At 32.7% G+C, this 57,671-nt stretch carries 46 protein-coding genes (2 of these 46 cut by a window edge); 21 read left to right on the top strand and 25 right to left on the bottom strand.

The features are described 5' to 3' along the window. A protein-coding gene (locus J5E45_RS07060; RefSeq protein ID WP_039067472.1) for an ArgE/DapE family deacylase crosses the window boundary here: on the top strand, positions 1–337 show its end. 899 nt of this gene lie to the left of the window's left edge; 337 of the gene's 1,236 nt are visible here — the last part of the coding sequence; its start codon lies off the left edge, out of view; its stop codon occupies positions 335–337. A 127-nt stretch (positions 338–464) separates the two neighbouring features. On the opposite strand, the gene argB is transcribed toward J5E45_RS07060, so the two are convergent. The 6 genes from argB to J5E45_RS07030 form a co-directional block, all read right to left on the bottom strand. Then, positions 465–1,226, bottom strand: a complete 762-nt coding sequence (argB, locus tag J5E45_RS07055) for an acetylglutamate kinase (protein WP_039067474.1) — start codon at positions 1,224–1,226, stop codon at positions 465–467. A 12-nt stretch (positions 1,227–1,238) separates the two neighbouring features. Further along, a complete protein-coding gene (argJ, locus tag J5E45_RS07050) occupies positions 1,239–2,477 on the bottom strand; it encodes a bifunctional glutamate N-acetyltransferase/amino-acid acetyltransferase ArgJ (RefSeq protein WP_039067475.1) in 1,239 nt (412 codons plus the stop codon). Positions 2,478–2,500: 23 nt separating this feature from the next. Then, positions 2,501–3,532 (bottom strand): N-acetyl-gamma-glutamyl-phosphate reductase, encoded by a 1,032-nt coding sequence (gene argC, locus J5E45_RS07045; protein WP_069793192.1) that lies wholly within the window; start codon positions 3,530–3,532, stop codon positions 2,501–2,503. 39 nt (positions 3,533–3,571) lie between these two features. Beyond that, positions 3,572–4,765, bottom strand: coding sequence for an ornithine--oxo-acid transaminase (rocD, locus tag J5E45_RS07040; protein WP_039067478.1), 1,194 nt, complete (start codon positions 4,763–4,765; stop codon positions 3,572–3,574). Positions 4,766–5,246: 481 nt separating this feature from the next. After that, positions 5,247–6,890, bottom strand: a complete 1,644-nt coding sequence (locus J5E45_RS07035) for an APC family permease (protein ID WP_039067479.1) — start codon at positions 6,888–6,890, stop codon at positions 5,247–5,249. A gap of 575 nt (positions 6,891–7,465) precedes the next feature. Then, on the bottom strand, positions 7,466–8,866 hold the full coding sequence (locus J5E45_RS07030; RefSeq protein WP_039067481.1) for an MFS transporter: 1,401 nt from the start codon (positions 8,864–8,866) through the stop codon (positions 7,466–7,468). Between the two features lie 294 nt (positions 8,867–9,160). Here J5E45_RS07030 and J5E45_RS07025 point away from each other — a divergent pair, with 294 nt between their 5' ends. Next, on the top strand, positions 9,161–10,102 hold the full coding sequence (locus J5E45_RS07025; protein WP_208181935.1) for a nucleoside hydrolase: 942 nt from the start codon (positions 9,161–9,163) through the stop codon (positions 10,100–10,102). Positions 10,103–10,152: 50 nt separating this feature from the next. On the opposite strand, the gene J5E45_RS07020 is transcribed toward J5E45_RS07025, so the two are convergent. From J5E45_RS07020 to J5E45_RS07010, 3 genes are all read right to left on the bottom strand, one after another. After that, on the bottom strand, positions 10,153–11,292 hold the full coding sequence (locus tag J5E45_RS07020) for a CapA family protein (RefSeq protein WP_101050164.1): 1,140 nt from the start codon (positions 11,290–11,292) through the stop codon (positions 10,153–10,155). Between the two features lie 345 nt (positions 11,293–11,637). Continuing rightward, complete coding sequence (locus J5E45_RS07015) at positions 11,638–12,264, bottom strand: nitroreductase family protein (RefSeq protein WP_208181933.1); 627 nt, start codon at positions 12,262–12,264, stop codon at positions 11,638–11,640. A gap of 248 nt (positions 12,265–12,512) precedes the next feature. After that, positions 12,513–12,902, bottom strand: a complete 390-nt coding sequence (locus tag J5E45_RS07010; RefSeq protein WP_338061906.1) for a GNAT family N-acetyltransferase — start codon at positions 12,900–12,902, stop codon at positions 12,513–12,515. A gap of 521 nt (positions 12,903–13,423) precedes the next feature. Between J5E45_RS07010 and J5E45_RS07005 the strand changes: the two genes are divergently transcribed. Then, a complete protein-coding gene (locus tag J5E45_RS07005; protein WP_119605104.1) occupies positions 13,424–15,586 on the top strand; it encodes a bifunctional glycosyltransferase/CDP-glycerol:glycerophosphate glycerophosphotransferase in 2,163 nt (720 codons plus the stop codon). A gap of 460 nt (positions 15,587–16,046) precedes the next feature. Here the strand turns inward: J5E45_RS07005 and betA are convergent, their stop codons facing one another. Beyond that, positions 16,047–17,729, bottom strand: coding sequence for a choline dehydrogenase (gene betA, locus J5E45_RS07000; RefSeq protein ID WP_069793197.1), 1,683 nt, complete (start codon positions 17,727–17,729; stop codon positions 16,047–16,049). Positions 17,730–17,796: 67 nt separating this feature from the next. Further along, a complete protein-coding gene (betB, locus tag J5E45_RS06995; RefSeq protein WP_208181932.1) occupies positions 17,797–19,290 on the bottom strand; it encodes a betaine-aldehyde dehydrogenase in 1,494 nt (497 codons plus the stop codon). Positions 19,291–19,487: 197 nt separating this feature from the next. Between betB and cudC the strand changes: the two genes are divergently transcribed. Further along, entirely contained in the window at positions 19,488–20,048 is a 561-nt protein-coding gene (cudC, locus tag J5E45_RS06990) for a choline uptake/conversion transcriptional regulator CudC (RefSeq protein ID WP_039067491.1), read from the top strand. A gap of 177 nt (positions 20,049–20,225) precedes the next feature. On the opposite strand, the gene J5E45_RS06985 is transcribed toward cudC, so the two are convergent. Further along, positions 20,226–21,848, bottom strand: a complete 1,623-nt coding sequence (locus J5E45_RS06985; protein WP_208181925.1) for a BCCT family transporter — start codon at positions 21,846–21,848, stop codon at positions 20,226–20,228. 527 nt (positions 21,849–22,375) lie between these two features. Between J5E45_RS06985 and J5E45_RS06980 the strand changes: the two genes are divergently transcribed. The 3 genes from J5E45_RS06980 (at position 22,376) to J5E45_RS06970 (ending at position 25,519) form a co-directional block, all read left to right on the top strand. After that, on the top strand, positions 22,376–23,092 hold the full coding sequence (locus J5E45_RS06980) for a class I SAM-dependent methyltransferase (RefSeq protein WP_039067493.1): 717 nt from the start codon (positions 22,376–22,378) through the stop codon (positions 23,090–23,092). Between the two features lie 135 nt (positions 23,093–23,227). Continuing rightward, a complete protein-coding gene (locus J5E45_RS06975; protein ID WP_039067495.1) occupies positions 23,228–24,118 on the top strand; it encodes a fructose bisphosphate aldolase in 891 nt (296 codons plus the stop codon). 393 nt (positions 24,119–24,511) lie between these two features. Next, entirely contained in the window at positions 24,512–25,519 is a 1,008-nt protein-coding gene (locus J5E45_RS06970) for a PTS sugar transporter subunit IIC (RefSeq protein ID WP_208181924.1), read from the top strand. 148 nt (positions 25,520–25,667) lie between these two features. On the opposite strand, the gene J5E45_RS06965 is transcribed toward J5E45_RS06970, so the two are convergent. The 6 genes from J5E45_RS06965 to J5E45_RS06940 all read right to left on the bottom strand — a co-directional run bounded on the left by J5E45_RS06965 (position 25,668) and on the right by J5E45_RS06940 (position 34,720). Next, positions 25,668–27,068, bottom strand: a complete 1,401-nt coding sequence (locus tag J5E45_RS06965; RefSeq protein ID WP_208181923.1) for an APC family permease — start codon at positions 27,066–27,068, stop codon at positions 25,668–25,670. Positions 27,069–27,238: 170 nt separating this feature from the next. After that, a complete protein-coding gene (locus J5E45_RS06960) occupies positions 27,239–28,618 on the bottom strand; it encodes an NAD-dependent succinate-semialdehyde dehydrogenase (RefSeq protein WP_039067498.1) in 1,380 nt (459 codons plus the stop codon). 83 nt (positions 28,619–28,701) lie between these two features. Continuing rightward, positions 28,702–30,018, bottom strand: a complete 1,317-nt coding sequence (gene gabT / locus J5E45_RS06955; RefSeq protein ID WP_107548998.1) for a 4-aminobutyrate--2-oxoglutarate transaminase — start codon at positions 30,016–30,018, stop codon at positions 28,702–28,704. Positions 30,019–30,115: 97 nt separating this feature from the next. Then, the gene (gene gabR, locus J5E45_RS06950) at positions 30,116–31,516 is read right to left on the bottom strand and encodes a MocR-like transcriptional regulator GabR (RefSeq protein ID WP_039067502.1); all 1,401 of its coding nucleotides are present in this window, start codon (positions 31,514–31,516) and stop codon (positions 30,116–30,118) included. Positions 31,517–31,867: 351 nt separating this feature from the next. Continuing rightward, positions 31,868–33,352, bottom strand: a complete 1,485-nt coding sequence (gene cls / locus J5E45_RS06945) for a cardiolipin synthase (protein ID WP_208181922.1) — start codon at positions 33,350–33,352, stop codon at positions 31,868–31,870. Positions 33,353–33,535: 183 nt separating this feature from the next. Beyond that, positions 33,536–34,720 (bottom strand): CynX/NimT family MFS transporter, encoded by a 1,185-nt coding sequence (locus J5E45_RS06940; RefSeq protein WP_039067504.1) that lies wholly within the window; start codon positions 34,718–34,720, stop codon positions 33,536–33,538. A gap of 86 nt (positions 34,721–34,806) precedes the next feature. Here J5E45_RS06940 and J5E45_RS06935 point away from each other — a divergent pair, with 86 nt between their 5' ends. From J5E45_RS06935 to J5E45_RS06920, 4 genes are all read left to right on the top strand, one after another. Further along, positions 34,807–35,352, top strand: a complete 546-nt coding sequence (locus J5E45_RS06935; RefSeq protein WP_208181921.1) for a helix-turn-helix domain-containing protein — start codon at positions 34,807–34,809, stop codon at positions 35,350–35,352. Positions 35,353–35,650: 298 nt separating this feature from the next. Beyond that, positions 35,651–35,851 (top strand): helix-turn-helix transcriptional regulator, encoded by a 201-nt coding sequence (locus J5E45_RS06930; RefSeq protein ID WP_069793206.1) that lies wholly within the window; start codon positions 35,651–35,653, stop codon positions 35,849–35,851. Further along, positions 35,835–36,368: a hypothetical protein gene (locus tag J5E45_RS06925; RefSeq protein ID WP_237282835.1), complete on the top strand. Its 534-nt coding sequence runs from the start codon at positions 35,835–35,837 to the stop codon at positions 36,366–36,368. The genes J5E45_RS06930 and J5E45_RS06925 overlap by 17 nt, the downstream gene beginning before the upstream one ends. Beyond that, the gene (locus tag J5E45_RS06920; RefSeq protein WP_069793208.1) at positions 36,361–36,876 is read left to right on the top strand and encodes a hypothetical protein; all 516 of its coding nucleotides are present in this window, start codon (positions 36,361–36,363) and stop codon (positions 36,874–36,876) included. The genes J5E45_RS06925 and J5E45_RS06920 overlap by 8 nt, the downstream gene beginning before the upstream one ends. A gap of 25 nt (positions 36,877–36,901) precedes the next feature. Here the strand turns inward: J5E45_RS06920 and J5E45_RS06915 are convergent, their stop codons facing one another. The 5 genes from J5E45_RS06915 to J5E45_RS06895 all read right to left on the bottom strand — a co-directional run bounded on the left by J5E45_RS06915 (position 36,902) and on the right by J5E45_RS06895 (position 44,067). Beyond that, a complete protein-coding gene (locus J5E45_RS06915; RefSeq protein ID WP_039067509.1) occupies positions 36,902–37,819 on the bottom strand; it encodes an AEC family transporter in 918 nt (305 codons plus the stop codon). Positions 37,820–38,289: 470 nt separating this feature from the next. Next, a complete protein-coding gene (locus J5E45_RS06910) occupies positions 38,290–39,105 on the bottom strand; it encodes a pyruvate, water dikinase regulatory protein (RefSeq protein ID WP_101050194.1) in 816 nt (271 codons plus the stop codon). After that, complete coding sequence (gene ppdK, locus J5E45_RS06905; protein ID WP_208181920.1) at positions 39,098–41,731, bottom strand: pyruvate, phosphate dikinase; 2,634 nt, start codon at positions 41,729–41,731, stop codon at positions 39,098–39,100. The genes J5E45_RS06910 and ppdK overlap by 8 nt, the downstream gene beginning before the upstream one ends. A gap of 670 nt (positions 41,732–42,401) precedes the next feature. Beyond that, positions 42,402–43,532, bottom strand: a complete 1,131-nt coding sequence (locus J5E45_RS06900) for an MFS transporter (protein ID WP_069793211.1) — start codon at positions 43,530–43,532, stop codon at positions 42,402–42,404. Then, positions 43,525–44,067: a TetR/AcrR family transcriptional regulator gene (locus tag J5E45_RS06895; RefSeq protein ID WP_208181919.1), complete on the bottom strand. Its 543-nt coding sequence runs from the start codon at positions 44,065–44,067 to the stop codon at positions 43,525–43,527. The genes J5E45_RS06900 and J5E45_RS06895 overlap by 8 nt, the downstream gene beginning before the upstream one ends. A 471-nt stretch (positions 44,068–44,538) precedes the next feature. On the opposite strand from J5E45_RS06895, the gene J5E45_RS06890 reads away from it, so the two are divergent. Together J5E45_RS06890 and J5E45_RS06885 are read left to right on the top strand one after the other, a co-directional pair. Then, the gene (locus tag J5E45_RS06890; protein ID WP_039067516.1) at positions 44,539–46,164 is read left to right on the top strand and encodes a BCCT family transporter; all 1,626 of its coding nucleotides are present in this window, start codon (positions 44,539–44,541) and stop codon (positions 46,162–46,164) included. Positions 46,165–46,316: 152 nt separating this feature from the next. Continuing rightward, complete coding sequence (locus J5E45_RS06885) at positions 46,317–46,640, top strand: DMT family transporter (protein ID WP_208181918.1); 324 nt, start codon at positions 46,317–46,319, stop codon at positions 46,638–46,640. Between the two features lie 1,282 nt (positions 46,641–47,922). On the opposite strand, the gene J5E45_RS06880 is transcribed toward J5E45_RS06885, so the two are convergent. Next, positions 47,923–49,002 (bottom strand): CdaR family transcriptional regulator, encoded by a 1,080-nt coding sequence (locus J5E45_RS06880; RefSeq protein ID WP_039067518.1) that lies wholly within the window; start codon positions 49,000–49,002, stop codon positions 47,923–47,925. 134 nt (positions 49,003–49,136) lie between these two features. On the opposite strand from J5E45_RS06880, the gene J5E45_RS06875 reads away from it, so the two are divergent. The 6 genes from J5E45_RS06875 to larC are packed head-to-tail and all read left to right on the top strand — an operon-like array spanning position 49,137 to position 55,541. Next, entirely contained in the window at positions 49,137–50,267 is a 1,131-nt protein-coding gene (locus J5E45_RS06875) for a glycerate kinase (RefSeq protein WP_208181916.1), read from the top strand. Between the two features lie 25 nt (positions 50,268–50,292). Further along, positions 50,293–51,456 (top strand): 2-keto-3-deoxygluconate permease, encoded by a 1,164-nt coding sequence (locus J5E45_RS06870; protein ID WP_039067521.1) that lies wholly within the window; start codon positions 50,293–50,295, stop codon positions 51,454–51,456. Between the two features lie 3 nt (positions 51,457–51,459). Continuing rightward, positions 51,460–52,722 (top strand): nickel-dependent lactate racemase, encoded by a 1,263-nt coding sequence (larA, locus tag J5E45_RS06865; protein ID WP_069793217.1) that lies wholly within the window; start codon positions 51,460–51,462, stop codon positions 52,720–52,722. Between the two features lie 16 nt (positions 52,723–52,738). Next, positions 52,739–53,563, top strand: a complete 825-nt coding sequence (larE, locus tag J5E45_RS06860; protein ID WP_069793218.1) for an ATP-dependent sacrificial sulfur transferase LarE — start codon at positions 52,739–52,741, stop codon at positions 53,561–53,563. 21 nt (positions 53,564–53,584) lie between these two features. Then, a complete protein-coding gene (larB, locus tag J5E45_RS06855) occupies positions 53,585–54,343 on the top strand; it encodes a nickel pincer cofactor biosynthesis protein LarB (RefSeq protein WP_069793219.1) in 759 nt (252 codons plus the stop codon). Positions 54,344–54,359: 16 nt separating this feature from the next. Further along, entirely contained in the window at positions 54,360–55,541 is a 1,182-nt protein-coding gene (gene larC / locus J5E45_RS06850) for a nickel pincer cofactor biosynthesis protein LarC (RefSeq protein WP_101050206.1), read from the top strand. Between the two features lie 259 nt (positions 55,542–55,800). Here the strand turns inward: larC and J5E45_RS06845 are convergent, their stop codons facing one another. Next, positions 55,801–56,790 carry a Gfo/Idh/MocA family protein gene (locus J5E45_RS06845; RefSeq protein ID WP_107549789.1) on the bottom strand — a complete coding sequence of 330 codons (990 nt, stop codon included), beginning with the start codon at positions 56,788–56,790 and terminating at the stop codon, positions 55,801–55,803. Between the two features lie 207 nt (positions 56,791–56,997). Between J5E45_RS06845 and J5E45_RS06840 the strand changes: the two genes are divergently transcribed. Beyond that, entirely contained in the window at positions 56,998–57,396 is a 399-nt protein-coding gene (locus J5E45_RS06840) for a hypothetical protein (protein ID WP_039067529.1), read from the top strand. A 43-nt stretch (positions 57,397–57,439) separates the two neighbouring features. Continuing rightward, positions 57,440–57,671: the 5' portion of a YflT domain-containing protein gene (locus tag J5E45_RS06835; RefSeq protein WP_039067530.1), read on the top strand. It continues 101 nt past the right edge of the window; the window shows 232 of its 333 coding nt (coding positions 1–232); the start codon lies at positions 57,440–57,442; its stop codon lies beyond the right edge, outside the window.

The following is a 57,671-nucleotide window of genomic DNA, read 5'->3' as shown; positions in this document are numbered from 1 at the left end:
TACAATTGACAAACATAATGCTAAAGGTGCTAAATTAGAAAGTGATTTATACCTTGATTTAGACCCTGTTTTGACTACAGGTGAAAATAGCTTAATCGATACTGCTCAAGCAATTGCTAAATCAGCATTTGATAAAGATTTCATTGCGGCTCCAATCGGTGGCGTTACAGATGCTTCTAATTTATTACGTGGCAAAGATGAAAACTTCCCATTCCTAGTATTTGGTCCTGGTGAAAAACCACATCAAATTGACGAACGAGTTGAAAAATCAATGTACTTCAAATTTATTGATTTCTATACAGACTTATTAACTACTTACACAAACAACCATAAATAGAATAAATCATTAAATATGAAAAAGGGCTTAACTCTTATGTATTATAAGACTTAAGCCCTTTTTCATATTCTTTATGCTATTACATATATTAATAATCTACTTACATTTATTTATTGGAAATGTGTATCTATTGTTGTATTGTTGTGCCTACATTTTCACCATCTTGTAATTTTTTAATAATATGTGCTTCACTTCCTGCTGCAATCACAACTTTTTGACAGCCAAGTTCAATTGCTTGGATTGCGTCTTGTACTTTAGGAATCATCCCTCCATATATCAATTCTTGATCGATAAAGCACTGAATACGTTCTGCGTTCAACGTAGACTGTACTTCTTTATTAATTAAAACACCTGGAATATCACTTAAAAGATAGAGAGGCGCATTAAGTGCTTGTGCTATTTTATAAGCTAATGTATCCGCGTTAATATTATATAATTGTGACGTTGCTTGGTTCATACCAATTGAAGCAATGACTGGAATAAATTGGTCCGTTATTTTATCAAATACAGATGTATTTATATCTTTGGGTTCACCTACATATCCATATTTCTCGTCTAGTGGCGCTACATCAAAAAGTTTAGCATCTATACCATTCATACCAATACTTTGTATATTAGATTGATTAATTTTACTTACTAGACCTGGGTTTACATTACCTACTAATGTCTGGCTTGTTATTGACAATACTTCATCTGTCGTAACTCTCAAACCATCTTCAAATAAAGGCGCTACACCTTGTTGCTCTAATGCTTTATTTATAAATGGACCACCACCATGCACAATGATTGGTTGGTAGCCTTGTTCCTTTAATTTAGAAATATCCTCAATCGTCGAAGCATGTAGATTAGTTAACGTGCTACCGCCTATTTTTATAACAATATAACTCATACGATACACTCCTTACGTTCTATACGATGCGTTAATGCGCACATATTCATATGATAAATCACAACCATATGCTGCCGCTTCACCATCACCGTTTCCAACTGAAGCTTCTATTACAATGTTATCTTCTGTTAAACGTTCTTTTAATAATTCCTCATCAAACTCTAAATGAATACCTTGTTCTAATACTGGTAACTGACAAAAAGAAACATTTGTCTCATTTGGTTCTACAAATTGTGATGCGTAACCTATTGCGTTTACAATTCTGCCAAAGTTTGCGTCTTCACCATGTATAGCCGTTTTGACTAAATTAGAAGATACAATGCTTTTAGCAATCTTTTTTGCTTCTTTAACATTAGGCGCACCTGTTACTTTTGCAGTAACTAATTTCGTAGCACCTTCGCCATCTTTGGCAATTGATTTCGCAAGGTATTGACTTACAAAGTTGAAGGCATATACAAATTTATGCCACTCTGGATGTAAAGCATCAATTTTACTATTGTTCGCTTGTCCATTAGCCATACATAGTACCATGTCGTTTGTACTTGTATCACCATCAACCGTAATCATATTAAACGATTGATCCGTTGCTTGTTTTAGACAATAATCCAAAGTATCTTCATCAATATTAGCATCAGTTGTTATAAATCCAAGCATTGTTGCCATGTTTGGATGTATCATACCAGAACCTTTAGCACTACCGCCAACGGTAACCGTCTTACCATCAATTTCAACTTGTACTGATAAATGTTTAGTCGCTGTATCTGTTGTCAAAATAGCTTGATTGAAAAATTTACTATTATTATATTCTTCTTTCAAAACGTGTTGTGTACCATAATGAATTTTATCCATAGGTAGAAACGCACCTACAACGCCTGTCGATGCAACACCAACGTTTTGTTGCTCAATATTCAAATGTTCTGCTACCCAAGCTTGTGTATCTAGCGCATCTTGCATTCCTTTTTCACCTGTACATGAGTTTGCATTCGCTGAATTAACCACAATTGCTTGTAATGTTTTATTAACGTTAATACTATCTTCAGTTATTTTTAAAGGCGCTGCCTTAAAACGATTTAGTGTATATACACCTGTAGCTGTTGCTTCTGTAGTCGAGTAAATCCAACCGAAATCTTTTTTCTTTCTTCTTAATCCTGCATGAAATCCGCCGGCGATATATCCTAAAGGTGAACTTACATCACCTTGTAAATCTATATTTAATTGGTTTAACGTATCAATTGTTTCAATATCTATCATCTTCTCTCCCCTTTCAAATTAGTTTATGGATATACTGGTGTTTGAGTTAATCCTGTATTTTCGTTCCATCCATACATTAAATTTAAATTTTGTATTGCTTGGCCGCTTGCCCCTTTAACTAAATTGTCAATTACCGATACTATAATTGCACTTTGGCTTTCTTCATCGACATAAATCCCTATATCACAAAAATTACTGCCATATACTTCTTTTGTTTTAGGATAATTGCCAAGATCTCTAATTCGAACAAATGGTTTATCATCATAATATTCTGTGAAAATTGCATGTAAACCTTCATTAGTTACATGTTGATTAAGTTTTACATAAATTGTTGATAAGATGCCTCTTGTCATCGGTACAAGATGTGGGGTAAATACTACTTTTATATTTTCATTTGCTAGCTTTGAAATATACTGTTCTATTTCAGGTTTATGTTTATGCTTACCTATCGCATAAGCGCTAAAGTTTTCATTCATCTCTGAATAATGGACATGCTGTGCTAATGATCTTCCAGCGCCTGAAACACCAGTCTTGGCATCAATAATAATAGAATCATTGTTAATTATTTGTTCGTCAACAAGTGGGTGTATCGCTAACAATGTAGCAGTAGGGAAACACCCCGGATTTGCAACTAATTGCGTATGGTTTTGTTCAATATTTGACCATTCTGCAATACTGTAATTGGCTTTTTCTAATTGTTCTTGTGGTGCTGCTGATTCACCATAGAATTGTTTATATACAGATCTATCACCCAATCTGAAATCACCAGATAAATCAATAACTTTTATATTTCTTTCAATTAATGATGGTGCTAAACCTTTACTTATATTAGAAGGTGTTGCGAAGAATACAACATCACAATCAATCTGCTCACTATTCAGTGCTTCATATTGATGTGTTAAGTGACTCAAGTGAGGAAATGTTTCTTTGATTGGTTCATCAATTTTTGAATGTGAGAATATATATTTAATATTTACATATGGATGATGTGTTAATAACCTAATTAATTCAATCGCTCCATAACCACTGCCTCCAACAATGCCAACATCTATCATGACGTTCATTCCTTTCTGAATATTCGGTCTTTTATAATACTATTTTCCGCTTTTTTCTAATACTTCAGTGATGACACTGATCACTTTATCAATTTCTTGTTCATTAATAACTAGTGGTGGCGCAATACGAATAATATTACCTTGGGTTTCTTTACATAACACACCTTTTTCAATCATCTCTAAACAATATGGTTGCGCTGCTTCTGTTAGTTCTATTCCGATAAATAATCCCCTACCTCTCACGTCAGAGATGATGTTACTATCTATAAGTTGCAATTGATTTAATAACTTTTGTCCAAGTTTTGCAGAATTCTCTATTAGCTTTTCTTCAATTAGCACATCTAATGCAGCCATTGAAACCGCACAAGCAAGTGGATTTCCTCCAAATGTGGAACCATGTGTACCTGGTGTTAATACATCCATGACATCATGATTAGCTAATACTGCCGATATTGGGTATAGTCCTCCGCCAAGTGACTTACCTAGTAAATAGATGTCAGGTTCTACACCTTCCCATTCCGTTGCAAACATTTTACCTGTACGTCCAAGGCCGACTTGTATTTCATCTGCAATAAATAACACATTATGTTCATCGCATAATTTGCGGACTTCTTTGATAAAATTATCAGGAGGAATATTGACGCCACCTTCACCTTGAATAGGTTCTAATATAATAGCTGTTGTATTCTTATTAATTAAATCTTTCAAATGACTTAAATCACCAAAGTCAGTGTAGTGAACGTTATTTAATAAGGGACCAAAACCTTGTTTATAACTTTCTTGAGAAGACAGCGATAAAGCGCCTAACGTACGACCATGAAAGTTTCCCTTCATCGCAATAATTTCACCTTCACCATCATTAACACCTTTTATGTCTGTGCCCCATTTACGAGCAATTTTAATTGCTGTTTCAATAGCTTCGGTGCCTGTATTCATTGGAAGAACCTTTTCTTTATTAGCAAGTGAGCATATCTTTTCTTCCCATTTTCCTAGATTATCACTATATAGAGCACGAGAAACCATTGTTATTTTTTCACTCTGTTCTTGAAATGCTTTTATAATTTTAGGATGACAATGCCCTTGATTGACGACTGAGAAACCCGAAACACAATCTATATAACTATTGTCTTCTACATCCCATACTTTAGCGCCACGACCTTTAGCCAATGCTAATTTTAGCGGGCTATAATTGTTCGAACTATACTGATCTGTTAGTGCAAATAAATCGTTCATCAAAAATCCTCATTCCTTTTATATTTATTCTTAAAACTGAATTAATATTCATATATGATACGCTTATTTTTTCTATTAGTCAAAGGTTTTTTTGAATTTTTACACTAAAAAAATATTTAAAACCTTGATTTATCGCAATAAAAATATAAGTTATCTAAATTTTCAAAATAATTAGCGTGGGGTGATTTAATAATTTATATGCATTTATTCTGCATAATATATAGCATACCGTTAAATTGTACTCAAATGAAATTGCGTTAGTTTGTTGCGCAAAACGTTTCAGACTACCGTAACACATAAAAATAATAAAAAAGGCGAGCACACGAATTAAAAAATAATTTATTTTCGTATGCTTGCCCCCACAAAGTTGACTTGTTTCTCTATAGTTTCAGACAAATTTAAAGTTAAATGATCATTAATAGTAATGTGCCATTAAGTCATCGTTAAAACTCTTTTGTTATATTATTTCTAATTAGTTGAATCAATCTTCTGTTGTTTGTGCTATTTTATGTTTCTCTCGTAAATCCTCACGCATATCTTCATTTATTTTCTTAGCACGTTTAAAATAAATACTTTCAAAATAACTAGACGTAGCAATTTTATAAAATATTAGTGCGATGACGATAATGACTATAAAATCATACGGATAATGAATCCAGTTCATACCTTTAAACTCCTTACTTCCTATAAATGATAAGAAAGCAAGTACAATAAGGTATAAAATAATCCACAAACTACCTCCGATTTGTTTCTTAGTATTTTTCCAATTCATTTTATATTCATAAAAGAAGTAAATTGGTAAACCTAGAATAATAATAAAGATTACTTGTGCAGTTGTCGGCCACATCGCCCAATAAATCGCTAGCGACGCCATAACAAAGGAGAATGGTGCCATAAATTTCAGTAAGTTTGCACGAAACGGCCTATGCATATTAGGAGCCATTTTCCGTAATGAAATAACTGTGGTCGGACCAGTTAAATAGGCCACTAGTGTTGCTGTTGATATAACACTTGCTAATGTCGCCCAATCTCGGAACAATGACACCATTACCATGCTAATAATGGCATTAAAAATAATAGCCACACGTGGGATTTTATATTTTTCATTCATTTTTCCTAAAAATTTAGGGATGTGACCATTTTTTTCCATTGCGCGTAGTACACGACCAGTCACCGCAACAAATGATACGCCTGTACCAAAAGGTGAAACAACAGCTTCCATATATAACAAAATAGCTAACCAATTTAAGCCTAAAAGAATGGCCATATCAGCAAATGGAGAGTTAAAGTTAATGCCACTCCAACCATTTTCATGAAGCATGTCACTAGGCATTGATGTAATAAATGTACTTTGAAGCACTATGTATAGCACCGCACTTAATGTTAGTGAAATAGCTATGCCTCGCGCGATATTCTTTTCGGGTTTTTGTATTTCTGACCCCATATTAATAATCGTTTGGAACGCATTAAAAGAAAAGATGATTCCAGAAGCAGTGGTCGCTGCAAATATCGGTGCTGAACCATAAGGCATAAATTGACCTACGGTATGCCCGTAATTACCTGAATCGAATCCAGAAATCATTAACATAATAATCGTCAATAAGGGCACACCTAATTTAAATATTGAAATTAAACTTGTAAATGAGGTTAACAGTTTAACTGACCAATAGTTCAATAACGAAAAGATAATAATAATCACAAACACTGCCATTAAACCAGCGTTGCTTATAGAACCATCTTTCATTAAGCCTGTGGTGAATTTTGCCCATGACCATGGCCAAGAGCTCATATATTGTACTGCTGACACTGCTTCGATGGGGATAATTGTTACTAACGACACCCAGTTAGCCCAAGAGGCAATAAACCCTAACAACGAACCATGTGTATATTGCGCATAATTACTCATTCCACCAGATTGTGGAAACATCGTACCTATCTCTATGTAGTTATAAGCAATTGATCCAATGACTACAAAACCTATAATCCACGAGATAATTGCAGCTGGGCCTGCTATAGATGAGGCTTCCCAAGCACCGAACAACCAACCAGAACCAATGAGTGACCCTAAACCTAGCAATACCAACTGCGGTAAATTAATCTTATTACTTTCATCCTTTTGTTCCATAATTACTCCTATTTAAACGTCTTTTATATCATATCAAGGAAATGTAAAGTTTATACACGGTCTTGTATATTTCGTTATTATACTCTGATTAAAATTCAAGTCAAATCAACATTTCAACTGCCAAACTATGTATGTTTTGGTATTTTTATACAAAATAGAGATAACTACTGTATGATAGTTTTGTACAATTAATACGCTTTGACCTCACGATACAAACAACGTGAAGGCTTATTTTTTAATGTTACTCATTTATTCATTTAAAGTATAAATACAAATAAATTCTAAAAAGTAGCAAATGTTACTTGAAGCCTATAACCTCAGCGTTTAAAGCATTTTATATTACATAAAAAAACAAATTTAACATCACATTTACTTTTAATGTGTATAAATACAAAATAAAAGCAGTATTTACAATTTATTCTCAAAATACCTTGTAAATACTGCTTTTTTTATAATGTCACACAAATATAAAAATTAAATAAATCACATTACAATCAAGCATAATCTTATAGCTATATTACATTCCTCTATAAAAAGAGCTGCTATTTGTGTAAAATAACAACTCTTAGCTATACTTAGTTTTTATGCTTTTCTTCTTCTTCCCACCAAAGTGCGTCCTTAGGATTTTTCACAACATCTTCAAAGTCCGCCTGTGTCTCAACGTTTGGATAAGAACCTCTAAGTGATTTATTAGATGTAGATTTGAACATCGTTATAAAAATAATAAGTCCAACCACATTGATAAACATTAGATAATATGAAGGTGCAATTTGTTGTCCTGTAGTTTCTACTAATGTAGAAAGGATAAATGGTGTTAAACCACCAAATACCGCAGCACCAATATTATATACAAGTGATAAAGTACGTAATCTGACTTTCGTATGGAACATACTTGGTAAAACTGAAGGCATTACACCTTCAAATGTAGACATGAATAATGCAATAATAAACAAGCCTAATAATACGAATGGAATCATTGGTATACTCATTAACCAAAAAGCAAGTACGGAAAATAAACTAAACCCTGCTAATCCAAATATTATTGTGCGTTTATTACCGACCTTATCACTATACCAACCGAAGAAAAACACTGCAGGTATCATCATTAACATTGTTATAGTACTTAATATAGAACCCATCGTTCCACCTAAGTTAATAGTTGAGTTAAGGAAAGATGGCATATAAGATAACACCATGTAGTTTGCGACATTTAAGAATGCAACACCAGTGAAGCAAACGACAACGTCTCTCCAGTAATATTTGAATATATCTAAATAAGAATATTCTAATTCTTCTTTTTCCTCTAATGTAGATTCATAAGCCGGACTTTCATCCAATCTTGAACGTAAAATAATTCCCACAATACCTAATGGTGCAGCAAGAATAAATGGAATTCTCCAACCCCAATCTGCCATTTGTTGATCACTTAGTAATGAATACATCAAGCCTGCTAAAATCGCCGCCATTATATTACCAGCAAGTGTACCAATTTCTAAACCGCTTCCCAATTTACCACGAGTCTTATCAGGCGCTGTTTCAGCAATATAAGTCATTGCGCCTGCATATTCCCCACCTGTCGAAAACGATTGAATCATACGAACTACTAGCAATAGAATCGGTGCCCATATACCAATTTGTTCTTGTGTTGGTAATAAGCCCAGCATCAGTGTGGATGCTGCCATAAGTAGTATTGTTGTCGACAGTACAATTTTCCGTCCATATTTATCCCCTAAATGACTGAAAAATATACCACCGATAGGCCTAACAATAAATGCAAAAGCAAATACAGCAAACGTAGATACTATTTGCATTTCTTGCGGTAAATTGCCAAAGAAATTTGCGCTTAGAATGACTGCTAATTGTGCATATAAACCAAAGTCAAACCATTCAATGGCATTACCAATACTTGTAGCGACCACGCCTTTTTTAGCTTGATCCGAATCTACTCTGTTAACTTTTTCCTTTTTAAACTTCACAAATAAAAACACCCCTTAATTTGTTTCCATCTAATATAACATAACCTCTATATCATTTTATAAACAATTAAAATTCGAATAATAGTCGTTTTAAATCCTCAAAAAATATCCAAAATTTAAATGTATAGAGCATTTTATAACAGTTATATTTAATGTGAGTGACTAAGTTAAATTAGCATTTCAAGTTATACAATAACTTATATTTGTGATAAGAACTCACTTCCTAGCTTATAACTAGGCCTGTTAAATTTTGTTATAATAAGAGCATCAACAACATATGGAGGCGTATTTAAAATGAAACAAATTTACTTTAACCATGATGGTGGCGTAGATGACTTAATTTCCTTATTTCTTCTATTACATATGGACGATATCAAACTTGTTGGTGTCAGCGCCATTGGTGCAGATAGTTATATTGAGCCCGCAGTAAGTGCCTCTCAAAAAATTATAAATCGTTTTTCTGAACATCCTATTCACATAGCCGCTTCAAAAGAACGTGGAAAGAATCCATTTCCAAAAGATTGGCGTATGCACGCTTTCTTTATGGATGCGTTGCCTATATTAAACGAGCCTACAAACGGTCAATCTAATATACTTGAATCTGAAGCTTATCAAGATATAATTGAAAAAATTCAAGGTAGTCCCGAAAAAGTCACTTTACTCTTTACTGGACCACTGACTGATTTAGCTAAAGCAATTGCTGTAGATGCTACTATTGTTCAAAATATCGAACGATTAGTATGGATGGGCGGGACATTTTTAGAAAAAGGTAATGTAGAAGAACCTGAGCACGATGGCACTGCAGAATGGAATGCATTTTGGGATCCAGAGGCTGTAAAAACAGTTTTTGATACAGATATTATAATAGATATGGTTGCTTTAGAGAGTACCAATCAAGTACCTATGACATGGGATGTTAGACAGGGATGGGCAAATGAACGTCATTATCCAGGGGTAGATTTCTTAGGTGTAAGTTATGCTGCCGTTCCACCATTAACTCATTTTCAAACAAATTCAACTTATTTCCTTTGGGATGTCCTAACTACAGCTTATGTTGGCATGCCTAATCTGGTTCATAAGCATGACTTAAATGTATCTGTGTATACAGAAGGTCCTAGCCAAGGTAAAACTTATGTCGATGATTTACATGGTAGACCAATTTCAGTAATCGATCATGTTGAGCATGATAATTTCTTTAAATATATTACGGATTTAGCTAAAAAAGTTACTAAGTAATAGACGAAAAAACCCAGAACCATAATTTAATGGCTCAGGGTTTTATATGTTTAATAACTACTGTCATCTAGATACCGATCACCTATGACTTTTTTCGTAATAGCTTCCAATTTGTCTTTGGTCATTTCATTCTTTGGTTTTGAATTCAGGGCATGCTTTTTAGCTTTATTATTACTATAATCATCCAGTGGATACATTTTGAAATTTTGTCTAGTATTACTATCAAGCGGATTCGCAATGTCATAATGTGTTACTAATGACTTCCATTTTACATCTTTGATTGTTATACCTTTAGGTTGTTTTTCAATATTAAACTGAAGATTGCCCCCTAGCGCATTACTTTCATTACCAGTAGATTGGCCATTCAAGAAATTTCCCAGGGAATAAGCAACCAATGTTTGATGATTATTGTCGCCCTTCACCCATTGGATTGGCTGAATCACGTGAGGATGTGTGCCGATTACTACATCGACACCTGCATCAGCAAAAACCTTGGCATATTTTTTCTGTTGTGCATTAGGCTCGTGTTTGCCTTCATTACCCCAATGTGCCGATACCATAACCATATCACTTTGTTCTTTAGCTTTTGCTACATCTTTTTTGATTTGTTCCTCATTAAAGTAGTTAATTTGATATTTATTTTCCGGTTTAATATCATTCGTTCCATATGTATAACTTAGCATTGCGATTTTAATACCATTTTTGTTAAATGTTGGAATCGTATCTCTGTCCTTTTGAGATTTAAATGTGCCTGTATAAAAAACATGCTTAAAATGTTCCCACAACTCAATCTCATTTAATAATCCATCAGTACCTTGATCTAGAGCATGATTATTAGCACCATTAACTACATTGAAGCCTGTGTTCATAACATCTTCTGCAATATCACTAGGTGTATTGAACTGCTTAAAACCAGAAAGCCCTTTTTCATCTCCACCAATTGGTGATTCTTGATTTATATAGGCAATATCCGCAGCTTGTATTTCTTTCTGTAACGATTCATACATAGGTTCAAAATTAAAATCACCATTGCTTTGTAAAGCATCACGATATACAACTGGATGTATTAAATTATCACCCACTGCATAAAAAGATGCTTTTTGAGTTAAATTCCTTTGATCTGACAAACAAAATATACATAACGTTAAAAAAAGTGAAATCAATAAAATTAATAGTATACGATACTTCATCTTGTTTGACTCCCTCTCATCAAAAATTTTGTTATACATACGCTTACATTAATTATTAGTATAGTTTTTCTTGTAATACAGTTCAATAATAAACAAACATTTTACATTTTATTATATAAAAAAGGTGAGTATATGAAATCATCTTTAACATAATGATGTCATACACTCACCCATAGCATGATATAAGGTTGACGAATAGCCAAAAATCTTAAAACAAGTACTTTTAAATATTAGCCAACTTATAAAATTGCACACGTCTTTAGTATCTAATATTTTTTGATAATGCTATTTTCAAATATAACTAAATAAATGATTTAAATGCCAGTAATATAGCCGAACTATTGGCTAAACATATTGCGTTACAGTTTCAGTAGGTAATCTATATGAATCATGAGCTGGGTTCTTTGCTTTCCCAACAGCAACAATCAATACCGGTACATAACGTTCTGCATCAATATCGAACGCATCAGCTATTTGATCACTTTCAAATCCACCAATTGGATTTGTATCATAACCATGCGCTTTCGCAACTAACATAAATTGCATTGCAGCTAAACTACTATCGATTTTAACGATATCATTCATTTGCGCTTTAGGAGCACTATCATAAAGTGCTACCACTTTATCTAACATTTCATCTTTCACTTCTTCAGGCATAAAACCGTGTTTTACAGCATTATCATAAATTTCTTCGCCGTAAGTTTGGCTTTGCATATCACCAAAAATAACTACCATTGCTGAGGATGTGTCATTTTGACGTGTGTTGAAACGAATTAGTGGACGTAATTTGTCTTTACCTTCCTCACTTTCTACTATTAGAAAACGCCAAGGTTGCATATTAACAGAGGATGGGGCTTTCGTTGCTTTTTGAATCATTTCGTCCATTTCTTCTCTAGGGATTTTAAATTGCTCGTCAAACACCTTCACTGATTTTCTATTGTTTAAAATATCTTCAAAATTATTATTTGTCATTCTTTTCTACTCCTTAATTATTTTTAACAAAATCAAATTATACTCAATTTGACCACTTTTACAAATCTTTTGTTTATTAATATTTTTCATAATACAACAAAACATTTTAAAACCTTATTACAATCAGTGTTTATATGTATAAATTTTTTCATAAAGAGATGACGTGCTTCTAAATAATCATTTATTTTCCCAACTCAATTTAAAACTATTTTTATTTAAAAAATACACAAATTTTTGAATAATTATATCTAGATATCAATAGACATTGTAATAGTTTTTTCTCGAAATCCTATTTTTTCATATAATTGTTTCGCCACGTTTTCTGCATATACGTTAAGCCTTACTTCATTGACGCTATGTTTTTTAAAGTAATCATTAACAAAATGAATTAATTTCTCAGCTATACCTTGTTTTCTATAATCTTCGAATACATATAATTCATAAATAAAACCGTATTCCTTCTGTTCAAAAGTATCTATTTTTTTATCAATAAGGATAAAACCTTGTACAACTTCACCTTCACCATAAACAAAATACGATGCGCCTTCTTCTTGTAATTGCTTAGACATCGTACGCATTAAAGCATCACTCAAATTAAAATCCACAGTTACTGATTCTTTAAATACTTCTGGTATCACTTGATTAATCACTTCTAATTCTTGAGCATTCGCTTTTCTAATAGATATAATATCTCACTCCTCAATTATTTATAATATTTCTTTCTCATATTCTAGCTTTAATTAATACCTCTTCACACTAAAAATATTTATTTTTTCATAAAAAATGAGAATTCTCTCCAATGTATGCGTTTGATATATTTTAAATTTTAATTACACACTATATTATTTGTAAATTTATAGTAAAATATATTAGTAGCATCCTTTAAAAAATAAATAATCGAAAAAAGCACTGAAATTATTCATAATTTTTTTGTATAAGTATCAAACCTCGTTTGTTTTTATTTATACTTTTAAGTCATGCTACAATATGTACTTTAGGTTCAATTGCCAAAAAATACCTATACTTTAATTCTTAGAGCATTATTTTACAAAATCAGTCTTTCTACCAATATATTAATAGTTGATATTTACGATTGAAATTTGTTAATATTTTACCTTGTATAAAAATATAGAGAAAATTTAAAAAAAGAGGGAACATAATGAAGTCCATTTCAGTCATAGTGACTTATTACAACTCAGAAGATTATATCGAAAGATGTTTGAGTAGTCTTAAAAAACAAAGATTCCAAGATTTTGAACTCATTTTAGTTAATGATGGTTCAACTGATAATTCTAAAGAAATTGCGACAGCAACTACTAAAGAATGGGATATCCCCATTAAAGTAATAGATTTACCACATAATACTGGCCATGCACATGCTAGAAACATTGGCCTTAAAGAAGTTGAATCACCTTATTTCATTTTTATTGATTCGGATGATTACCTAGCTTCTTATGCTTTATCATTTTATATGAAGAAATTGAATAGTTTTGATGCTTTAATTGCGCCTATTCATTCTTTTACTTTAGATATTCCTCAATACGTCGATCAAAATTTAGTACGTACAGAATATTTAAATACAAAAACAAAATCAAACCAATTTTTACGTAAACAAACGGTTTGTAATATTGTTTTCAAAACGGCAATCGCACGTGGACACAACCTACAATTTAACGAAGATTTAAATATCTTTGTTGATTGGTCATTTATATTAGAATTCATTAAATATGCTAATGATTTTGTTCGTATCAGCCAATTTCCTTTCTATATTAAAGGAGAAATCTACGATCCATTTTTAAAACCAGCATTATCCCAACAAGACTTTGGCATTATATTTAACGATTATGTCTATAGTTTTTCAGATTCTGTTAAACGTGCGCCACTAAAAGAAAACAAAGTGTTTATTAAAAATAAAATGAAAAATTTATTCAAACGTTCTTTTGAACCATCATTAAGAAAATTACCTGAACGTTACGAAAACAATAGTGAATTACTTCCAAAAGTTACGCGTGAATTACTACCTACAATATTTAAAAATGAAAAACCATTATTTATGATTGAATCATTAATGCTGATGTTGAATAAACGTAATTCTGCTTTTAAAGTGAACCAGTTCAGAAAGCAAGCACGTTTAGTTAAAAATATTGTTTTACGTAGAAAAAATAAACATCGTGCGCTGTATCAATTAACAGATAGCGAAGATAAAGTAAAAAGCAATAGAATTGTATTCGAAGCCTTCGCCGGTAAAAATTATAGTGATAGCCCTAAATATATTTATGAATATATGATGAAACATCACCCAAATTATGAATTTATATGGGTCTTCAAAAGCCCTTCTAAAGTTCACTTACCTGGTCCAGCTAAAAAAGTAAAAAAAGGTTCTAAAGAGTATTATGATGCTTATTCAACAGCTAAGTATTGGGTAACTAACGCAAGATTACCTTTATACTTAAATAAAAAACCTAACCAAGTCTATATTCAAAATTGGCATGGAACACCTTTGAAACGTCTAGCAAATGATATGAAAGTAATTCGTATGCCTGGTACGACCACTGATAATTACAAACGTAATTTCAGAGAAGAAACAAGTCGCTGGGATTATCTTGTTTCACCTAATGCTTATTCGTCCAAAATATTCGAAACTGCTTTTTGGATGAATCCAGAACAAATTCTTGAAATTGGCTATCCAAGAAATGACGTATTGGTGAATCACGCAAATGATAAAGGATACATTCAACAAATTAAAGAAAATCTAAACTTACCTGCAGATAAGAAAGTTATTATGTATGCACCAACGTGGAGAGATGATGAGTTCGTCAAAAAAGGTAAGTATCTATTCAACTTACAAATTGATCTAGATAACCTACAAGCACAATTAGGTGATGAATATGTTGTATTACTAAGAATGCATTACCTCATTTCTAATGCATTAGATTTACGTGGTTATGAAGATTTTGCAATTGATGTATCAAACTATAGTGATATCTCTGAATTGTATTTAATTTCAGATTGCCTAATCACTGATTACTCTTCTGTAATGTTTGATTATGGTGTACTTAAAAGACCACAATTCTTCTTTGCTTATGACTTAGATAAATACGGTAAAGATTTACGCGGATTCTATCTTGATTATCACAAAGACCTACCTGGTCCTATCCATCAAGATGCTTACCAGTTAACAGAAGATCTAAAAAACTTAGATCAAGTCGCTATAGATTATAAGGATAAAATCGATAAATTCTATAATGAGTTCTGCTCATTAGAAAAAGGTGAAGGCTCTAAAGCAATTGCAGATTTAATTACAGGTAAAAAGCATAATTAATTTACCTTAGTGTATTATAGCAATCTAACTTTAATTACAGCTCATTTCATTAGGGCTTAATTAAGCTATGCTAGTGCCATGCATAAGTCACACCTTAAACAAAGAAAGAGCCCGGACAGTCCGGGCTCTTTCTTGTATATAAATTACTTGATTATAGTTTTTATAGTTAACAGCAAACCTTTACTACGTGTAACCAAATCATCTATCATTCAATAAATGATATCTTAGGAATGGGACAGAAATCTGTTTAAGCAAATTAGATTACGTCATCGCTACCCGCCAAATATGACTAGCATTGATAGGTATAAAAGGTTAGCTGAGTTGAAGTTATTGCATAAAACTGTTAACTTAATAAATTTAGAAATGACTTTTTAGAGAAGCGGGTTTAATGATTAAGGCTGAGACAATTAAAATTTGTCCCAGCCACAAAATCATCTATATTAAACTAAGTATCTGGTATTTATTTAACTGTACCAGCGTCTTTATCATGTACACCGTGACGATAGAAATCAATGTATTCTGGTTCTAATGGTTTTTTACCACGAATAATATCAGAAGCTTTTTCTGCCATCATTAGTACCGGTGAATGGATATTACCGTTTGTCGTACGTGGCATTACTGAAGCATCTACCACACGTAAATTTTCCATGCCATGAACTTTGAATGTTTCTGGATCTACAACTGACATTTCATCAGAAGCAGGCCCCATTCTACAACTACATGATGGATGTAAAGCAGTCTCGCCATCACGTTTAACCCATTCTATAATCTCTTCATCTGTTTGTACTTCAGGCCCCGGTGAAATCTCTCCACCATTAAAAGGATCTAATGCTTTTTGTTTCAAGATATTTCTTGCCACTTTAATCGCTTCAACCCATTCGCGTTTATCTTCTTCTGTAGATAAATAGTTGAATACAAATTCTGGTTTTTCAAATGGATCTTTTGATTTAATCTTCAAGTGACCACGAGAATTTGAGTACATAGGGCCGACGTGTACTTGATAACCATGCGCAGCTGGTGCTTTTGTACCATCGTATCTTACTGCGATTGGCAAGAAGTGGAACATTAAGTTTGGATAATCTACTTCATCGTTAGAACGAACGAAGCCACCACCTTCAAAATGGTTTGATGCAGCTGCACCTTTACGTCCTAAAATCCATTGTAAACCAATAAATGGCATCTTCAATTTATTTAAACTTGGTTGCATTGATACTGGCTGCTTACATGCATGTTGCACATAAACTTCTAGATGGTCTTCAAAGTTTTCACCAACACCCGGTAAGTGAATACGAGGTTCAATACCTAATGAACGTAAGTGTTCAGAATCACCTATACCTGACAATTGTAATAATTGTGGTGAGTTAATTGCACCACCAGATAAGATAACTTCTTTCGCGTTAACTGTATGCTCTTTACCATTCTTCTTAAATGTTACTCCTGTAACTTTATTACCTTCGAAGTTTAATTTCGTAACAAAAGCACGTGTTTGTACTTCTAAGTTTTTACGTTTCATCGCTGGATGTAAATATGCTCTTGAAGCTGATACACGACGACCATTATGTACTTGACTGTCAAATGGACCAAAGCCTTCTTGACGGAAACCATTTACATCTGGTGTTTTATTGTAACCTGCTTCAACGCCAGCATTGAAAAATGCTTGGAATAATGGATTATCAGCTGGACCACGTCTTAACTTGATTGGACCGTGATGCCCTCGATAAGGGTCGTCTTTCGTAGAACCAAATGTTGTTTCTAGTCGTTTGAAATATGGTAAACAATGCGCATAATCCCATGAATCCATACCTTCAGGTTTGGCCCATTTTTCATAATCCATTGGGTTCCCTCTTTGATAAATCATACCATTAATTGAACTTGAACCGCCTAAAACTTTACCACGTGCATGGCCAACTTTACGGCCTCCCATATGTGGTTCTGGCGTTGTTTCATAAATCCAATCATATAATTTATTACCAGCTGGATACATTAAAGCTGCTGGCATTTGTATTAATAAGTCCCATGGATAATCACTACGCCCCGCTTCTAATACAAGTACATTATTTGATACGTCCTCACTTAAACGGCCGCCTAGTACTGAACCAGCGCTACCGCCACCTATGATGATATAATCATATGATTCTTTCATAGTTATACTGCCTCCTGAATCTATTAAATGTTATTTAGCCTTCTCTATTTATATATTTATAATTTAGTTATGCTTTACCGAACCAATTGACTGTTTCTGGATTGGTATTACGTAAAATATGCTTTTCTTCTTGATATTCAGCTAATCCTGCTTTACCAAGCTCTCTACCAATACCTGATTGTTTATATCCGCCCCATGGTGCTTGTGCGAAATATGGATGGAAATCGTTAATCCAAACGGTACCCATTTTTAATTTATTTGCTACGCGTTCTGCTTTTCCAACATCATTTGTAAACACGCCACCTGCTAATCCGTAAATTGAATCGTTAGCAAGCTCGATTGCTTCTGCTTCAGTTGTGAAACTTTCAACCGTTACAACAGGTCCAAACACTTCTTCTTGTACAATACGCATTGACGTATCACAATCCGTAATAACTGTTGGTTCAAAGAAGAAACCAGCTTGTAAATCTTCACGTTCAGGGCGTTTCCCACCAATTGCAATCGTTGCATTCTCAGATTTAGCAACTTCCATATAGTTTTCAATTTTTTCACGGTGCTCGGCTGAGATGACTGGTCCCATTTCTGTATCTTCGTCAAAACCGTTACCTAATTTAATATTTTTTATTCTTTCTATAAGTGCTGCTTCAAATTTTTCTTTAATATCGTTTTGCACGATAATTCTTGCTCCTGCAGAACAAACTTGACCTGCATGGAAAAATCCACCATTCAATGCTTGATCTACTGCTAAATCAAAATCAGCATCATCAAATATAATATTTGGATTTTTACCGCCTAATTCTAAAGCAATATTTGTTACATGATCTGCCGCATTTTTCATAATGTGTTTACCTGTTTGAATACCACCAGTAAATGATACTAGGTCCACTTCTTTATGTGATGATAAGGGCTCGCCTACTTCTGAACCTTTACCTAGTACAAGGTTAATAACACCTTGTGGGAAGCCAACTTCTTCCATCAATTCAAATACACGAATAGTAGTTAATGGAGTAATTTCACTCGGCTTCATAACTAATGAACATCCTGAAGCTAATGCAGGTGCTATTTTCCAAGATGCTTGAAGTAAAGGGTAATTCCATGGCGTGATTTGCGTAACAACACCAACTGGTTCTTTTATGACTTTACTTTCTGTATTTGGGATCGGTGAATCTATGATTTCACCACCATCTTTGTCTGCTAGTCCAGCAAAGAAATTAAATACATTAGCAATATCGTCCATATCAGCATAAGATTCTTCTAACGTTTTACCAGTGTCTAACGTTTCAAGTTTAGCTAATTCTTCACGATGTTTAACGATTAAGTCAGAGATTGCTCTCACTTTCTTACCACGATTTTCACTTGTTTCGTTAGCCCATTCGCCATCTTCAAATGCGCGTCTAGCTGCCAATATTGCACGCTCGCTATCATCGGCTGTTCCTTCTGCAACTTCAAAAATCACTTCTTGATTATATGGATTAATAATTTTTCTTGTTTCTTTATTTGAGCTTTCAACCCACTCACCATCAATAAATTGACGGCGAGATAAATTTTTTACAAGTTCCATTAAAATTACCTCCGTTAAGTTTGTTAAATTTTTATTTAACGAATTTTATAGATTTTATGTTAGCATAGTAGTTGAAAGGGTGTCAAACGAGTTCAAATATTACACACTCATTTTCAATTATGATCTGATATCTATAATTCTTAGATTAATTGACCTTTTTAACTTGAACTTAAAAAATTTAATCGGAGGTGTACACATTGGTACATTCTAATAACCCTGAAAATCAATTAGACGAAGCCAAAGACATTGTTATCAATGCAATTGGTGAGACAATGGATTTATATGGCATCAATAGAAGTGTCGGAAATTTATTCGGAACTATGCTTTTCGAAGATAGTATGACGTTGGACGCAATGCGCGAACAATTACAAATGAGTAAGCCGAGTATGAGTGCTGGCGTTAAAAGACTCCAAGAATTTGATATCGTAAAACAACAATTTACACGTGGAAGTAGAAAACAGCATTTCATAGCTGAAAAAGATTTCTTTAATTTCTTCAGAAATTTTTTCACTCGAAAATGGAGGAGAGAAATTGTCATTAACGCTGAAGCAGTTCATGATTCAGTTGCAATGTTAGATAAAATCATTAATGATAAAAACGTTGATGAGGCTACTAAGAGTGAAGCAGTTGAAACTAAACAGCAACTCGTTGATACATTGCCCTATTATGAATGGTTAGATCAATTAAGTGATGCGCTTGAAAGTGGCGAAATCTTTAAATACTTCCCCATACCAGAGGAAACGCACAGAGAAGACTAAGTTTTCGGATTTATAATAATAAAGATCACATTACTTATTCTGTTAATGATTCACCTTCATTCTTGCTCAATATATTTATTTTAAGCTCGTTCAATATTACAGGTATTCCCTTTTTATTTAATTAGTAAAGCTTATAAAAAATAGCTGCCGACATGCTGTCGGCAGCTATTTTTCCTTTTATAAATTGTCGTCTTCTTTTTTCTCTCTCACTTGTGTAATTCTTAATGAACGACGTTCTACTTCCCTATATTTATCAGCGCGATGTTCCAATTTGAGTCGGTCCTCAGACAATGTCCGTAAGAAGGATATCATCATCATTACAAAAACAACTAATACTGGCACACTGGCTAATAAAGAAGCTGTTTTCAATACATCTAATGCACGTTCGCCACCCACTAACATTAAAGCAAATGGTAACAAGCACAATGCAAATGCCCAATATAATCTATTGGCTTTTAATGGTTCGCCAATCACTTTTTTCTGTGATGCTGCAGCTAAAATATAAGAACCAGAGTCAAATGTTGTTGCTAAGAATAAAATAGCTGAAATTAAGAATAAAATAATAACTAAATTTGGAAACGGCAAATGATGTAAAACTTCAATTATTGTAGCTTCAGTAGTATGTGAATTTAAGAATTCAATAACATTAAATTGACCACTTATTTGTAAATACACTGCATAATTTCCAAAAATACCAAAGAATAACATACAGCCTAATGTACCATATATTAATGTACCTAAAACAAGTTCTTTTAGTGTACGACCTCTTGATATACGTGCAATAAATAATCCAATAAATGGTGCATAAACTATCCACCAAGACCAATAGAATATCGTCCATTTTTGAGGGAACATTGTTTCTTCACGTCCCCCTATACCACCAAAAGGTTCAATCCATGTTGCCATCTGGAAAAAGTTTTTAAACATGTTACCCATACCAGTGATTGTTGTTTCCATTATAAATATAGTCGGACCAACAACTAACACAAATCCAAGTAATATAAATGATAAGATCACATTTCCATCACTTAAAACTTTAATACCTTTTTTCAAACCTGAATAAGAACTATAAGCAAATATAGCTGTAATAATTAATAAAATAGCGCTCTTCATGAGCATATTATCTCCATCCATTCCTGTAAGACGCTCTATTCCTGCTGTAATCATCGGCACGCCTAAAGCTAATGATGTAGCTGCTCCGCCTAACAAACCAAAAATAAAGACAATATCAACTATTTTTCCGACAATACCATCTGTTTGACCTTTTAATACAGGACGTAAAGTTTGACTGATTTTATAAACTGGTTTGTTCTTCACAAATACAAGATAACCAATGCAAAGTGCCGGTAACACAAATGTCGCCCATGCAATTGGCCCCCAGTGGAACATGCCGTACATCGTAGCATAATTAAGTGCGCTATCTGTCATACCATTAACTCCGTGTGGAGGATCTTGATAATAAAACGCCCATTCAATGATACCCCAGTATAAAATATCAGAAGCAATCCCTGCACAAAACAGCATTGCTGCCCAACTAAAATTATTAAACTCAGGTTTATCTGTTGCTTTACCTAGAGTTACATTGCCATATTTACCAAAAGCTATGTATAATACGAAAATCAACGTTACTAAGCCAATCAGTAAATATATAGAACCTATTGTACTAGAAACAGCATCATTCATTTTAGTAATAATGTCTTGACTGGCTTTTGGAAAGACCATCATAGGAATTACTGCAATAAGTAAAATTATCGATGATCCTATAAAGGTCGTCCAATCCATGACTTTATTCTTTTCCATTTTTGAACACCCCTGAACTTAATTTTCTTATTATGTATAAGTTGCTAAAATAAATAAACGTTAGCAAAACAAAATATTAATTCACAAACATGAGCCTAACGAACTTTAAATAATAATGCAAATTACATTCAAAAATACTTTTACCAAAATATGAATAATTATATAATATGAACATCTTTCCATCATAAGAAAATTGGCACAATCACAGTGTTAAGTTTAAATTTAACGTAATTAATGAATCTTACAATTTTTATAATTGGATATTTATACTTAAATAATGCATAAATATTTGTTTTTATTTTTTTCTATGAATTCAAAAAATTAGAATTAATTATTATTAAAATCCAAAATTCTTAATACCAAAAAAATATAAAATCAGAAATTTTTAATTAGGTAAAATGAATGTCGTTATTGGTAATAATATGCAAAATTTAAATGTTTTAATTGTCTTAACTCACTTTTTCGTACAAATATTCTATAATAAGGTAAGACATTTTATAATTGAATTGAATAAAGGAGTACTACAAATGGAGAAATCACAAATTGTTAATTACTGGGATAAACGTGCTGGCTCTTTTGGCGAAAATAAACAAGCAGAATTAGAGAGTAAACATGCATTAACTTGGATTAATGAAATCAATCAAATCGCCCCTATATATAAAGACATGAAAATTTTAGATATCGGTACTGGCGCTGGTTTTTTAGCAATCTTATGTACTCAGCATGGAGGAGCAGTCACTGGTATAGATCTTTCACCAGAGATGATAGAACATGCTAAAGCAAATGCACAACACTTCAAACAAAATATAGACTTTAAAATTATGGATGCTGAAAATCTAAACTTTGAAGATGAAACGTTTGATATAGTTATTTCAAGAAATGTAACTTGGCTCCTACCAGATACAAAAGGTGCTTATAAAGAGTGGTTACGCGTTTTAAAACCACAAGGTAAATTGATAAATATTGATGCTGATTATGGCAAAGATTCATTTGAGTCTTATGAATCTATTGGATCAAACCATGCGCATGACACGCTTGGTAAAGACATGCTAGCAGAAAGTGAAGCTATTAAGCAGAGCATCTCAATTAATCACCAACCCCGGCCTCAATATGATATTCAAATACTTAAAGAATTAGGTTTTAATCATATACACTTTGATGAAGGAGTATATCATCGTATTTATAATGAAAAGGACGCTTTCTATAACCCAACGCCTATATTTTTAATATCCGTTACAAAATAGTTACAGTTATTATTACGCATTTTTTATAATAGATAGAAAATTTATTATATTTAGTTATATAAGGTGCCTACAACTTGCGTTTCAGACAGTTTTTTATCATACTATTAATTGAATAAAGTAAAAGGAGTGGTAAGAATGAATAAAGAACAATTTGACAAAGTAAAAAATGGTAAAGGATTCATTGCAGCATTAGACCAAAGTGGTGGTAGTACACCTAAAGCGTTAAGTGACTATGGTGTTACTGAAGATCAATACAATAGTGAAGACGAAATGTTCAAACTCGTTCATGACATGCGTACACGTATTGTTTCATCGCCTTCATTTAGCTCTGATAAAATTGTTGGTGCAATCCTTTTCGAACAAACGATGGATCGTGAAGTAGAAGGTAAACATACTGGTGACTACCTTGCAGATAAAGGTATCGTACCATTCTTAAAAATAGATAAAGGTTTAGATGAACAAAAAGATGGCGTTCAATTAATGAAACCAATGCCTGAGTTAGACGACTTATTAAACCGTGCAAACAAACATAAAATTTTTGGTACTAAAATGCGTTCTAATATCTTAGAACTTAATAAAGATGGTATTGATTTAGTAGTTAAACAACAATTTGAAGTAGCTAAACAAATCATTGCTGCAGGTTTAGTTCCTATTATTGAACCTGAAGTTAATATTAATGCTGAAAACAAAGAAGAAATCGAAGCTTACTTAACTGATTCTATCTTAGAAGAATTAAATAAATTAAATGATGACCAATTAGTAATGCTTAAAGTAACTATCCCTACTAAGGCAGACCAATATCAACCGCTAATTAATCATCCAAACGTTGTTCGTGTCGTTGCATTATCTGGTGGTTATAGCAGAGAACATGCAAATGAAGTACTTAAACAGAACAAAGATTTAATAGCAAGTTTCTCTCGTGCACTTATCAATGATTTAAATGTAAATCAATCAGATGAAGAGTTCGATAGAATTTTAGGCGAAACAGTTGAATCTATCTATGATGCTTCTGTTAACAAAAACTAAGTATCCATTCTTATAGTTTCATAACACGTATCGCTATATAAATTAAATAATTAAGCTTTCTGAGGCTGGGACGTTATATTTGTGTCCCAGCCTCAATTTTCATTGCAATAATACTTTCAATTTACTAAGTGAGCTTTAGTTACATATACATATAATAACTTATGAAATGACAGATTCCATAAAGCTTTCTTAGAAGCATTTGTAATTCTTATATCAACTCTAAAGTCATTTATATATACTCCCCTATTCACTTATTATAGTGCGATTTATTATTTCTTTGTACATACTAATATCTGTATAAATTTCTAAATAAACTAGCCAATACTGAAAACTATCTATATACTAATATTAATTTAAAAAATAACTTTATTTAAAAAATAGGGAGCATACTTAATGAAAAATCATTTACATAGATGGGTTATTGAAGCTTTAAGCTTTATGGCACTTGGCTTATTTGGTTCATTAATAATTGGACTTATTTTAGAAACATTAGGCAGTCAAACATTAATACCACAACTTAATTTATCTTTCTTATCTGAAATAGGCAAGGTAGCTATGTCCGTAACAGGTGCAGCAATCGGTGTTGCTATAGCTTATGGCCTTGGCGCCAAACCATTAGTTATTTTTTCTTGTGTTATCGTTGGGACGCTTGGTTATGACACATTTGGCGGTGGTGCTGTAGGTGCATATATCGCAACACTTATTGTCGTTGAATTAAGTAGAATTTATGCTGGTAAGACAAAAATTGATATCATCATTACCCCTTTGCTTACCATTGTAGTTGGTGGTGCAATAGCAAAACTATGTGGTCCAGCTTTAAATCAGTTCATGACTGGTTTAGGTAAAGTGATTATTGTGGGCACAGAACAACAACCATTGATTATGGGGATAGTCGTATCCGTTATATTTGGCCTAGCCTTAACAGCTCCTATTTCTAGCGCAGCGCTTGCTTTGATGCTTGATTTAAGTGGCTTAGCTTCTGGTGCAGCCACTATCGGTTGCGCTTCCCAAATGGTAGGATTTGCAGTCAATAGTTATAAAGATAATGGTTGGAGCGGCTTACTGTCTATTGGTATTGGAACGAGCATGTTACAAGTTCCAAATATTATTAAAAATCCAATGATTCTCTTACCTCCAACACTTACAAGCGCAATTGCTGCACCAATTATGACGACGCTATTCCCGATGACGAATAATCCTGCAGGCGCAGGGATGGGCACAAGTGGTTTTATAGGTCAAATTATGACGATTAATACGATGGGTGGTTCGCTTCAAACATGGTTACTGATAGCTGTATTCCATATTTTACTACCTTCATGCCTCAGCTTTATGTTATATAAATTCTTCTTAAATAAACAATGGATTAAACCCGGAGATCAACGTATCAATATAGCTAATTAAAGATTATAATTTTATATTATTCATTAAGCGCTAAGTAACAATCTATTTATTATCAATGCTTCCTCTGTGAAAAGAAAAAAGGTGACTAAATTTCTATCGCTGCTTAAACCTAGCTTATAGAAATCTAGTCACCTATTTTTATTCAATGCTAATTAGATTGATTTTCACCTTGTATTGGCACTTGTCGGTTTGTTGTCACCTTTCTCTTTTGAGTAAAATAAAGAACAAAAGCAACAAAGTACCATGCTAATACGATTAACCACTCTGCCGGCCAAGCAAGTGATGAAGGCATGCCAGGAAGATAAATAATTATAAACAAAATACTAAGTACAACTGCAATAATACCTACAACTCTACCATTTCTAATACGGTATGGCCTTTCTAAATCTGGCTGTGTCTTACGCAATTTTAAAAATGAAATTGCTACTAATAAATAGCCTAATACGACCCCAATACCTCCAGCATTAACAATCCATGAAAGTGCTGGTCTTCCTAATAACGGGGCTACAAATGCAAGTACGCCTAAAAATAAAATACCGTGTGTTGGTGTTTTGAATTTAGGATGAATATAAGCAAACCATTGCGGAATCATTTTGTTTTTAGCCATAGCATACAAAATTCTACTACCACCTATAATAAATGCATTCCAACTGGTAATAATGCCGGCGACGCCACCCAGTACGAGTAAAACGCCAAATCCACTATGCCCAAAAAGATTTACCATTGCATCAGCTGTAGCTAGACTGCTTGTGCCAAGTGCTTTTGGAGATAATCCTGTTGCGACACCAAAAACAATAAGTAAATAAAAAATCACAGATGCAATAATAGATAAGATTAAAATACCACCAATTTTTTTAGAAGGTGCTTTCACCTCTTCAGCAATCTGTGGTATAACATCAAACCCAACAAATAGGAAAGGAATCATCATCAACACGGACATTGTTCCACCTACACCATGTTCAAATGGCTTTAAATTACTGAAATTACCATTAAATCCAGCACCAAAAACGAGTAGCAAACCGACTGAAACAATAAATATTGTAAAGACCGTCTGCATTATCGCTGCAGGTTTAACACCAAAGTAATTTAATGATGTTAAGACAATACTTCCCACAGAACCAATTAGCACCCACGTTAAGTACACGTCCCATCCAGCAATATTCCACATGAATCCTTGATGTTGAAAAGGAATAACATAATCAATTACTGTGGGTAAAGCGACTGCTTCAAACGTAATCACTGATACATAGCCAAATAATACTGACCAACCAGAAATAAAAGCAATACCTGGTGAAAATGCTTTTTTAACAAAGACAAACCCTCCACCAGTTTCTGGAATTGCAGAAGCAAGTTCTGCGTATGTAAGACCAATTACAATTACTAAAAAGCCTCCTATTAAAAAGGCAACAATACTTCCTATAAAACCTGCTGTTGATACCCATTCACCTGATAACACGACCCATCCCCATCCAAGCATGGCACCGATTGCAAGAAATAAGACATCAACAATATTCATTGATTTATCAAACTGTGATTTTTGTGATTTCATTGAACATACCCCATTACATTCTTCAAATTAAAATAATAATATAGGCAAGGTTGTCACAGTAATATAATTTCATCACTGTGTTTACAACCTTGTCCTTGATCATTATTTCTTAAACCTTCAACCCTTGTTTATATTTCAATTGAAATTACTTTAAGCATTAATTCATAAAATTATTCTTGAATAGAAAGGTATTTTGTTTCTAAGTATGGTTCAATACCTTCTATGCCGCCTTCTCTACCATAACCACTTTCTTTCAAACCACCAAATGGTGCATGGGCAGCAGAAGGGCCTCCGTCGTTCCAACCAATAACGCCATATTCTAATTCATTGAAGAATTTCAGTCCAGTACGATAGTCATTAGTAAAGAAGTATGATGCTAAACCGAATTCTGTATCATTTGCTATACGGATAACCTCATCTAAATCTTCATATGTCATAACGGGCGCGACTGGTCCAAATGTTTCTTCATGCATAGCTTTCATATCCAAATTTGCGTTAGAGATAACTACTGGTTTCAAGAAATTGCCACCTAACGATTGAATCTCTTCAATACTACGAGACAATTCCCCACCTTTCTCTTGTGCATCAGTAATATGCGTTAATACTTTCTTAACAGCTTGTTCATCGATAAGAGGACCTACTTTCACGTCACTTTCTAAACCATTACCTACAGTCAGTGCGTGCACTTTTTCAATTAATTTCTCAGTATATGCTTCTGCAATATCTTGATGTACATAAATCCTATTAGCGCATATGCACGTTTGACCTGCATTTCTAAATTTAGAAGCAATCGTTCCATCAACAGCTGCATCAATATCTGCATCTTTATGCACAATTAACGGCGCAAGTCCACCTAATTCCATAGTTACATTTTTAACCTGTTGTGCAGATTGTTCTATCAATGTTTTCCCAACTGCAGTCGATCCAGTAAAGGTCACTTTACTGATAAGTTCGTGTTCGGTAAATAAATCGCCCGCATCTTTACCAGATGCAATAATATAAGAAATAGCATCTTTAGGGAATCCAGCTTCATGTGCAAGTTCTACTAATTTAATCGTTGTTAATGGCGTTTTTACTGCTGGTTTACAAATAATTGTACAACCAGCTGCTAAAGCTGGTGCCATTTTACGTGTAATCATAGCTGCTGGGAAATTCCATGGCGTAATTGCACCAACAACACCTACCGGAAATTTATCTATAATGATTTTTTTAGATGGAGCATTGGCTGGAATTGTGCGACCATATACACGTTTTGCTTCTTCTGCATACCACTTTACATAGGAATTAGCATAAGTCACTTCACCTTTTGCTTCAGCAAGCGGTTTCCCTCCTTCTAATGTGATGAGACGCGCAAGTTCATCTTGATGTTCATCTATAAGCTCTGCCCATTTCATCAATTTAGCAGAACGTTCGTGAGCGTCTATTTTTTTCCATTGTTGAAATGCTTTATGTGCGCGTTCTATTTGGGCTTGAATATCTTCATTACTTGTATAATCTAAACGTTCGATGACTTCATTTGTCGCTGGGTTAAATACTTCTAATTTTGTCATATTAAGGTCTCCTTTTTATTGATTAATTATAAGATACTTATAATTACCCATACCCTATATCAAAAAGTATAAAGTTTAGTCGTTTATGCGATACCTTCTTTAGAAATCACAGTCTCAAACACATCAGTTAAAATACGTAATCCTTCATTTAATTCATCATCTGTAATAACTAATGGTGGTAAGAATCTAACGACATTTCCTTTAATACCTGCAGATAGCAACAATAAACCTTTTTCGTTTGCTACTTGTACAAGCTTGCCTGTTAATGCTTTGTCAGGTTCACCAGTTTCAGGATTAACCACTTCAAAAGCAACCATTGCACCTAAACGTCGTATTCTTGAGACTTGATTATACGTTTCACTCAACGATGTTAAATATGTTTCTAAGTTATAACCTAATCGTTCAGCTTTACCGTTTAAATCTTCTGTTTCTATAATTTCAATAACTTTAAGCGCAGCCTCACAAGCTAATGGATTACCAGCATAAGTTCCACCTAATTCTCCTGGCGCAGCGCTATCAATAATTTCTGATTTACCCACTACACCACTTAATGGAAATCCTGCAGCCAATGATTTAGAAACTGTGATTAAATCTGGTTCAACATCAAAATGTTCTATAGCAAATGTTTTACCCGTTCTCGCAAAGCCACTTTGTATTTCATCAGCGACGAAGACAATACCATTATCATCACAAATCTGCTTGACTGCTTTTACAAATTTAGAATCTGGGATAATAAATCCACCTTCACCTTGAACAGGTTCCATAACAATACAAGCTACATCAGTTGGATCTACCGTTTCTATAAAGAAATCATGTAATTTATTGATAATTTGGTCTGTATAAGCTTCATTTGATAATTCTTCAGATTTTTCAGAAATATTAGGGTAAGGTGCTTGGTAAACTTCTGGCGCAAATGGCCCAAAACCGAATTTGTAAGGCTTCACTTTACTTGTCATAGACATAGTTAAATTTGTTCTACCATGAAACCCTCTTACAAATGAAACGACAGCTTGTCTGCCGGTGTATTTTCTTGCAATCTTCACTGCATTTTCTACGGCTTCTGCGCCCGAATTAAGCAATATTGATTTTTTTTCAAAGCTACCTGGTGTAATCTCTGTTAACTTTTGTGCTAAGTTTAGATAACTTTCATACATAATCACATTAAACCCTGGATGTATAAATTTATCTAATTGTGTTTTTAAGTGCTTCGTAATTTCAGGATGTGTATGTCCCACATTCAATGTTCCAATTGCGCCGGCAAAATCAATAAATACATTACCTTCAACATCTTTAATGGTTGCACTTTGCGCTTCATTAGCAACATGCAAATTTCCGTTTCCTACACCGCGTGCTACATATTTTTCACGTTGCTTTTTATAATAATTAAATTTATCTGACATCATGAAACCTCCTATAACTTAATTACAAATGTTATTTCATTTATTGTCTAAAAATTTAAAATATTATTGGTGTTCTGTAAAGTACCAGTTTAACTCATTATATGGTACCAGATGGATCAATGATTACTTTTTTTAAACGTTGAACCGCTTCAGGTATTTGCTGTTGTTCGATTTTAGAGAAACCAATAATCAATGTCTTTCGCTCACTATTATTTTGAAGCGCTTTCACATTAAAACGATTTATTGTATAAAGCTCTAATTTAAATTCCTTAGCTCGGGCTTCAATTTCTTCATAAGTATACGGTGAAACAACTTCAATAATAAAATGTAAACCTGCTTGCGTATCTTTGATATCAATATTATTACCAAATGTCATTTGCAATTCCTCAATAAGACATGCCCTCTTTTTACCGTATAACTGATGCATCCTTTTTAGATATTTTTCATAGTGTCCTTCTTTAATCAATAAATTTAATGTTAAAGCATTTAATATTGAAAAATCAGGAATTGTACTTTGATTTTGTACTTCAAATTTTCGAACTAATTTCGCTGGTAATATCATATAACTGATACGCAACGCTGGCATTAACGTTTTTGAAAAAGTGCCTAAATATATTACGCGTTCATTTTTATCAAAACTAAATAATGAAGGAATATTATCCGTTTCATATTTGAATTCGCTATCATAATCATCTTCAATAATGTAACTGTGCGTCTTACTCGCCCAGTTTAATAAGCTTATACGTCTAGATACAGGCATAATTGTGCCCATAGGAAATTGATGCGAAGGTGTCACAATAATAGCATCTGGTTGTACCTTTTTAATTTCTTCTATAGAAATACCTTTATTATCTAATGAAACAGGAACCATTTGTGTTTGTGTTTGCTGCAATATAGTCCTGAACCTAGAATATCCTGGATTTTCAACTGTAATCTTCACATTTTCAGACATGAGTTGTATCAATTTCATTAATAATGTATTGGTGCCTGAACCAATAATTATTTGTTCTGGATGACATTGAATACCTCTTTGATAAGAGACGAGTTTAGCAATAGATTGTCTTAGTTCTATTGGTCCTTTTACATTTGGAATTGATGAGAGGTAATGATCATAGTCTTGAAAGACACGTTTGGTTAATTTTGTCCATATATCTATTGGAAATTCAGATATGTCAGTGCTCATATGAGAAAATGAATAGTCATAATCTATTTCTGCAGCACTTTTATACGAAGCAATTGTATTTTGGGCTTCTGGGTTAATGATTAATTTATCTAATGGCTCCACAAAATAGCCTTTCCGCTCTTCTGTATAAATATATCCTTCAGCTAATAATTGTTCATATGCTGCTTTGACGCTATTCACACTTACATTCATATGCTTCGCCATATTTCTTTTGGAAGGTAACTTTTCATGGCTTTCGTATTTAGAAGCTAGCATATCAGACTTCAAACGTTTATATAATTGTCTATAGATATATTGATTTGTATCACGCTGCATAGGCACACCTCTCTATTATTCAATAAATAAATTATTATTAATATTAGCTATAGTAATTCATGATTTTATAAATTATATCATATAAATGCGACGTATTTTGGCGAGACTATTGAGGGAACAGGACAAGCTGAAGACTACATGCTGAAGCTGTCCCCTAAGAAAGCGAGCCAACAATACAAAGTATTGAATAAAAAGAAGCATTCAGATGAAGTAATTCAATTCATCTGAATGCTATTTTTCTAGGATTTATGTCCCAATTCTTATCTATGTTCTGAAGCAACAGTTACCTTTCTGATAACTACTACTTTAAATTCTAATTATTATCTCTTTTCGGGATACATTAATTCTTATTTATAATATAGGCGAAGCTAATTTTGCAATAGCTTGTTTAAATTTAATCCAATTAGAACGTTGATTATAACGCTCTTCTGTCAATTCTTGTGATACTTTCAAATCTTCAAAGAAAGCATCTTTAAGTTTTTTAGTAATATGTTCATCATACATAAATGCATTTATTTCAAAGTTTAATTCAAAACTACGAATATCCATGTTTGCAGAACCTACGCTTGCAACTTCGTCATCAATAATCATCATTTTTGAATGGATGAAACCATTTTCGTATGTGTATACTTTAACACCATCACGTATAAGCTGAGCCACGCTTGAAATCGTCGCCCAATATACAAAGATATGATCAGGTTTGCAAGGTATGATTAAACGTACATCTACTCCTGACTTAGCAGCAATACGCAAAGCATTAATATAACCTTTATCTGGAATAAAATATGGACTATGCATATAAATAGATTTTTTAGCATTCATAATCATCTTCATATAACCAAATTCAATTTGATGCCAATTATCACTTGGTGCACTAAGTGCCAATTGCATTGATACATCGCCACCCTGATTTGCATTTTCTGGGAAATATTTTTCATTATATTCTAACTGCTCACGTTTTGCTTGAGAGTTCCAATCATGGATGAAGCTTAACTGTAATGCATCTACACCATCGCCTCTAACTCTTAGATGTGTATCTCTCCAATAACCAAATTTTTCATTTAACCCTAAATATTCATCTCCAATATTAAAACCACCAACATAACCTGTCATACCATCGATGACCACAATTTTACGGTGGTTTCTATTATTCACTCTGAAATTGATTAAAGGGATTTTAGCTTGAAAGAATGCTTCAACCTGACCACCTGCTTCTTGGAATGCTTTGAATTTTGATTTATGGACAGATTTTGAACCTACTGCATCATATAATAATTTTACTTCTAAGCCTTCGTTTGCTTTTTCTTCTAAAATATTAACGATTTCAGTACCTAAGCCATCTAATTCTAAAACATAATATTCCATATGAATGTAGGACTTAGCATTTCGTAAATCTTCTTTCATTTGAGCAAATAAATCATGACCATCAATATAAATATCAATATTATTATCATTACTTAAGAATGATGGTTCTTTTGTTAATAATGTTGTCGCAATATCTTTGTGCTTTCTGACGATTGGATTATCAGAATCACTAATTTTATTTGTCGATGCACTCAATTGAGATTTTACACGTTTCATATCATCCTCTATTTGATTATGTGTAAAGCCTCGTTCACGTTTCTTACGTACGCCTCTACCAAAGAAAATATAGATAAAGAAACCTAGTATAGGCATGACGAAAAGTAAGAACAACCATGCCCAAGTTGCCGTAGCATCTCTTCTGTCTCTATCTAAAAATACAATTAAAAATGCTAATATGATGTTCACTACAAAGAAAAATGCTAAAACGCCTCGATAGATCGTACTTATACTTGGATCAAAAATTAATTGCATAAATTCACCTCGTTGTACTTTCGCTTGTAGAAAGATTTATAAAACCATTCAAAATATTTACTAATTTAATTAAATATTAAACATCTATATTACTAAAAATGCAATGCTTATCAAACTCAATTATATTGTAAAATCTTTAAATTTACCATCTTCTTCAGTCTATTATTTATAAAATGATTTGTGTTATTTCTGTAGAGTTTGTTCAATAGTGTGATTACGACCAGCTTGAGAACCAAATAACGTGATAATACATGCTGTTATTAATAAAATGGATAATGAAGCCAACCATTCACCAGTAATGTCATGTAAAATACCAAATAGTAATGGACCAATTGCAGCAAATAAATAACCAATAGATTGTGCCATACCTGACAATTTAGCAGCTGTTTCACTATGCTCTGTTCTCAGACTAAAGAACGTGTTAACTAAACCGAATGCAATACCACCCGCCATACCAATAAGAATTGTTGATACAATTGCTAATTGTGGAATAAATATCATAATTACAACACCTACTATAAAACATAGCCCAGTAATAAAAGTTAATAAAAACTGAGATTTCATTTTTGTAGCAAAAATAGGCGTAATAAATGTAAATGGAATAATTGATATTTGAAGCACCGATAGATAAGCACCCGCTTCACTGATGGACATGCCACTTTGTGCAAGGTATGCTGGCATCCAGTTTATAAGTGAGTAAAAGATAAGCGACTGTCCCCCCATTAGTATAGTAATCTGCCACGATAACGGTGATTTCCATACATTAATACTTTCTCCAGATATGGCGGTCGTCATCTCTTGTTCACCTTTTAATTGAAATGACCATAAAATAATTGTTAAAAGCGTTACTATGCCAATAACACTTATCGCAATATTATAATTAAAGGCTTTTACTAATGGCGCTGTTCCATATGAAGATAAGCCCCCAAAGACATTCATAACAACAGTATAATAACCAGTCATAATACCAATATGCAGTGGAAACTTCGCTTTAATAACTGCTGGTGCGAGCACGTTACCAAAACCAATACCTATACCAATCAATACAGTGCCAATATACAACCACGATACGCCTGTAACTGATCTAACAATAATTCCTATTAATATTAACCATAAAGCTAGAAAAACCGTTTTTTCGAGCCCTAACCTATTACTCGTTCTAGCAGCAAATAACGAAATTACAGCAAATGCTAATAAAGGTACTACTGTTATTACACTAACGGCACTATTAGATAATGCTAAATCTGTTTTTATATCAGGTAATGCTACACCTATAGAAGTTATAGGCGCTCGTAAATTTGCTCCAACTAATAAAATGCCTATAAACAATAACCAATTAAATGGTTTTGTTTTTCTATAATTTTCCATACTGTACCACCTTGAGAGAATTATTTTAAAATCAACACAATATATGGTACGATATGTACGTTATATTGTAAATAGGAGCGATGCAATTGTATAATATTCAGAATATAGTAGCGAAAAACATCGCTGACCATCGAAAGAAATATCAACTCAGCTTAGAGAAAGTTGCAAAGGCAACTGGAGTCAGCAAAAATATGTTAAGTCAAATTGAAAAAGGAAATTCAAATCCTACCATTACAACTCTGTGGAAAATTGCCAATGGACTTCATCTATCTTTATCACAATTAACATCATTAAATAATGATACAGTAGATTTTATTGATGAATCTGACATTGTGCCAATCATTGATGATAAAGTTACCATTTATCCATATTTTCCATACGATGATCATAAGAAATTTGAAATGTTTAAAATGGCAATAGAACCCGATGGGAAAATGGACTCAGCGCCTCACCATATGGGTTCCGAAGAATATATCATTGTAAACGAAGGTAGCCTTGAAATAGAAGTTGATTCAACAATTTACACAATCAATCATCATCAGGCTTTTCGTTTTAACAGTGATGTGGCACATAGTTATCGTAATCGTAGCAATGTCACTGCTGTTTTCACCTCTACCATGTATTATCAATAAGCTGTTTACAAAGTCACTATTCTAAAGAACTACTTTATAAAATCCACGTCTAAAAGTCCCACTGTCAATCCATTGAGCAAGTGGGACTTTTACTATGTTCATTAATTTATGTAATCCTCATATTTAACTGCCAGCTCTTACATCTTTTCTACAAATTAGCTATTCCGCTTAATAAAACACAACATAATGTTATTTTGATTATTTAAATTTAAAATATGTAACATTGACACTCTTAGAAATGTCGTATATATTGTACATGTAACATATATTTGACACACAAGGTGGCGATATATTCATCATGAATAAAGTTAAGCATTATCGAAACGCCAAGCATATGTCTCAACTTACACTTGCAAGAACAGTTGAAGTATCAAGGCAAACAATCAATATGATTGAAAATAATAAATATAATCCATCATTGAATTTATGTATTAATATAGCGAAAGCTTTAGATGTTACACTCAATGATTTATTTTGGGAGGATGATCCATATGAATAGAAAAGATAAGTGGTTATATCAAAATTTCATCGGTTCAATGAGCAATCCAGATGAATATCAACAGTATGAAATTGATAAAACACTAGCCAAACATAATATTATCGGATTATATGCACTTATCGCACTCGTTTATTTATCTATTTTCTTCGATATTGAACGAGAATTTTTATCTCCATTCACTATTGGTGGGGTATTATTGCTTATTGTTTTAGGTTGTAGAATGTCTATGAGTAGATTTAGTGCAGATCCGTTGGAAATAGAGGTAAAAGATCAAGAAGTTTATCATAAGTTGTTACGAGAAACTCGTAATAAGAGGATCATTTTTTTAATTATTGCAATAAGCTATATGCTGTTGACTACAATAGTAATTGCGCCAATCCTTGCAGTTAATAGTTTAAATTTTGCTATATTAACAAAGTTCAGCACCTATCTACCTTTAATTGTCATCATAATATTTACGATTACAAAGGATTCGCGGATAAAACTAATCGACGAAAGGGGTAAACATGATGAATAATGACAAAATTCTACGTTTAATTCCTAATTTTAGATTTACAGACGAATATGAACGTCAACAACTATTACATGATTATGCTAGGTTCTCTCCATGGATTTTTTATGGTGGACTCATCATCAGTGCGTCAGATTTTTTTATAACTAGCTATCTAAATCGCCTACCTATATTAGGTACATTAACTTTCATATTAATCTTAATCTATTCAATCATATTAATCGCTTCACTTCGTAAGAAAAAAGTAGATACTTTAGAAGTATATACTGAGGCACAATATAAGATGCAATTAAAAAAATTACATAAAAGTAGCATATTATTCGCAACTATAATGTTTGTAGTATTCAACCTAAATAATTATTGGATACCACTCATTTCAGGTTCTGATTTACCACAAAGTTCAGATATCTTGAAAAATCTATTTGTTAATTTAATCATTGCTATTATAACGGGTTTTGTCATTTATGGTTTTGCTAGAATTAAACTCATTAAAGCATACAAAGATAATGATTAATAATATGAATTGTCTTATGATTTATTTAAAATAAAACATAAGACAAATAAATCACACCAGTAACTGTTAACATACTAAATAATGTAGAAAAAAGGACGATTTGCGCGTGAAGTTCTGGTTCCACTTGATATTCCATGGCAATTGTCGATGCATTTCTAGAAGTTGGAAATGAACTCGCAATTAATAGTGATTGTGCAATAATGCCATCAATATTAAGTATATAGATAACAGCTAGAGAAACCATTGGGCCTACTAGTAATCTGCCTATTAACGAAATCGTAATAACACGATGGAAAAATTTAAATTTAATTTTTGATAATTGAGCACCCAGTAAAAGTAACGCTATGGAACCAAAGCCATCTGAAAGCTGCTCAATTGGTATTAGCGCAAATTGTGGTAATTTAATTTCAAATACTTGGAAAAAAACACCTAGTAAAAGTGCGTGAAACACAGGTAGTTTTAGAAAAAAAGTAACGATATCTTTGATAGAACTTGTGGCTGATAACAAATTATACATACCATATGAATAAGTTAATAAATTTTGAAATACTAAAATCAAAATTTGTACAGAAACACCCAATGGGTTTTGGCTGAATATAAATTGGCTGACAGGTAATCCATAGTTTCCAGAGTTCATTAAAGATATACTATTTTTTAAAGCTGCTCCTTCGCCATCCTCTAATTTTAATAATTTTGCAATAATGTGACTTATGCATATTAAACTAATACTGTAAATCACTACATAATATATAATTTGCGAAAATACTTGAAATTCAATCTTAATATGATAAATGTTTATAAAGACAGCAGCAGGCATTAGGCAATATGTAATTAACGTAGAAAAATTTTGTAATTTAAAGTCAAATTTTCTTTGCAAAAATGCCCCAATAACTATTAATAGTAAAATGGGTAATATAACTTCTAAGATAATAAATATAAACATAAACAACCCTCACTATAGCGTATTTAACAGTGCTCTTCCTCCCACCTAACTATAGCTTAAATTACCATAATTATAACTATAAGTATAAATTTAATTTATTATTTATATACATAAGATTAGCTTATAGTTCAAAACAAAATTAATCTTTAATGTATCTATTCCTCTTAAAAAATTTAATTATAATTAGTAAAAATAATGTAATTCATTCAAATAATTATACTGTTACAAAGTATTTAGACAATTATTTAGTGTAACAATCTCTTCTCTATTAAAGCCGTAACGAAGTGTTTGAATTTTTTCTAAGCAACCGGTAGAAATTGTTTTGGCAACGCCCTTTAAATATAAAAATGACTAATCCAATATCATGTGGATTAGTCATTTTTTGATAATGAAGTTTATACCCAGTCCCATTTTTAGTTTTTAGATTTAATATTTTCTTTTACTATTCTCTAAATAGTAATAACATCAAATCATAAAAACTTTTCTATATAAAAGGCTGATTCTTCAATAGATTTGTATTCTGTATTAATGACTGTTGCGTTTAATTTTTCAAAAATCTTTTCAGCATATATTAATTCTTCTCTGATTCTTTCAATACTGTTATAGTTTGTTGGACCGTGTAGCCCCAACACTTTCACACGTTCATTACGTATGTTTAAAATATAATTAGGGCTTGCAGTTAAACCAAATACTTTTAACTCCTTATGCCTAAAAACTTCATCAGGTATATCTACTTCTGGCACCAACGGTATATTTGCAATTTTGTAACCTTTATTCGCTAAATACATACTAAGGGGTGTCTTAGATGTTCTTGAAACACCAACAATAAGCGCATCGGCTTCTCCAATGTTAGTAAAATGTTTACCATCATCATATTTAACAGAATATTCCATAGCTTCTATTCTTCTAAAATAATTTTCATCTAATTTACGTAAGGCTCCGCTTTCTAAAATAGGCGAACAATTTGTGCGTTGCTGAATAATACCAATTAAGTCAGACATGTAATCAACATATGGGATACCCGCTTCTTTTGCAAATTGCTGACCAACAATATTAAACTCAGGGTTCACTAATGTTGTTATCACAACTGCTGCGCGTGCTTTAGCACTTTTTAATATATTAATGAGCTCTTCTTCATTTTTTATAAAAGGAAACTTTTTTATTTCAATTTGTGATACATCAGGAAATTGAGTTAACGTTGCATGTACCATCCGTTGCGCTGTTTCTCCTATGGAATCTGAAATAACATATAATCTGAGTTGTGGTTCTATCGAATCATTAAACACGTAATCGACCACCTTTAACCTCACTTTGCGCAGTCGATAACAAGGCTCCAGGAACTCTAAATGGTGAACATGAAACATAGTCAATATCTATTTGATTAAAGTAATGGATAGATTTATCGTCGCCACCTAATTCGCCACAGACACCTATTTTAATAGTCGGGTTAACAGATTTAGCTTGTTGTGTAGCCATTTTGACAAGTTGACCAACACCATCCTGATCTAATGTTTGGAATGGGTCATTTGCTAAAACACCTTGTTCTGAATATGAACCAATAAATTTACCAGCATCATCTCTAGAGAACCCAAAAGTTAATTGCGTTAAATCATTAGTACCAAAGCTAAAGAAATCGCATACCTTCGCTAATTCACCGGCGATTAGGCAAGCCCTTGGTGTTTCAATCATTGTTCCAATTAAGTATTGAATTGTTTCTCCAGCCTCTTGTTGCAATTGTTCTATCTTTTCAACAATTTTAGCTCTTAAAATTGTAAACTCAGCCACTGTAGAAACTAAAGGAATCATGATTTCTGGTTGACACTCAATACCTTGTTCTTTCAGACATAACGCACTTTTCACTATAGCTTCAACTTGCATAACATACAATTCTGGATACGTAATAGCAAGGCGACAACCTCTATGCCCCAACATTGGATTTACTTCGTCTAAACTCTCAATGTATTGTTCCAATTCTCTTACAGACACATTCAACTGTTGAGCTACATTGTTTTTTTCTTCCATCGAACTTGGTAAAAATTCGTGAAGTGGTGGATCTAACAACCTAATAATCGTTGGTCTTTGACCAGATAACTTTAATATTTCTTCAAAATCAGTCATTTGATATTGCTGAATTTTATTTAAAGCAGCAATACGTTTATCTTGAGTATCTGATAAGATAAAGCGACGCATTTCAACCAAACGTTCAGGGCCGAAGAACATGTGCTCTGTGCGAACGAGACCTATTCCCTTAGAATTAAACTGATAACCAGTTTGAATATCTTGAGGCGTTTCCGCATTCATTCTAACCTGTAATCTCGCTACATCTTCTGACCATGACATAAACTGTTCAAACGCTTTACTGCGCTCTGCTTTCATCGTCGACACTTCACCATAATAAATATCGCCTTTAGCGCCATCTACGGAAATAACATCTCCTTCGTACAACGTACCTCCTGAATAATTAACTACTTTATCTATGACATTAATTTCGATATCAGAACATCCTGTAACGCAACATTTACCCATACCACGTGCTACAACGGCTGCATGGGAAGTCATACCACCATGCGTTGTAACGATTGCTTCACTTGCAATCATCCCTTCAATATCTTCTGGAGAAGTTTCTGGTCTCATTAAAATAACTTTATTGCCCTTTTCTGCTTGTTCTTTCGCACTTTCTGCCGAAAATACAATCTTACCACTTGCTGCTCCCGGACTTGCTGGCAATCCAATTTTAGAAATTGTAGTTGCTTGTTTAAGTGATTGCTCATCAAAATTAGGATGCAATAACTGATCAATAGATTTTACTTCAACATTCATCACTGCTTCTTCTTTAGTTATAACGCCCTCCTCAAATAAATCAACTGCTATATGTATGGCCGCATTAGCAGTACGCTTACCATTTCTCGTTTGCAGTAAATATAATTGTCCATTTTCAATTGTAAATTCAATATCTTGCATGTCTTTATAATGCGCTTCAAGACGTTTGGAAACATCCACAAATTGTTGATGTACATGTGGCATTTGCTCTCTCAATGAATCAATATCTTTAGGAGTACGGATACCTGCCACTACGTCTTCACCTTGCGCATTTAATAAATACTCTCCAAATAGTTTAGACTCTCCTGTAACTGGATTGCGTGTAAAAGCAACTCCCGTACCACTGCGTTCCCCGCTGTTACCAAATACCATTTCTTGAATATTTACAGCAGTACCGATATCATGTGGTATTTCATTTAATTCACGATATACACGGGCACGGTCGTTGTCCCATGATTTAAACACTGCTTCAATAGCTTCAGTTAATTGGTCAATGGGTACTTGTGGAAATGGCTTATAAACTTCTTCAACATATACTTCTTTAAAATGTTCGCAAATTTCTTGTAGCCCTTCAGCTGGAATATCTGCATCATTTTGATAACCATGCTTTTCTTTATATTGATTGAAATATGTATCAAATGATGCCATAGGAATACCGTATACGACTTCGCCAAACATTTGTAATAGACGGCGATAACAATCATAAGCAAAACGAGCGTCTTCAGTCTTTTCAGCTAACTTTTTAACATTGTCATCGTTTAAACCTAAATTTAAAATTGTGTCCATCATCCCTGGCATAGATATTTTGGCTCCGCTTCGTACTGAAACTAACAATAAAGATGAGTCCGAAGAAAATGATTTTTGTGTACGTTCATAAAAAGCAGTTAATTGTGTATTTAATTGCTCCATGAGCGCATCAGAAAGCTTAGATCCATGCTCTAAATATTTTATACAAGCTTCTGTTGTTAACGTAAAACCATCAGGTACCGGTAAACCTAAGCGCTTCATCTCTGCCAAATTAGCACCCTTGCCTCCCAGTAAATCTTTCATAGACTTTTGTCCTTCATCAAATGCATAAATATATTTTGTCATACTGAATCACCTCAAATAGTTAATATGATATACTAATTGCTATTGAGTATGTCATATTAAACGAAAAATAACAACTAAAATATAAAAATTCATTATTTTTTTCGTTATTTGACATAATTTTTATCTTTTAAATAGTATAAATCAAGCATGACTTAGTATAATTTTCTACTTTTTTAGTTTAAGATATCTCTTAGCTTAAACTTTAAATAAAACACTTGATTGCAATCCCCATTTTCATAATGCCTTTACTATTATAATTATCGTATTTATATAGTTTCTTAAATACATTTTAAATACGGTAACTAGAGTGGTAGCGTAATGTAATCATTCTATAATTTTTATCCATAAGGAATATTGCAAATTTAATGGTACTGATTAAATTACTATGAAAACATTTTATTTTTTTACACAAAAATACAAACTTTATATATATTGATTTCATTGAAATAGTCGTAATGCAAACTCACAGTCCCAATACATACAAAAAATTATTCATCTTCAAAATCATAATGTTTTAAATATAAAAAGGACGAATCCACCTTTATATGGATTCGTCCTTAACTTTGAAAATGAAATTTGTATTCTAGTGCTTTCCTCACAATTTTCTATACCTATGAATAATAATAAATAACCTAATTTTATTAGCACTTTGTCCATTTCCCCTATAATCTCAAACTTTTGGGATAAACATAATGGAAATTAAAGAGAAAAATCCAAATACAGCAAAGGCCAACTCATAAGAAGAAATTTGAATCACATTTCCTGAAACCATGGCGCCTATGATTTGCCCAAAAGCTAGTGTGAAAAATGGAACTCCTATACCTAAAGAGGGTGCTTTTTCAAAAATTTTAATACCCCATATCATTAAAATTCCTGTTAAAAACACATAAGAACTGCCGAAAAATAGCGCGGATAAAAATATAATAAATAAATTAGCGTTATCAATATTTAAAGATAAAATAGAGGTTGCCATCATTAATACTACAATAATATATAAAGTTTTAATTGAAAATTTGGAAATTAAACCACCTGAAAATCCTCCGATGATACCCGATACTCCAACTAATATCCAAAAAGAAGATGTAATGAAGTCTGAATTAGAAGGTACTGTTGCAATATAATCTTTAGAAAAAGTCCAATAAATAGCAGATGAACAACCTAAAATCAAAGAAGCAATGTTTATAGACATGCTTTTTTGTAGTAATGGTTTCAAACTGTATGGCTGTGTTTGGATTTTGAATTTTTTTATAGCAGAAGTATGTTTAGGTATATAAAGATAATTTATTAATAAAACGATAATTGCTATAATGCCAAACATTAAATAAACAATTCTCCAATTATCAGACAATATATACGCGATAGGTCCAGAGATTACGATACCAAAACCAGTACCAGCATTTATCCATGTATTAGCTTTGTTTTGCGTGCTTTTATTCAAATTATTTTGAACAACCTCACCGTAAGCTGGTGAACCAAATCCTGTACTCATACCAGCAATAAAAACACCTAAGAATAATAAAACTGCTTCATGAGACACCGAGATGATAAAAATACCTAAAATAGAAGTTAAACCAGCTAAACTAACAAACAACTTTGGGTCTTTTTGGTTTGAATAGTAAGTAGAAATCGCAATAGCTAGACAGTAAGCAATATAAGTTGCGGAACTTATCATACCCATAGTACCACTGCCTAATTTGAGGTCACTTGAAATATTAGGTAATAATAAGCCGAAAGCGAACCTTGCTAAACCGTAAGTAACGGCAATCATTAAAGTCCCAGAAATAATTATTTTATTATTCATTGTTTAGCACCCCTTTTGAAAGACTTATCGTAATAGATTTAACATCCGCAAAATCCATATGTTCTATCATTGATGTACTACCTTCCAATATAAAGAGTAACTTTTTAGCTAAATCTTTTATGTTATGATAATTTTCACTTTCTAATTTTTCTTCTATTAATTTTGCCACCTTTATTTTATGATTACTGACGATATCTACAATCTCTTGATTTGAATGTCTAAATTCTTCCATAGCTTTTAAAAATAAACACCCATTTGTATTTTTACTCTTTAACCATTCTAAGTGCTGCTTGATCATATGCTCTAAACTTTTATCATTGTTGCTTTCTAAGAAATTCATATACACATCTTCTCTATATTTTAAAACGGCGACAATTAAGTCATCTTTAGACTTATAGTTTCTATATAGAGTCATCGTTGCAACATTTGATGCTTGGATAATTTGGTCAATGCCTGTTGCACTAAAACCTTGTTTATCAAAAAGTTGATTTGCACTGCAGATTAATTGTTCTTGTTTTCTAGTTAATTTTGTCATTATATCCCACCTTAAAAAGAGAACGTTCACTCTCATATTAATATAGTCTCTAATTTTTTCAACAGTATTTTACAATTAAAAATATAAATAACTTTACCTATAATATTAGGATATATATACAATATAGCTATTTAATGTTTTTTCACTGTTATTAGCAGATGTAGTAAACAGTTAAAATTTTTGCTTGTATTAATAATATATAAAAACAACTATGGTTCAGATAAAAATGCTCAAAAAAAATGTTTTTAAAATATGAACTTCATTTATAGTACCTCTCATTAATAAAAAACCTTATAAATAAGGGAATACAAGATAATTATAATTTTAAACATCATAATTTTATTATTATTATAAAGTTCATAAATAACGTTAAATTTGATTAAAATATTCTTAAAACAATGTTGAGCCTGTTGTTTTATTTTATAAACTTTGTTATTCTTCTTTATGTTCAATCATAGGGAGGTACATAGTTTGGAAAATAAAAATCAAAAATTTAATGGAAAAAAACTTTCTTCAGTTTTTACCTTTAGTATTATTATAACAGCAGCTGTAGTACTTTTAGGTGCCCTGTTTCCTACTCAGTTCAACAATATAGGTAATAACATTACTGGTTGGATAACTGAATACTTCGGTTGGTACTATATGGTAATTGTCGCTATAATGATATTTTTCTGTACTTTCTTGATATTTAGTCCCATTGGAAAACTAAAATTGGGAAAACCAGGAGATAAACCAGAGTTCAATACAATTTCATGGTTTGCCATGTTATTTAGTGCTGGGATGGGAATTGGTTTAGTTTTCTGGGGAGCAGCTGAACCGATTAGCCATTTTGCATCTCCACCTACAGGAGATCCTAAAACGGCACATGCTTATACAGAAGCTTTAAGAGGTGCATTCATGCAATGGGGATTTCATGCTTGGGGTGTATACGGCGTTGTTGCCTTAGCATTAGCTTACTTCCAATTTAGAAAGAATGAACCAGCATTGATTTCAAGAACTTTACGTCCAATATTTGGAGATAAAGTAGAAGGACCACTTGGTATAATTATAGATGTTATTTCAGTCTTTGCTACTATTGGAGGCGTTGCGGTTTCATTAGGTCTTGGTGCTATGCAAATTGCAGGTGGACTTAATTATTTATTTAACATACCAAACAATATTGTGACACAAGGTATTATTATTGTCATCGTAACAATTTTATTCTTAGCCAGTGCTTGGTCAGGTTTAAGCAGAGGCATCCAATATTTAAGTAATGCTAATATAGGGTTAGCAGGTATTATTTTGTTATTTATCTTTATCGTTGGCCCAACAGTTTTAATATTAAATATGCTCACAAGTGCCACAGGCGACTATTTAAATACATTTTTATTTAATATGTTTGATACAGCGCCTTTAGACTCACAAAAAAATGATTGGATGACACAATGGACCTTCTTCCAATTGGCTTGGTGGATTAGTTGGAGCCCGTTCGTTGGTATATTTATTGCGCGTGTTTCAAAAGGTCGTTCTATAAGAGAATTTGTTTCTGGGGTTATGTTAGCTCCAGTACTTGTAAGTTTAGTATGGTTTGCAGCATTTGGCGTTTTAGGTATTGAAACGGCTAAAGACCATCCACAAATCTTTAATATGCCGCCCGAAACTGCTTTATTTGGAGTCTTTAATGAAGTTCCACTAGGATTTATATTATCTATTGTTACTTTATTATTGATAGCAACATTCTTTATTACCTCAGCCGACTCAGCAACTTTTGTTTTAGGAATGCAAACCACATTTGGTTCATTAAATCCTTCAGCTATAGTTAAAGTCATTTGGGGTGTTGCACAAGCACTTATCGCGTTTATTTTACTATTCTCTGGTGGAGATAACGGATTAAACGCATTACAAAATATGGCTATAATGACAGCTTTACCATTCTCGGTAATTATTCTTTGCATGATGGTTAGTTTTTATAAGGACGCTAATAGGGAACGTAAATTCCTAGGGTTAACACTAACTCCTAACAAACATAGAATGAAAGAATATATCGATTCACAAAAAGATAAATTTGAAGATGATATTATTGCCAAAAGAGCAGAAAATAGAGACTCAGAAAAATAGTTGTCCTATCATATTTTTGTATGTTAGGCTGAATTAAGAAGAATTCATAATGTATTATTTCCTAAAAGGCACACACGTGAGTGTGTGCCTTTTTTTTATTAAATATTGTGTAAGAAGAAAATAAAAAGTATTTGTTACGAGGAAGGAGTTTTATGTCATACTTATATTTATTTATCGCGATCATAACTGAAATAACTGGAACTGTTTCTTTAAAAGCTTCTATTGGGTTTAGCAAATTCTATCCGAGTCTTTCGGCTATAGTTTCTTTTATTATTTGTTTTTACTTTTTTAGTTTAGCTATGAAATATTTACCTTTAAGTATAAGCTATGCTACTTGGGCAGGCTTAGGATTAGTTTTAAGCACAATTCTTTCAGTGATAATATTTAAAGAAAATTTAAATACTATAGGCGTAATTTCGATTATATTTATTACACTTGGAATCATACTATTAAATACTATGGGTACTTCAAAATAAAATACTAATTCACCTATAATTTATTTACAAATATAATTATCAAGAGGAATTTTGATTGTGTCTTTACTTGCTAGGTAAGGAGGACTTTCACCTAACATGTAGAGTTATGATTTTGAGAGCGTTATATTATAGTAATACTATAGTTTGTAGCCTTTCAATTTCACTATCTCAAAAAGGATTATATATACTAATCTTAAACACCTTTTTAGTGTTATAAAATGTGCTAGCCTGGTAATTTTTAAATTCGCTCTCAGGTATTATTGCGACATATTTTATTTTTTATAGAAAGCCCCTAATTAGAATTTAGTTGTGTTTATTAAATTTTAATTAGGGGCCTTCTTTATTGTACAAAAGTATATAATTTGTATTACATAAAAAAGCCCAAGCTACATTGATTTGTTGCTTGGGACTTTTAACATCACCAGTTCATTGCCATTTTTGGATAATATGATTTAACTACTTAATAACTTATTAAGCTTGTTTTTTAATGAGAACATATAAGTCACATATTATATTTTTGTATAACTAAGTTAAAAATAAAAGCATTTACGCTATCTTCTTTCTATTTCAAATTGCTATTTGATTTAAACTGGCTCTTATTATTTTGCGGGATTTAAAAGTAGGTGAAATAGAGAAATTACATTTTACAATTTAGATATATTAAACAAATTGAAGTATGAAAATTACTTAAAATGGCATGTTCAAACACAATAATTGTGCTAAAGTAGGTGACTATTTAAAATATAAACGTTTGGCAAATTAACATACAAAGAGATTATCATACTAGTTTTTCAGTCAATACAGTGTAACAATTCACAATAATGTTTGTACATTATCAAAGTTAATTCGTTTTGGCTATTTTCATGTAGTGTAATATAATTTTGTAAAACTATTACAATAAGTCATTCAAAAACTTATAAATACTTTTTATACATCATGTCCACTTCCTTTCATTCCATGGTACATCAATAACACATTGATGTGAGTTATCACTTAATAACTCAATAATGGCACCATTACTATTTAATAATTGCTGATTGAAAACAAAACGTTTTGTATCTACAAAGAATTTTATTATAAATTTTATAGAATTATTTAGTAATAACTTAAAGTTATTATATTGTCGGTTGTGTAATTTGTAAAGTCTTTTTTGATACTTTACTAAAAAATGAGTCTACTATATTTTATGATATTCACAATTTAAAATTTTCACATTACAACCTTGCTACTTATTATAAATTTACTAATCAGATGAAATATACATCAACTAAACTATAAATAGTTAACACCATAAAGCTATTTGTAATTTAATAGCGTCCGAATATTTTTTTGGATTCAAACCTGTACGCATTTTGCATTTTTCTAATCGGTAAAGTAACGTATTGCGGTGTATATAGAGATATTTTGCAGTTTTAGCAATGTTCAAATCATTTTTGAAGAAACTTTTTAGAGTTTCTATGCTTTGTGAATCTAAATCACTTAAAATTCTATGTTTATATCTTTCTCTTATTTCACTTTCTATTTGATAAAGCAACGTTTTCTCTTCTACATCTTCAAATGACATCAATGATTGAGTTTGATCGCTCAACATAAAAACAAGTTCACATTCTTCATAAGCTTTTTTAAAATCATTCAAGCTTGAAAAAAGTAAACTTGAAGCCATTCTTATTGCTAACTTTAATGATTTAAAAGCATGATAGATTCTAACTATCTTTTCATCCAAAGCTTTTTGCGATTCATCAGAAGCCAGTATAACGATACGATTATGATTAGTAAAAGCTAAAGCGAAAGTACTCTGATCGATTTTGCTAGTTAATGTACGAACAATACTATTTCTTGAAAATATTTGTTTTTCTAAATTAATAATAATACATTTTCTATAAGCTAATAAATTTGAGTTAAGTTGCTTAGTTAGATATTGCACAAACGAATTAGAGGGATTACTTTTCAACAGTTCTTCAATAAATAACTCTTGGCTCCTTATTTGCCCTTCTAGTTCATATGTAAAATAGTTTTGATATAACAATAATTCAGTCGACATTTTCACTAAATCTGCTACATATAACAGTGCTTTAGGATCGCCTGTAATACCAATAACACCTACAATTTCGTCTTGAAATATAATAGGTAAATTAATACCTGGCTGTGTCCCCTGAAGTTTCTCACAATCTTCTTGAGTCAATATAACCGTTTTCCCGCGCTCTAATACTTGACGCGCACCTTCGTGTATACTACCGATTCTACTTTTATCAAACGATGCTATAATCTTGCCGTTAAAATTCATTATATTAATATTGCTTTTCGTTCTTTTTGCCGTTTCTTCAACAATAAGCGTTGCTACTTCTTCTGTTAATATCTCCATTATCCCACCACTTTATCACTTTTATACAAATTTAAAGGTATATTCTTGTATAGTTTAACCCTATTTTCAATAAAATAAAAACTATATAATAGAATAATATATAGCAGAAAGCGTTTACAAGGAGGTAGTTTAAATTGAAAATTGTCTTAGCGCCTGATTCATTCAAGGGTAGTATGACCGCTACTGAGGTCACCTCTTATATGTCTTATAGTATTTCCGAAGCCTACCCTCATGCTGAGATTCACGCTTTACCGGTTGGTGATGGCGGAGAGGGAACTATGGAAGCACTGGTAAATGCAACAAATAGTACATTTATAACGGTTACTGTTACTGGGCCATTAGGTAACCAAGTTACTGCTCAATACGGTGTATTAGATGATAATAAAACTTGTGTTATTGAAATGGCAGAAGCATCAGGATTAAAACACGTACCAGAAGAAAAATTAAATCCAATGATCACCACAACATACGGCACCGGAGAACTAATACGAGACGCATTAGATAAAGGTTATAAAAAATTCATTCTAGCGATTGGTGGATCAGCAACAAATGATGCCGGCGCTGGTATGTTACAGGCATTAGGTGCAAGATTGGTCAATAAAGATCTTAATGATATACCTTTTGGTGGTGCTGCGCTAAAACATGTCCATCACATTGATTTAAAACACTTCGATGATAGAATTCAACATTGTAGCTTTGTGATTGCAACAGACGTTAAAAACCCATTAATTGGTCAAGATGGTGCAACCCATGTCTTTGGAAAACAAAAAGGTGCCTCAACTTCAGAAATAGTATTACTAGAACAAAATCTTACACATTGGGCGGATGTTGTTGATTCAACACAACATATACGTCTACATGAATTAGCTGGTGCTGGTGCTGCTGGTGGACTAGGGGGGGCTTTCAAGGCATTTTTCCCTAGTGAATTTGAGGATGGCATTAAAGTCGTTATAAATCATATTCATCTCGAAGATTATTTACAAGACGCAGATTTAGTAATTACAGGCGAAGGTAAAATTGATTTCCAAACCTTTTACGGTAAAACGCCAATAGGTATTGCCAAATGCGCTCAAAAGTTCAACGTGCCTGTAATCTTTATTGGAGGAACTGTCGATGTAGATATTGATACGTTTAAAGATGTTGGCGTAGTAAGTGCCTTTAGTTTAACCGATGGACCTATGTCACTTGCACATACGATTGCTAATTCGGAAAAATTAATAAAGAAAGCAACTAAGAATATCGTAAAAACATTTTTCCATAATTAATAACATATTCAAGGGGATGTTAGTTATGAGAATCAAAGATACGATTGAAAAGATACCAGGAGGATTGATGGTTGTACCTTTACTTTTAGGCGCTACAATCAATACGATTGATCAACTACACTTAAGTTTTATAATGAATATATTAAAGCAACTCGGCGCACCGAAGACTGAGCAAGGCTATTATGAAATGTTGCAAATTGGCGGATTTTCACAGGAATTATTTAAAGATAGCGCGTTAGTATTAATTGCACTTTTCATATTTTGCGTGGGAAGTCAAATGAACTTGAAAATTGGTGGAAAGGCATTAAAAAAAGGTTTTTTATTAACATCTACTAAGTATTTTTCCGGGTTAGCAATTGGATTACTGCTCGGCGCTATTTTTGACCCGTGGACAGGATTATTTGGATTATCTACAATTGCAATTATTGCTGCAATGACAAATAGCAATAGCGGTATGTATGCCGCATTAACAAGTGCCTATGGAAACCGTTCAGATATTGGCGGATTGTCTATATTAGCAATTAATGATGGACCTCTACTCACACTAATTTCATTAGGGTTTATTGGCACTACTTTTCCAGTCATATCATTCATATCAGTACTGCTTCCATTAGGTATAGGTATGCTATTAGGCAACTTAGATCCTAAAATTTCAGATTTTCTACGCCCAGGAGAAACAATACTAATTCCGTTCTTCGCTTTCTCATTAGGCGCCGGTATGAATTTAGCTGAATTCTTTAATTTCTCCGTATTATCTGGTGGGCTAACTTTAGCTCTATTAACATTTATATGTACGGCTGTTACTGGTGTAGCTGCATTTAAATTATTTAAAGAAAAGAGTGTTATCGCCCCCGTTTCTGAAGCTTCCACTGCTGGAAATGCTGTATCTACTCCAGCTGCAGTAGTTGCGGCTGCTTCTACCGCTCTAGCAAACGGTAATTTAAGTCAAAGTGAGTTTGCAATGATAGAAAAAATTGCCCCTGTGGCGACGGCTCAAATATCGATATCTGCTATTACTACCGCTATTTTATGTCCAATAGCAGTTATAATGATTGATAAACATCAGAAAAATAAGGGTATATATGGAAGAAAAGAATATTTTAAGCATTCAAGCGCACCATTTTTCAAACTAAAACAAGTAAATAAACTACACTTCTATGAAAGCGTTTTAAATAAAAAGGAGGAGTAATTTTTGAAAACCACTATTCTATATGGTAAATCCAATGTTGAAATTGAGTTACCGGATCACAGTATCTTAATCGAACCGCAAGACTTAACTGCACTTGAAGATGATATCGGTGCAATACAAAACGCTTTATGTCACCCTATCGGTACTAGACCTTTGAGCGAAATGGTTCAGGCTCATCAATCTGTAGCTATTGTGATTAGTGATATTACAAGACCAACGCCTAATCATATCCTTGTTCCCTTACTTATAAAAACATTGTCTCATGTACCATTGGAGAATTTTGTAATTATTAATGGTACTGGTACACATCGTGATCAAACTCGTGAAGAGCTTGTCCAAATGTTAGGTGAAGACATCGTTAAAAATATCAAAATAGTTCATAATCATTGTAATGATAAAACAACCTTAAGCAAAGTTGGGCATAGTAAATATGGATGTGATGTATATCTAAACAAATCATATGTTGAGGCGGATTTCAAAATTGTTACCGGCTTTATTGAACCACATTTCTTTGCTGGTTTTTCAGGTGGTCCTAAAGGTATCATGCCAGGAATTGCCGGTATTGAAACAATTATGACCTTCCATAATGCTAAAATGATTGGTGATATTCGCTCCACTTGGGGTAATATGACAGATAATCCTGTTCAAGATATGACCCGGGAAATTAATGCCATGTGTAAGCCCGACTTCATGCTCAATGTAACATTAAATAAAGAGAAAGCTATTACTGAAGTTTTTGCCGGAGAATTATATGAAGCCCACGACAAAGGATGTGCTTACGCTAAGAAACATGCCATGTTCAAATGTGATGAACCCTTTGATGTTGTAATAGCTTCTAACTCCGGATACCCTTTAGACCAAAACTTATATCAAACTGTTAAAGGTATGAGCGCTGCACACAAAGTTGTCAAAGAGGGTGGCAGTATTATTATGTTATCAGAATGTAGCGATGGATATCCTAATCACGGAAACTATGCTGAAATTCTTAAAATGGCTAATAGCCCCCAAGCACTCGTCGACATGATTAACGATCCTAACTTCGCTATGTTGGACCAATGGCAAGTTCAAAAACAAGCTGTTATTCAAACATTTGCAGATGTTTATTTATATTCCAAACTCACTGATGAACAGACTAAAGACGCTATGCTATATCCAGTTACTGAAATTAATGACACACTAAAAATGCTTGAAAGCAAATATGGGAAAGATATGACAATTGGCGTTATGCCGTTAGGACCACTAACGATTCCATACGTTGAATCATAAATTAGGAGGAATAATAATGTTAACTGATACTTTAAATAAAGAACAAAATTTAGAAAATATTCTTAAAGATATGAACAAAGTGATTATAGCTTTTTCTGGAGGCGTAGATAGTAGTCTAGTTTTAAAAAAGGCTATTGATGTATTAGGTCATGCAAATGTTAAAGCAGTTATAGTCAAATCTGAGTTATTTAGACATGAAGAATTCGACCAAGCTATTCAACTAGCAAATCAACTTAACGCGCCAATAATAGAGGCTGAAATTGAAGAATTGAAAGATCCACACATTATTGAAAATACACCTGATAGTTGGTATTACAGCAAGTGCTTATTATACTCAAAATTAGAAGCGTTAAGAAAGAAATACAACTTTAACTATGTGCTTGACGGCATGATCATGGACGACTTAGATGATTTCAGACCAGGATTAAAAGCAAGAACAGAATTTAATGTGAGAAGTATATTACAAGAAGCGGATTTATATAAATCCGAAGTAAGAGAAATCAGTAAGGCCAATGGATTACCAGTTTGGGATAAACCGGCATTATGTAGTCTTGCTTCTCGTATTCCTTATGGGGAAACATTGAATTTTGACAAAGTAAATAAAGTCAATGAAGCAGAAAAATATATTCTAAGCCTAGATATTAGCAATGTTAGAGTACGTTACCACCATAATATCGCTAGAGTAGAAGTTAATGATATCGACATTCCAACCTTAGTACAGTATCGAAAACAAATAACACTACGCCTTAAAGAACTTGGCTTTGACTACGTAACGATAGATTTAGAAGGCTATCGTACAGGAAGTATGAACGAAGTCATCGATTCATTAGATGCATATTAATTTCATAAAGGTGGCATAACTATGACTGACAAGCAAGATTCTCTAGATTCATTGCTTCAAGCTGTCCAATCAAATCAACTTTCTATTTCAGAAGCCAAGACTAAATTAAGTCATTATGACGAATTAGGTTTTGCCAAAATTGATTTGCATAGGAGGCAACGCCAAGGCTTTCCAGAAGTTATTTTTGGTGAAGGAAAAACAACTTCACAAATCATAGATATCATCAGCACTTTACTCGTACATGAAGAGGTTGTTCTAGTTACAAGAGTTGACCATGATAAAGCGCAAGATATTATAGCTAAGTATAGTCATCTTGAATATCATGAAACAGCTCGTATTATTTGTACCCCTGTAAACAATATCTCAAAATCTAAATATTACACGTCTATAATTTGCGCCGGAACTTCTGATTTACCAGTTGCAGAAGAAGCAGCTGTTACTGCTGAAGTAATGGGCATACATGTAAAACGTTTTTATGACGTAGGTGTGTCAGGTATCCATCGTTTATTTTCACATATAGAAGCAATTAGACAAGGTAAAGTTTCAATCGTCGTTGCAGGTATGGAAGGCGCCCTTTCAAGTGTAGTATCAGGATTAGTAGATCACCCAGTTTACTCTGTTCCTACTAGTATAGGTTATGGTGCGAATTTAGAAGGCGTTACAACGCTATTATCAATGGTTAATTCCTGTGCACCAGGAACAAGTGTCCTCAATATAGATAATGGTTTTGGTGGCGGTTATAATGCTGCGATGATTATAAAAATGATTGAAGCTTATTAGAAAGGAGTGAAACAATATGCCTAATGCAATTTATTTAGATTGTCACGCAGGTATTGCAGGTGATATGTTACTATCTGCACTTGTCGATTTAGGTGCAGATGTAAACTATATTGAAAAGTACTTAAATGAGTTGCCTTTAAACAAATTTAAGTTAAACTTTTCTTCTCAAAATAAACAAGGTATTCAAGCCACATCATTATCAATCGATTATGAACCAGCACATCACCATAGAAAAGCTACAGATATTTTTAAAATGATAACAGAAAGCGCCTTGCCTGTTAGAGTAAAAGAACGAAGTATCCAAGTATTTGATGTTATTGCACATGCAGAAGCAAAAATTCATGGCATGTCAGTTGAAAACGTACATTTTCATGAAGTAGGTGCGATGGATTCAATCATTGATATTATCGGCAGTTGTTTAGCATTAGAATACTTAAACATTGATTCTTTACTCGCTTCCCCGGTTCCTACCGGACACGGAAAAATCAATATTGCACATGGTATTTATCCTGTACCCGCGCCCGCAACTGCTGAAATACTCAAAGGTATCCCGCTTGCCGCATTTGATGTAGCAAGCGAATTAACGACCCCGACAGGCGCTGGTTTTATTAAAGCATTAGTATCAGAAGTCGGGCCACTACCAAGTGTCACAATATCGAATATTGGTTATGGTTGTGGTACCAAAGATTTTGATTTTCCAAATATATTACGTGCAGTTCAATTTTCTAAAAAAGAAGCAACTCCTGCTCAAGTTCAAGTATTAGAATGCCAACTTGATGACATGACACCAGAAATGCTTGGATTTTTTATGGAACAAGTGATAGACGATGGTGCTTTGGACGTTTATTACACACCTATTACAATGAAAAAAAGTCGTCCAGCTACACAACTAACAGTTATTTGTAGTCTTACGCAAGCACAATATTTCGAAAACTATATACTCAAATATACGACATCATTAGGTGTACGTAGTTATACAGTAAACCGAAAAATCTTACATCGTCAGTTTCAAACCGTACATACAGATTACGGCGCAATATTAGTGAAATTAGGTATGTTTGGTGACAAAATTATAAAAGCAAAACCTGAATTTGAAGATGTTCGGAATGCTGCGATTCAATCAGGAACGCCTTTTGCTACCGTATATAACGACATACAAATAACTATACAAAAGCACATTAATATTGATACGGATTAACTCAACACTAATATAAATAAAACTAAATCACGGCGTAACCATAATATTAAAAACCAAAAGTATTACAGAGCTCATAATGCTAAAAAATGAGTTCGTTTACTTCTTCAATAATATTTATTTATCAATCCTTCTAGTTTGAATTGTATCCGCAAACAAATATAAACGCACTTCCATTCATTAGTTGAAGGGAGGTGCGTTTTTTGAACTTGATTTATAATGTTACAGGTTCCCTGAAAATTCATCCAAGTTCAAGCTAATATTATTTAACTGAAGGGCCTAATTCGATATGTGCGCTGTCTAGAGCAAGTTCTAATACTTCAATTACTTGAATACTGTGTTCTAACTTTTGCGTAGCTATATCAAAGTTTTTCTCATTAATTATTTCGGCAATTTTTACAAATTCTTCGTACATGCGATGTTCATGTTGATTAACCTGATATGACTGTGCACCACCATCGTTATATTTTAATTCAAAGGCTTTTAATTCATTTGTAGGACCTTTAATATTTATTGTTGCTTTATCCCCTTGAATATAAGATTGATTATCTGAACTAGAGTCTTTCGCACCTATACATACAACTTTTATACCGTCATAATTTAATTGTAAAATGCCAGACGTATCGATATTATTTTCTATGTTTGCAAAGTAGGCTACTCCGTTTGGTTTACCAAATAAAGCAATTGCCAAATGGATATTATAAACATTGATATCCATTAACGCTCCGCCACCTTTAGTTGGATCAAATGCAGGTTGAATAATATCTTTTTTAAAATCATCATACCTTGATGAATACTGCGAATAATTAAATTGTGCAATCTTACTATCCCCTATTTCATGTAAGGAGCGTTTTAATGCGTCAAAATTATTTAAATATAGATTAGTAATGGCTTCTATAATAATAACTTGATGAACTTCAGCAAGATTTTTTAATTCTAATAATTCTGCTTTTGTTAATGTAAATGGTTTTTCACATATGACATGTTTATGTTGTTTAATTGCCTTACGTGCGTAATCAAAGTGCAAATGATTTGGTACGGCTAGATATATAGTGTCGATTGTGTCGTCTGCTAAAAACGCATCATAACTATCATAAATATGCTTAATATTAAATTGCTTTTGTAACTTCTCTACATTTTCCGGATTTCTCCCTGAAGAAACAAGACTCTGAAAATTATATTCTGCTATTTGCTCCATCACAGGTAGCGCTTCTTTAACAATTTTTCCCGCCCCAACAATTCCAATGTTCATAAATCATTCCCCTTTTTAAATTATTTGTATTTTTTATTTATTTTAATAATTAATTACATAAATATAGTGTACTTTATAGGCGCATTTAATTCAAAATCAATAATACAAAATCATTAGATTTGTTTTTAAAAGTAATTTGGTGGTATACACTTAATATAAAGGCATAAAATCACATTTGCATTTTTTATGTGTAAGGAGGGCTATAAGATGTCCATATTTTATTTTATAATATTTTTAATAATAGTCGTGGTTTTCTTCCTACTCATCAAGAAACTATACAGGAATGAAGCTTCGGTGAATAAAAGAAAGCGTAAACGTGAAAAAAGAGTAGAAAACTATATTAACGAAGCGTTCAAAATAGAAAATTTACAAGCTATCAAAGAAACACCGGAACATATTACTTTAGCTTATCCTAAAGAAAAATTGAACGTTCCACACAGTAATGTTTCTCAAGTCCAAGACGAAAATGAAGAAAAACTAGTTACTGATTTTGAATTGCCAACCGATATTCAAAGAGAAGAAGTGTATAATTATGCAATTAAACACACGCATTTTTATATTGCACATGCACGTTATGATAGACTTCAGGAACAAGATAATCAGTAAATTCAGTAAGTTAATCTATTAATTTTTTAAGGAGGCTTTATATATGACACCAATTGTAAAAGTATATTCAAATGATGAAGAAATCGAAGTAAATATTAATACACTAAAAGATCAAAAAATAAATGCAAAAGATGTCTTTGTATTAACTCATGACCCTGATCGTACAGAAAGAATTGTAAATAATACCGAAGTATCCGGTATTAATTACAATCGCTCTAACGTGGGAGATGAAGTAGCTAAGCAAGGGAATCAATTGCGTGAAAAGTTACAAACCC

Source organism: Staphylococcus shinii, from assembly GCF_017583065.1.
Classification (GTDB): Bacteria; Bacillota; Bacilli; order Staphylococcales; family Staphylococcaceae; genus Staphylococcus; species Staphylococcus shinii.
Note: the sequence above shows the minus strand (reverse complement) of the source record. Positions and strands in the feature narration are given on the sequence as shown.

What these genes read in the sequence shown, in the direction of transcription:
- argB (WP_039067474.1), bottom strand. Translation starts at nt 1,226, where the DNA reads ATGAGTTATATTGTTATAAAAATAGGCGGTAGCACGTTAACTAATCTA.
- argJ (WP_039067475.1), bottom strand. Translation starts at nt 2,477, where the DNA reads ATGATAGATATTGAAACAATTGATACGTTAAACCAATTAAATATAGAT.
- argC (WP_069793192.1), bottom strand. Translation starts at nt 3,532, where the DNA reads ATGATAGATGTTGGCATTGTTGGAGGCAGTGGTTATGGAGCGATTGAA.
- rocD (WP_039067478.1), bottom strand. Translation starts at nt 4,765, where the DNA reads ATGAACGATTTATTTGCACTAACAGATCAGTATAGTTCGAACAATTAT.
- J5E45_RS07035 (WP_039067479.1), bottom strand. Translation starts at nt 6,890, where the DNA reads ATGGAACAAAAGGATGAAAGTAATAAGATTAATTTACCGCAGTTGGTA.
- J5E45_RS07025 (WP_208181935.1), top strand. Translation starts at nt 9,161, where the DNA reads ATGAAACAAATTTACTTTAACCATGATGGTGGCGTAGATGACTTAATT.
- J5E45_RS07020 (WP_101050164.1), bottom strand. Translation starts at nt 11,292, where the DNA reads ATGAAGTATCGTATACTATTAATTTTATTGATTTCACTTTTTTTAACG.
- J5E45_RS07015 (WP_208181933.1), bottom strand. Translation starts at nt 12,264, where the DNA reads ATGACAAATAATAATTTTGAAGATATTTTAAACAATAGAAAATCAGTG.
- J5E45_RS07005 (WP_119605104.1), top strand. Translation starts at nt 13,424, where the DNA reads ATGAAGTCCATTTCAGTCATAGTGACTTATTACAACTCAGAAGATTAT.
- betA (WP_069793197.1), bottom strand. Translation starts at nt 17,729, where the DNA reads ATGAAAGAATCATATGATTATATCATCATAGGTGGCGGTAGCGCTGGT.
- betB (WP_208181932.1), bottom strand. Translation starts at nt 19,290, where the DNA reads ATGGAACTTGTAAAAAATTTATCTCGCCGTCAATTTATTGATGGTGAG.
- J5E45_RS06985 (WP_208181925.1), bottom strand. Translation starts at nt 21,848, where the DNA reads ATGGAAAAGAATAAAGTCATGGATTGGACGACCTTTATAGGATCATCG.
- J5E45_RS06980 (WP_039067493.1), top strand. Translation starts at nt 22,376, where the DNA reads ATGGAGAAATCACAAATTGTTAATTACTGGGATAAACGTGCTGGCTCT.
- J5E45_RS06975 (WP_039067495.1), top strand. Translation starts at nt 23,228, where the DNA reads ATGAATAAAGAACAATTTGACAAAGTAAAAAATGGTAAAGGATTCATT.
- J5E45_RS06970 (WP_208181924.1), top strand. Translation starts at nt 24,512, where the DNA reads ATGAAAAATCATTTACATAGATGGGTTATTGAAGCTTTAAGCTTTATG.
- J5E45_RS06965 (WP_208181923.1), bottom strand. Translation starts at nt 27,068, where the DNA reads ATGAAATCACAAAAATCACAGTTTGATAAATCAATGAATATTGTTGAT.
- J5E45_RS06960 (WP_039067498.1), bottom strand. Translation starts at nt 28,618, where the DNA reads ATGACAAAATTAGAAGTATTTAACCCAGCGACAAATGAAGTCATCGAA.
- gabT (WP_107548998.1), bottom strand. Translation starts at nt 30,018, where the DNA reads ATGTCAGATAAATTTAATTATTATAAAAAGCAACGTGAAAAATATGTA.
- gabR (WP_039067502.1), bottom strand. Translation starts at nt 31,516, where the DNA reads ATGCAGCGTGATACAAATCAATATATCTATAGACAATTATATAAACGT.
- cls (WP_208181922.1), bottom strand. Translation starts at nt 33,352, where the DNA reads ATGCAATTAATTTTTGATCCAAGTATAAGTACGATCTATCGAGGCGTT.
- J5E45_RS06940 (WP_039067504.1), bottom strand. Translation starts at nt 34,720, where the DNA reads ATGGAAAATTATAGAAAAACAAAACCATTTAATTGGTTATTGTTTATA.
- J5E45_RS06930 (WP_069793206.1), top strand. Translation starts at nt 35,651, where the DNA reads ATGAATAAAGTTAAGCATTATCGAAACGCCAAGCATATGTCTCAACTT.
- J5E45_RS06925 (WP_237282835.1), top strand. Translation starts at nt 35,835, where the DNA reads ATGATCCATATGAATAGAAAAGATAAGTGGTTATATCAAAATTTCATC.
- J5E45_RS06920 (WP_069793208.1), top strand. Translation starts at nt 36,361, where the DNA reads ATGAATAATGACAAAATTCTACGTTTAATTCCTAATTTTAGATTTACA.
- J5E45_RS06915 (WP_039067509.1), bottom strand. Translation starts at nt 37,819, where the DNA reads ATGTTTATATTTATTATCTTAGAAGTTATATTACCCATTTTACTATTA.
- ppdK (WP_208181920.1), bottom strand. Translation starts at nt 41,731, where the DNA reads ATGACAAAATATATTTATGCATTTGATGAAGGACAAAAGTCTATGAAA.
- J5E45_RS06900 (WP_069793211.1), bottom strand. Translation starts at nt 43,532, where the DNA reads ATGAATAATAAAATAATTATTTCTGGGACTTTAATGATTGCCGTTACT.
- J5E45_RS06895 (WP_208181919.1), bottom strand. Translation starts at nt 44,067, where the DNA reads ATGACAAAATTAACTAGAAAACAAGAACAATTAATCTGCAGTGCAAAT.
- J5E45_RS06885 (WP_208181918.1), top strand. Translation starts at nt 46,317, where the DNA reads ATGTCATACTTATATTTATTTATCGCGATCATAACTGAAATAACTGGA.
- J5E45_RS06880 (WP_039067518.1), bottom strand. Translation starts at nt 49,002, where the DNA reads ATGGAGATATTAACAGAAGAAGTAGCAACGCTTATTGTTGAAGAAACG.
- J5E45_RS06870 (WP_039067521.1), top strand. Translation starts at nt 50,293, where the DNA reads ATGAGAATCAAAGATACGATTGAAAAGATACCAGGAGGATTGATGGTT.
- larE (WP_069793218.1), top strand. Translation starts at nt 52,739, where the DNA reads ATGTTAACTGATACTTTAAATAAAGAACAAAATTTAGAAAATATTCTT.
- larB (WP_069793219.1), top strand. Translation starts at nt 53,585, where the DNA reads ATGACTGACAAGCAAGATTCTCTAGATTCATTGCTTCAAGCTGTCCAA.
- larC (WP_101050206.1), top strand. Translation starts at nt 54,360, where the DNA reads ATGCCTAATGCAATTTATTTAGATTGTCACGCAGGTATTGCAGGTGAT.
- J5E45_RS06845 (WP_107549789.1), bottom strand. Translation starts at nt 56,790, where the DNA reads ATGAACATTGGAATTGTTGGGGCGGGAAAAATTGTTAAAGAAGCGCTA.
- J5E45_RS06840 (WP_039067529.1), top strand. Translation starts at nt 56,998, where the DNA reads ATGTCCATATTTTATTTTATAATATTTTTAATAATAGTCGTGGTTTTC.